Here is a 54,570-nt window from a genome sequence, read left to right as displayed (position 1 = left end):
AGTGGCGTTTTAACCTGCGCAGCTCGAACACCGAGCCGGTAGTGCGTCTCAACGTGGAGTCAAAAGCAGCGCCTGCGCTGATGAAAGAAAAAACAGCAGAGCTGTTACACCTGTTAAGCGGGGAATAAGGTGAGAGAATTGTTCACGACGATTTATCGTTATCGGGGATTTATCTGGAGCAGCGTTAAGCGCGATTTTCAGGCGCGCTACCAAACCAGTATGCTGGGCGCGCTGTGGCTGGTTTTACAGCCGCTCTCAATGATTCTGGTTTACACCCTGGTTTTTTCTGAAGTCATGAAAGCCAGAATGCCGGATAACACCGGTCCGTTTGCCTACAGTATCTATCTCTGTTCGGGCGTACTGACCTGGGGACTTTTTACGGAAATGCTGGATAAAGGGCAGAGCGTTTTTATTAACAACGCGAACCTGATTAAAAAGCTAAGCTTTCCGAAAATCTGCCTGCCGATTATTGTCACTCTGTCGGCGATCCTGAATTTCGCGATTATCTTTAGCCTGTTCCTGATCTTTATTATCGTCACAGGTAATTTCCCTGGCTGGCTGTTTTTCTCGGTAATCCCGGTTCTTCTGTTGCAGGTGCTGTTTGCCGGCGGCCTGGGCATGATTTTGGGCGTCATGAACGTCTTTTTCCGCGATGTTGGCCAACTGGTGGGCGTTGCGCTCCAGTTCTGGTTCTGGTTTACGCCAATCGTCTATGTCCTCAATTCATTGCCGGGCTGGGCGAAAAATCTGCTGCTGTATAATCCAATGACGCGCGTCATGCAGTCTTATCAGTCGATATTCGCCTATCACCAGGCGCCGAACTGGTATTCGCTATGGCCAGTTCTGGCTCTTGCCATTATTTTCTGCGTCATCGGTTTCAGGATGTTCCGCAAGCATGCGGCGGATATGGTGGATGAATTATAATGAGCTATATCAGAGTAAATAATGTCGGCAAGGCCTATCGTCAGTATCACTCAAAAACTGGCCGACTGATCGAATGGTTATCCCCCTTTAATACTAAGCGCCACAATCTGAAATGGATCCTTAGCGACATCAACTTTGAAGTCGCGCCCGGCGAGGCGGTTGGCATCATCGGCATAAACGGCGCGGGCAAAAGTACCTTGCTGAAGCTGATTACCGGAACCTCAAGGCCGACGACCGGAGGCATAGAAATCTCCGGGCGTGTGGCTGCGTTACTTGAGCTGGGCATGGGATTCCACTCCGATTTTACCGGTCGCCAAAACGTCTATATGTCAGGACAGCTGCTGGGGCTGTCTTCCGACAAAATCACCGAGCTGATGCCTGAGATCGAAGAGTTTGCCGAAATTGGCGACTATATCGATCAGCCGGTACGCGTCTATTCAAGCGGTATGCAGGTGCGTCTGGCCTTTAGCGTGGCCACGGCGATTCGCCCGGATGTGCTGATCATCGATGAGGCGCTCTCCGTTGGCGATGCTTATTTCCAGCATAAAAGTTTCGAGCGTATTCGCAAATTCCGCCAGGAAGGAACAACGCTGCTGTTGGTATCCCATGATAAGCAGGCGATCCAAAGCATCTGCGATCGCGCCATTTTGCTGAATAAAGGCCGCATTGAAATGGAAGGCGAGCCGGAAGCCGTCATGGATTACTACAATGCGCTGCTGGCTGATAAGCAAAATCAGTCTATTAAACAGGTCGAGCACAACGGCAAAACGCAAACTGTTTCCGGCACCGGTGAGGTAACTATTGCTGAAGTGAACCTGCTGGATGAACAGCGTAATGTGACCGAGTTTGCTGCAGTAGGGGAGCGCGTACACTTGCTGGTCAATGTTCAGGTTAAGGAAGATATTCCTGAACTGGTGGTGGGTTACATGATCAAGGATCGCCTGGGGCAGCCTGTCTTTGGAACCAATACGCATCACCTGAATCAGGCACTCACCTCCCTGAAAAAAGGAGAAAAGCGCTCATTCATGTTCTCTTTCGACGCTAACCTGGGCGTAGGTTCTTATTCCGTTGCTGTCGCGTTACATACTTCAAGTACCCATCTGGGCAAAAATTATGAATGGCGCGATCTGGCGGTAGTATTCAACGTCGTGAATACGAATCAAAAAGAGTTTGTCGGTGTGTCCTGGCTGCCGCCTGAACTGGAGATTTCTTAATGGGTTCGTCGTTTTACCGTTCATTTGAAGAACGACACAGGGGTACGGTCGAAGATATTAAAGGCCGCCTGAGTTTTTATTTACCTTTTCTGGCGCGCTTAAAAGCACGTTATCCGGATGGGGTTATTGCCGATATCGGCTGCGGCCGCGGAGAGTGGCTGGAAATCCTGAATGAAAACGGCATCGCTAACATCGGCGTTGACCTTGATGACGGTATGCTGGCCCGCGCCCGGGAAGCTGGGCTGAACGTGCAGAAAATGGACTGCCTGAAGTTTCTCGAGCAGCAGGAAGACGAAAGCCTTATCGCGCTGACCGGATTCCATATTGCTGAACACCTGCCTTTCGAGGTCTTACAGCAGCTCGTCAAGCATACCCTGCGCGTGTTGAAACCGGGCGGTTTGTTGATACTTGAAACGCCGAACCCGGAGAACCTGAGCGTTGGAGCCTGTTCATTCTATATGGACCCCACTCATCATCATCCGCTGCCGCCGCCGTTGCTGGAATTTTTACCCATCCACTATGGATTCACTCGCGCGATCACTGTACGTCTGCAGGAAAAGGATGCCCTGAAAGCCGCTGATGCGGCGATTAAACTGGTTGATGTTCTGAAGGGCGTCAGCCCCGATTACAGTATTATTGCGCAGAAAGACGCGCTGCCAGAAGTTCTCGCCAGCTTCGAGCCTCTTTTCACTCAGCAGTACGGCCTGACGTTGGATGCCTTAAGCGAGCGATACGACGCAATTCTGCAAGAACAGCAGGCGGCTTCAGCCGCCCGGCTGGCGGCGCTCGATAAATCCTACGCCCGGAAAATGGGTGAAATGGCACAGAGTATTCAGCTACTGCAGGGCCAGGTAGGCGAATTAAACCAGTTGGTTGCGCACAATCACCAGCTTCAACAGCAGGTAGCCGATCTGCATAATAGCCGCTCATGGCGAGTCACACAGCCGCTGCGCTGGCTCTCTTTCCAGCGCCAGCTGTTGCGTCAGGAAGGGGCTAAAGTTCGCTGCCGGCGTGCGGCAAGAAAAATATTGCGCAAAGGGATGGCGCTCTCGCTGGTCTTTTTCCATCGCTATCCTAAATCAAAGGTGTATCTGTTTAAGATCCTCAGGAAAACCGGCAGTTATCAACTGTTCCAGCGCCTGTTCCAGCGCGTGATGCTGGTGTCGACGGATCCAATGATGATGGCGAAGTCCAGAAGATACGATGTGGGCACTGAAGAGATGACAAGTCGCGCGTTGAGTATTTATAACGAATTAAAAAATAAAAATACGGAGAAATAACGATGCGTATTGTCATTGATTTACAAGGCGCGCAGACGGAAAGCCGCTTTCGTGGCATCGGTCGTTATAGTGTTTCTATTGCCAGAGCGATTATCAGGAATAATAGCCAGCACGAAGTTTTCATCGCTTTATCCGCCATGCTGGGGGAATCCATCGCTGACGTGAAAGCGCAGTTTGCCGATCTGCTGCCGGCAGAAAATATCGTCATCTGGCACGCTGCGGGTCCGGTGCGGGCGATGGACAGAGGCAATGAATGGCGTCGGGAAAGCGCTGAGCTGATGCGTGAAGCCTTCCTTGAGGGGCTACGCCCGGATGTCGTTTTCATCACCAGCCTGTTTGAAGGGCACGTCGATGATGCCGTCACATCCGTGCATAAGTTTAGCCGCAGCTACAAAGTGGCGGTTCTGCACCACGATCTGATTCCGCTGGTGCAGGCGGAAACCTATCTGCTGGACGACGTTTATAAGCCCTATTACCTGCAGAAAGTTGAATGGTTAAAGAATGCCGATCTTCTGCTGACTAACTCCGCTTATACCGCCCAGGAGGCGATTGAACACCTGCATCTGCAGGGCGACCATGTGCGTAATATCGCCGCCGCGGCGGACCCGCAGTTTTGCATGGCAGAAGTTAGCGCAAGCGAAAAAGAGACGGTTCTTGGCCACTATAGCATTCAGCGCGATTTTGTCCTCTATGCGCCGGGTGGGTTCGATTCGCGTAAAAACTTTAAACGTCTGATTGAGGCCTATTCCGGGCTCAGTGATGAATTACGTCGCGCACATCAGTTGGTGATCGTCAGTAAGCTTTCCATTGGCGATCGTCAGTATCTCGAATCCCTGGCCTCTGCGAATGGCCTGCAGCAGGGGGAGTTGGTGCTGACCGGCTATGTGCCGGAAAACGAACTGATTCAGCTTTACCGACTGTGTAAGCTCTTTATCTTTGCCTCGTTACATGAAGGTTTTGGCCTGCCTGTGCTGGAGGCAATGTCGTGTGGCGCGCCGGCTATTGGCTCGAACGTCACCAGCATTCCTGAAGTTATCGGTAATCCTGATGCCCTGTTTGACCCGTATTCCGTCTCCTCTATTCGGGAAAAAATGACCCAATGCCTGACGGATGCGCATTTCCTGGCGCGTCTGAAAGAGATGGCGCAGCAGCAGGCGCGAAATTTCTCATGGGATAAGGCCGCTGTTACGGCGCTGGAAGCGTTTGAAAACATCGCAGTGCAGGGAAAAAGCGCAGCACACGCTTCGCCAGCGGCGCTGGTTCAGCGCATCCTCGCCATTTCTCAAGGGCAGCCTGAAGATCGCGATTTACGTTTATGCGCGACGGCCATGGATTTCAACCTGAAAACGGCTGAGCTCTATCAGCTTGAAGACGATGCCCTAAACTGGCGCGTAGAAGGGCCTTTCGATAGTTCATACAGCCTGGCGCTTGTGAATCGTGAATTTGCCCGCGCGCTGGCGGGGGATGGCGTCGATGTGCTGCTGCACTCGACGGAAGGGCCGGGGGATTTTGCCCCTGATGCGGCATTTATGGCGCAGGCCGAAAATAGCGATCTGCTTAATTTTTACAATAAATGCCGGTCATTTGAGGCGGGCAAAAAGGTTGATATCCTCAGCCGTAATATCTACCCTCCGCGCGTGGCGGATATGAATGCCCGGGTTAAATTGCTTCACTGCTATGCCTGGGAAGAAACCGGCTTCCCGCAGCCCTGGATACATGAATTCAATCGTGAACTGGATGGCGTCCTGTGTACATCCGAACACGTTCGTAAGGTCTTGATCGACAACGGGCTGAGCGTACCGGCGTTTGTCGTGGGTAACGGCTGCGATCATTGGCTGAACACCCCGGCAAAACCCCTGAACCGCGCCGCAGAGGGGATGTTCCGTTTCCTGCATGTCTCTTCCTGCTTCCCACGCAAGGGCGTTCAGGCGATGCTGCAGGCCTGGGGCAGGGCGTTTACCCGCCGTGACAACGTCTCGTTGACCATTAAAACCTTTAATAATCCGCATAACGAAATAGACGCCTGGCTTGCGCAAGCGCAAAGCGAGTTTGCAGACTATCCGTTGGTCGAGGTGATTAAAGCGGATATGTCGGCCGAGGAGCTAAAAGGCCTCTATGAAAGCTGTGACGTGCTGGTTGCGCCAGGATGCGCGGAGGGGTTTGGTCTGCCTATCGCTGAAGCAATGCTTAGCGGACTCCCGGCGATTGTCACCAACTGGAGTGGTCAGCTTGATTTTGTGAATTCACAAAATTCATGGTTGGTAGATTATCAGTTCACTCGAGTAAAAACCCACTTTGGTCTGTTTGCATCCACCTGGGCCAGCGTGGATATCGATAATTTAACGGAAGCCCTGCAGCAAGCTGCATCGACGGATAAATCCGCACTGCGGGAAATGGCGGATGCCGGGCGTCAGCGCATTCTATCGCAATTTACCTGGGCGGCAGTCGCCGAGCGCTCTCAGCAGGCTGTTAAGAAGTTGCGGGCGCACATTGATATCGCTCAACACCGGGCGCGCATCGGCTGGTTGACGACCTGGAACACTAAGTGCGGTATTGCTACCTATTCTCAGCATTTAGTGGAAAGCGCGCCGCATGGCGCGGATGTGATATTTGCTCCGCAGGTCAGCGCGGAAGATTTAGTTAATCCTGATGAAGATTTTGTTCTGCGTAACTGGATAGTCGGTAAAGAGAACAACTATCTGGAAAATCTTCAACAGCAAATCGATGCGCTACGTCTTGACGTATTAGTGATTCAGTTTAACTACGGTTTCTTCAATCATCGTGAACTGGCGGCGTTCATTCGCCATCAGCATGATGCCGGACGCGTGGTTGTAATGGCGATGCATTCGACGGTGGATCCGCAAAAAGAGCCGGAATGGAACTTCCGCCTTGCCGAAATGGTGGATGCGCTGGCGCTTTGCGATCGATTGCTGGTACATTCCATTGCCGATATGAATCGTCTGAAAGGGCTGGGTCTCACCGACAATGTTGCCTTGTTCCCCCATGGGGTAATTAATTATTCTGCACCGTCGCCGCGCAATAATCCGCAGGCATTACCCTTAATCGCTAGCTACGGTTTTTGTTTGCCGCATAAGGGATTGATGGAACTTGTTGAGTCCGTCCATCGTCTTAAGCAGGCCGGCAAGCCGGTTCGTCTGCGTCTGGTGAATGCGGAATATCCGGTGGGTGAATCGCGCGATCTGGTTGCGGAACTTAAAGCCGCTTCTCAACGTCTGGGCGTAACCGATCTGGTTGAAATGCATAACGATTTTCTGCCGGATGATGAAAGTCTGCGCTTACTTTCCGAAGCCGATCTGCTGATTTTTGCCTATCAGAATACCGGCGAGTCGGCGAGCGGGGCGGTGCGTTACGGTATGGCGACGCAGAAGCCTGTTGCCGTTACGCCGCTGGCGATATTTGATGACCTGGATGATGCAGTCTTTAAATTTGATGGATGCAGCGTGGATGATATTAGCCAGGGCATCGATCGGATTTTACATTCCATTCGTCAGCAGGATTCATGGGCCAGCGCTACTCAGAAACGAGCCGATGCCTGGCGGGAGCAGCATGATTATCAGGCCGTATCCCGTCGCCTGGTTAATATGTGTCAAGGCTTAGCTAAAGCTAAATATTTTAAATAAAATAGTCCCCTGCATTTTTTGCCTTTTAATGCAGGGGATGCCAGCTTAATGATGTGCCATTCATTATGAAAATTATATTTGCAACTGAGCCAATCAAATATCCATTAACGGGTATCGGTCGTTATTCCCTCGAACTGGTAAAACGATTGGCGGTGGCCAGCGAAATTGAAGAGCTAAAATTATTTCACGGCTCTTCATTTATTGACAGCATTCCCCAGATTGAAAATAAAGCGGATACCCGAGCCAGCAATCACGGTAACCTGGCGGCTTTTTTACGCCGTCAGCCGTTATTGATTGAAGCCTATCGCGTGTTGCATCCGCGTCGCCAGGCGTGGGCGCTGCGCGATTATAAAGATTATATCTATCATGGGCCTAACTTTTATCTGCCGCATCGTCTGGAACGTGCCGTAACCACATTTCATGATATCTCCATATTCACCTGTCCGGAATTTCATCCAAAGGACCGGGTGCGTTATATGGAAAAGTCACTGCGCGAAAGTCTGGACACGGCAAAGCTTATTTTGACGGTATCTGACTTTTCCCGCAGCGAAATTATCCGGCTGTTTAACTATCCTGCCGATCGGATCGTAACGACCCATCTTGCCTGCAGCGGCGACTATATTCCGCGCAGCCCGGATGAATGTCTACCGGTTCTGCAGAAATATCAGCTGGAGTGGCAGCGCTATGCGCTTTACATCGGCACGATGGAGCCGCGGAAAAATATTCGTGGCCTGTTGCAGGCGTACCAGCTTCTGCCGATGGAGACGCGCATGCGCTACCCGCTGATCCTCAGCGGTTACCGTGGGTGGGAAGATGATGCGCTGTGGCAGATCGTTGAACGCGGGACTCGTGAAGGATGGATCCGTTATCTGGGCTATGTACCGGATGGCGATCTCCCGTATTTATATGCGGCAGCCAGAACCTTTATTTATCCTTCGTTTTATGAAGGATTCGGATTACCTATTCTTGAAGCAATGTCTTGCGGTATCCCAGTAGTATGCTCCAATGTCACATCATTACCTGAAGTGGCGGGGGATGCGGGGTTGTTATCCGACCCTAACGATGTAGACGCGATAAGCGCTCATATATTGCAAAGTCTGCAGGATGAATACTGGCGGGAGATAGCAGTAGCGCGCGGTTTTATTCAGGCACAACAGTTTTCGTGGGAAACCTGTACGGCCCAGACGATCGATGCCTATAAATTACTCTAAGGGTGCAAGTTGAGAGTTTTACACGTCTATAAGACCTATTATCCGAATACCTACGGTGGTATTGAACAGGTCATTTATCAGTTGTGCCAGGGCTGCGCTCGTCGGGGGATCGCGGCCGACGTCTTCACCTTTTCCCCGGATAAAAATACCGGGCCAGTGGCTTACGAACAGCATCAGGTTATCTATAATAAGCAATTAATTGAAATCGCCTCGACGCCATTCTCACTCGGCGCGTTAAAGCGATTTAATAAAATTAAAGATAACTACGATATTATTAACTATCATTTCCCGTTTCCCTTTATGGATATGCTACATCTGATGGCGCATCCTAAAGCGAAAACCGTTGTCACCTATCATTCCGATATTGTGAAACAAAAGCGGCTAATGAAATTATATCAACCGCTGCAGGAGCAATTTCTTTCCAGCGTTGACTGCATTGTGGCCTCATCGCCAAACTACGTAGCCTCCAGCCAGACGCTGCAAAAATACCTCGATAAAACGGTGGTCATTCCCTTCGGCCTCGAGCAAAAGGATGTGCAGCATAATCCGCAGCGCCTGGCTTACTGGCGAGAGAAAGTCGGCGAGCGCTTTTTCCTTTTTGTCGGCGCATTTCGTTACTATAAGGGATTGCATATTCTGCTGGATGCCGCAGAGCGCAGTCGACTGCCGATCGTTATTGTCGGCGGCGGCCCGCTGGAAGCGGAAGTTCGCCGTGAGGCTGAACAGCGCGGCCTGAATAACGTGATATTCACCGGCATGCTGAACGATGAGGATAAATATATCCTCTTTCATCTGTGCCGCGGGGTGGTCTTTCCCTCGCACCTGCGCTCAGAGGCGTTTGGCATTACCTTACTGGAAGGGGCGCGGTTCGCCCGGCCGCTGATCTCGTGTGAAATTGGCACCGGAACCTCGTTTATCAACCAGGATAAGGTCAATGGTTGCGTGATCCCGCCGGATAACAGCGCAGCGTTGGTCGAAGCGATGAACGAACTGTGGCACAGTGATGAAACGGCAGCGCGCTATGGCGCAAATTCACGTCGCCGCTTTGAGGAGATGTTTACCGCCGAACATATGATTGATGCCTACGTGAATCTCTACAGCACGCTGCTGGAGCAGAAACCCTGATAGGCCGCAAATCGCCCCCGCCAGCGCGGGGGCGCAAGGCATCAGTGACGGCTCTTAAGATTGTTAATCACGTCCGTTAAATTCAGCCCCTGATCCTGCAGCAGCACCAGCAGGTGATACATCAAATCCGACGCTTCATTCTTCAGCTCGAACTGGTCATGCACCGTGGCGGCCAGCGCGGTCTCAACGCCTTCTTCTCCCACCTTCTGGGCAATGCGCTTGGTGCCGCTAGCGTACAGCTTCGCGGTGTAAGAGCTCTCCGGGTCAGCGTGCTTGCGTTCGGCCAACAGTTGCTCCAGCTGGTAGAGAAACAGCCACTGGTGGCCGGTTTCGCCGAAGCAGCTCGATGTGCCTTTATGGCAGGTTGGGCCAATCGGATTTACCAGCGCCAGCAGGGTGTCGTTATCGCAATCCGGGGTGATGCTCACCACGTTGAGAAAATTACCCGACGTTTCCCCCTTGGTCCACAGACGCTGTTTGGTCCGTGAATAAAAGGTCACTTTACCGGTCTCTTCGGTTTTCGCCAGCGCATCCTGATTCATATAGCCCAGCATCAGCACTTCCCCGGAAACGGCGTGCTGCACGATGACCGGCATCAGACCGTCGGTTTTTTGCCAATCCAGCTGTTCACTTAACATACCCTAATCTCCACGCCCTGTGCTGCCAGGTACGTTTTCAGTTCACCAATATTGATAATTTGCTTGTGGAACACTGAGGCGGCCAGCGCGCCGTCGACGTTGGCGTCGCGGAAGGCTTCCAGGAAGTGCTCCATAGTCCCGGCACCGCCGGATGCAATCAGCGGCACGTGGCACACGGCGCGTACCTTGCTTAACTGCTGCAGATCGTAGCCGTTACGCACGCCGTCCTGATTCATCATATTGAGGACGATCTCGCCGGCCCCGCGCTTTTGTACTTCCTGCACCCAGTCCAGCGTTTCCCACTGCGTCACCCGCGTACGGCTCTCATCGCCGGTATATTGATTGACGTGATACTTCCCGCTTTCGGCGTCAAACCAGGTATCGATACCCACGACAATACACTGCACCCCGAACCGATCGGCCAGGCGAGTAATCAGCGTCGGGTCCGCCAGGGCAGGGGAATTGATAGAGATTTTATCCGCGCCAAAGGAGAGGATTTGCGCCGCCTCTTCCAGCGACTTAATGCCGCCGGCGACGCAGAAGGGAATGTCGATCACTTCCGCAACGCGCGATACCCAGCTTTTATCCACCACGCGACCGTCGCTCGAGGCGGTGATATCGTAGAACACCAGCTCATCCGCGCCTTCGTCGGCATAGCGTTTTGCCAGCGGGACAATATCGCCGATGATTTCGTGATTACGGAACTGCACGCCTTTCACTACCTGGCCGTCGCGAACGTCAAGACAGGGGATTATCCGTTTTGCCAGCATTGAATGGCCTCCGTTACGTTAAATTTACCTTCCAGCAGCGCCCGGCCGACAATCACCCCGCGCACCCCGGTTCCGCGCAGCGCGGCGATATCATGCAGATCGCCAATGCCGCCGGAGGACTGAAACGCCACCTGCGGATAGCGGGCGCAGACTTCTTCATACAGCGAGACGTTAGACCCGGCCAGCGTCCCGTCGCGGGAAATATCGGTACATAGCACGTGCTGCAGGCCGACGGACTGATAGCTCTCCACCAGCTCCTCCAGGGTTACGCCGGAATTCTCCTGCCAGCCGCTAACGGCCACCTGCTTGCTGCCTTGCGCATCGATCCGTACGTCCAGCGCCAGCACCAGATGCTGCGGGCCAAAACGCTTAAACCAGCCTTTCACCACTTCCGGCGACTTCACCGCCGTCGAGCCCACCACCACGCGCGCCACGCCCGCGTCAAGCAGGGCGGCCACGTCTTCTTCCGTGCGCACGCCGCCGCCGACCTGCACCGGCACGTTCACGCCGGCAACCAGCGTTTTCAGCAGCGGGATCTGGCGCTTCGCCGGATCTTTCGCCCCGGTCAGATCGACGAGATGCAGTACTTCGGCCCCTTGCGCGGCATAGGATTGCAGGCGCGGCAGCGGATCGTTGCCGTAGTCGCGCTGCTGGCCATAATCGCCCTGATGGAGACGGACGACCGTACCGTCAATTAAATCTAAAGCAGGAATGATCATCACATCTCCAGGAAGTTTTTCAGCAGCTGCGCCCCGGCGCTGCCGGAGCGTTCAGGGTGGAACTGGACGCCAAAAAAGTTATCTTTCTGCACCGCCGCGGTGAAGGCCTCGCCGTAGCTGCACTGAGCGATAGTGTTAACGTTGACCGGCATCGCGTAGCTGTGGACGAAGTAAAAATACGCCCCGTCTTCAATGCCGCGAAACAGACGATCGCCCGCTTTCGCATTTACCCGGTTCCAGCCCATATGCGGCAGCGGCAGGCCGTGGTCGGTCATTTTTGGCACGTCCTGGTCGATAATACCCAGCAGGTCGACGCCGTTATTCTCTTCGCTGCGTTTTCCCAGCAGCTGCATACCGAGACAAATGCCCAGCACCGGTTGGGTGCAGGCTTTAATCAGATCAATTAAATCCCGTTCGCGCAGCTGGTCCATTGCCGCCTGAGCCGTCCCTACGCCCGGCAGAAACAGCTTATCGGCGCGCAGCACCACGTCCGGGTCACGGCTGACCTGCGGCTCGTAGCCGTGGCGGCTCACCGCAGATTTCACCGAATTGAGGTTGGCGCAGCCGGTATCGAGGATCACCACGTTCATCAGAGTACCCCTTTCGAAGATGGCAGCGTGTCGCCCTGGACGCGGATGGCCTGGCGTAGCGTGCGACCGAAGGCCTTAAACAGGCTCTCAACGCGGTGGTGATCGTTTTTGCCCTTGGTTTTCAGGTGCAGAGTGACCGCCATGGTATAGGAGAGCGAGCGGAAGAAGTGCTCGACCATCTCGGTGCTCAGATCGCCAACGCGCTGATAGGTAAAATCAGCTTTGTATTCAAGGTGCGGGCGGCCAGAAATATCCAGCGCGCAGCGGGCCAGGCATTCGTCCATCGGCAGCACAAAGCCGAAACGGGCGATGCCGCGCTTGTCGCCGAGCGCCAGCTTCAGCGCTTCGCCCAGCGCAAGGCCGGTGTCTTCCACGGTGTGGTGATCGTCAATATAGAGGTCGCCGCCGACCTTGACCTCCAGACGGAAGCCGCCGTGGGTGGCAATTTGGTCAAGCATATGATCGAAGAAGCCGACGCCGGTGGAGATTTTGCTGCCGCCTTCGCGATCGAGCCACACTTTGACATCCACCTGGGTCTCTTTAGTGATGCGCTCAACGTGGGCGTAGCGATCGCGACGGGTCAGCTGTTCGCAAATGGTCGGCCAGTCAAGCGTTTCGCGATCGTAGCGCAGTCCGGTAATGCCCATGTTATCCGCCAGCTGAATGTCGGTGGCCCGGTCGCCAATCACGTAGCTATTGGCGGTGTCCATCACCCCTTGCTCCAGCCACGGCAGCACCAGTCTGGTTTTCGGCTTGCGGCAGTCGCAATTATCCGCCGGGAGATGCGGACAAATCAGCACCTCGTCAAAGTTGACGCCCTGTGAGGAGAAGATCTGCATCATCAGGTTGTGCGGGCCGTCGAACTCGTCCTGCGGCAGGCTGGCGGTTCCCAGTCCGTCCTGATTGGTGATCATCACCAGCTTATACCCTTCCTGCTGCAGCTTGAGCAGGGCCGGGATCACCTGCGGCTCAAACGCCAGCTTATCGAAGCGGTCTACCTGAAAATCAACCGGTGGTTCGGAAATCAGCGTACCGTCACGGTCAATAAAGAGAAACTTCTGGGTCATACATTCTCCACAGTCAAAGCGTCAATGACGCGCTGGCTCTCTGCACGGGTACCGATAGTGATACGCAAACAGCCGCTTAATGAAGGTTGTTTATTCTGGTCACGTAAGATAATGCCCTGATCCCACAAAGATTTAAACACCGCGCTGGACGCGGTGATCCGCGCCAGTACGTAGTTGGTCTCGGAAGCGAACACCTCTTCCACGCAGGCAATGCTGCGCAGCTGGCTGACCAGATAATCGCGTTCGTTGAGGATCTGCGCCACGCGCTCGCGCATGGCGGCAATCCCTTCCGCACTCAGGGCCTGAGCGGCAATATCGGCGACCGGCGTCGAGAGCGGATAGGGCGCGATAACTTTCAGCAGCACGTTAATAACCTCGACGTTGGCGAGGGTAAAGCCGCAGCGCAGGCCAGCCAGGGCAAACGCCTTGGACAGCGTGCGCAGAACCACCAGATGCGGATACTCGTTCAGCCAGGTTGCCAGCGTCGCCTGCGGACAGAACTCAATATAGGCTTCATCCGCGACCACGATGGCTTTACCGCGCGCCATCTCCAGCAGGGTGCGGAAATCTTTCGGGTTGATAATCTGTCCGGTCGGGTTATTCGGGCTGCAGACGAAAATCACTTTCACGCCGTCAAGATTGGCTGCGATGCCCGGCAGATCCAGCTGCCAGTCGGCGAGCGTCGGCACCGTACGACAGGTCACGCCGATGGTTTCGGCGCTGACGCTGTACATGCCGTAGGTCGGCGGGCAGTAGAGCACCGCGTCCTGGCCCGGCTCGCAGAAGGCGCGGATCAGTAGTTCAATGCCTTCGTCGGCGCCGCGGCTGACCAGCACCTGCTCCGGCTTAACGCCAGCATACTGCGCATAGCGTTCAATGACGGCTTTCGGCTGCGGTTCCGGATAGCGGTTCAGCGTCTGTTCGGTCAGCTGGAACGCAACCGCGGTGGGGAATTCATTGGCGTTCAGCCAGACGTCGCCCTTACCGCCCAGACGGCGAGCAGACTGATACGGCGTCAGCGCGCGGACGTTGGCGCGGGCTAAATCTTCGATGCTCATGCTTGCTCCTTAAGGGCTGCAACGCGCAGCGTAACGGCGTTTTTGTGGGCGTCCAGGCGCTCGGCGGCGGCCAGTATCTCAATGGTGGAAGCGAGGGCGGCGAACCCGTCGCGGGACAGCTCCTGCACGGTCATGCGTTTCTGAAAGTCCGCCAGGCCGAGGCTGGAGCAGGTCGCGGTGTAACCGTAGGTCGGCAGCACGTGGTTGGTTCCGGAGGCATAATCCCCGGCGGATTCCGGCGACCAGTCGCCGAGGAACACCGAGCCGGCGCTGGTGATGCCATCGACCAGTTCGCGGGCGTTGCGGGTCTGAATAATCAGGTGTTCAGGGCCGTACTGGTTGGATATTTCCACGCACTGGGCGATATCGCGGGCCACGATGATCCGGCTGGCGGAGAGCGCCTCACGGGCGGTTTCCGCACGCGGCAGCGCGGACAGCTGGCGCTCAACGGCTTCGGCGACGCGGGTGGCCATCGTGCTATCCGGCGTCAGCAGGATCACCTGCGAATCCGGGCCGTGCTCCGCCTGGGAAAGCAGGTCAGAGGCGACGAAATCGGGGGTTGCGCCGCTGTCGGCGATCACCAGCACTTCCGATGGCCCGGCGGGCATATCGATAGCCGCGCCGTCAAGACGCTGGCTCACCTGACGCTTGGCCTCGGTGACGAAGGCGTTGCCCGGGCCAAAGATTTTATCGACTTTCGTCACCGACTCCGTGCCGAAGGCGAGGGCGGCAATTGCCTGCGCGCCGCCGACGTTAAAGATATTGCGCACGCCGCATAGCTGGGCGGCATAGAGAATTTCATCGGCAATCGGCGGCGGCGAGCACAGCACTACCTGCTGGCAGCCCGCGATGCGCGCCGGCGTGGCGAGCATCAGGACCGTTGAGAACAGCGGCGCCGAGCCGCCGGGAATATATAAGCCAACGGAGGCGATAGGGCGGGTCACCTGCTGGCAGCGCACGCCCGGCAGGGTTTCCACATCTACGGCCTGCAGCCGCTGCGCGTTGTGAAAGGTTTCGATATTTTTAACCGCTACGGCCATCGCCTGCTTGAGCTCGTCGCTCAGGCGCGCACCGGCGGCGGCAATCTCTTCTTCGCTAACTTTCAGCGCTGTGACCTCGGTTTTGTCGAACTTTGCGCCGTATTCACGCAGGGCCGCATCGCCGTTGTCTTTAACATTATTCAGGATCTCCGCCACCGTTTTGCTGATGCTCTCGGAGGCGGAAATGGCCGGACGCATTAAAAGTTGTTGCTGTTGTTCTGCGCCACAGCCGTTCCAGTCGATAATTGTGTTGAAGCTCATGATTGTTTCCCCTGTTTGTCCCGTGACCGACCCGCCGGATTACTCCATCATCTTCTCAATCGGCAGAACCAGAATGGAGCTGGCGCCCAGCGCTTTCAGTTTTTCCATGGTTTCCCAGAACAGGGTTTCGCTGCTGACCATGTGCATGGCGACGCGCTGCTTGTCCCCCGCCAGCGGCAGGATGGTCGGACGCTCGGCGCCGGGCAGCAGGGCGACAACCTCTTCCAGGCGCTCGGTGGGCGCGTGCATCATGATGTATTTCGATTCGCGAGCCTGAATCACGCCCTGAATACGGGTCAGCAGGCGGTCGATAAGCTGCTGTTTGCTATCCACCATCTCACCGTCGCGCTGGATCAGGCAGGCTTTGGAGCGGAACATGACTTCCACTTCGCGCAGGCCGTTCGCTTCGAGAGTCGCGCCGGTAGAGACCAGGTCGCAAATCGCGTCGGCCAGGCCAGCGCGCGGGGCCACTTCAACCGAGCCGTTCAGCAGGCAGGATTTAAAGGAGATGCCTTTCTGGTCAAGGTAGCGCTTCAGCAGGTGCGGGTAAGAGGTCGCGATGCGTTTGCCGTCCAGTGCCGCAGGGCCGTCCCAGGGTTCATCCGCCGGGGTCGCCAGCGACAGGCGGCAGCCGCCGAAGTCGAGACGGCGCAGGGTAAAGTAGCGCGGATCTTCGCCCTGGGCGCGGCGGCTCAGCAGCTCTTCTTCCAGCACGTTTTCACCGATAATCCCCAAATCGACCACGCCGTCCATGATAAGGCCAGGAATATCGTCATCACGCACGCGCAGAATATCGATCGGCATATTTTCCGCCATCGCGATCAGGCGCTGGGTGTGCAGATTCACTTTGATGCCGCAGCGGCTGAGTAATTCGCGTGAATCTTCGCTTAAACGCCCTGATTTCTGAATAGCTATGCGTAAACGACTATTGTCTAACATTGTTATTTTCCTCTGTAACCCTGTCTGAATCTGTCCGAATGCGGTCCAAAAAAAAGCCCCCGGAAGTGAATCTTCCGGGGGCTCTCTTTGCGTTCATGCACCACTGGAAGATCCAAATGTCTTCCAGCACACATCGCCTGAAAGACTAGTCAGGATGATGGTGATGATGGTGGTTTTTAAATTGAACGCTGTTCATAAAATTCTCTGTGAATGACTATGCATTTGATGCCTTTTAACCTAAACCACTTCACTCGCATAAAGCAAGGGCTTTTTTCTATCATTAATTCATTTCATATTGACCGAAGAAATTGTCAGTTGCCGCCGGCTGGCGTAGCCTTAAGTCAGCACAGCGAAAATTCAGGAGCAAGGGGATGAAGAAGGTCGCAATTGTAGGATTAGGATGGCTGGGTATGCCGCTTGCGCTGTCGTTGATGTCGCGGGGATGGCAGGTCACCGGCAGTAAGACCACCCAGGATGGCGTGGAGGCGGCGCGGATGTGCGGTATCGACAGCTACCCGCTGCGTCTGGAGCCGCAGCTGGTCTGCGACGCTGAGGATCTGGATGCATTAATGAACGTCGACGCGCTGGTGATTACCCTGCCGGCGCGCCGGACCGGGCCGGGAGACGACTTCTATCGTCAGGCGGTACAGGAAATCGTTGATACCGCGCTCGCGCATCACGTGCCGCGCATCCTGTTTACCAGCTCGACTTCCGTCTACGGTAACGCCAGCGGCACGCTGAAAGAGAGCTCGCCCCGTAATCCGCAAACCGCCAGCGGACAAGTGCTGAAAGAGCTGGAGGACTGGCTGCACAATCTTCCTGGCACCTCGGTGGACATTCTGCGCCTTTCCGGGCTGGTGGGGCCGTCTCGTCACCCGGGGCGCTTCTTTGCCGGAAAATCCGCGCCGGACGGCCAGCACGGCGTGAACCTGGTGCATCTCCAGGATGCGATCGCCGCGATCGAGCTGTTATTGCAGTCCCCGAAAGGCGGACGCATCTATAATATATGTGCGCCTAAGCATCCCGCGCGCGGCGTCTTTTATCCGCTGATGGCCCGGGAGCTTGGGCTTCCCGTTCCCGTCTTCTCTGATAACCCGGAAAACGGTAGCGGCAAGATCGTGGATGGCAGCCGTATTTGCAACGAACTGGGGTTTGAATACCAATACCCCGACCCGCTGGTGATGCCGATGGAGTGATCCGCCAGCGGTGAATCGCGTACCGTAAGGGGGTAGCGATGAAACCACTGCTGGATGTGCTCGTCATTCTTGATGCCCTCGACAAAGAGGGCAGTTTTGCCGCAGCCTCGGCAAAGCTCTATAAAACCCCCTCCGCGCTGAGCTATACCATTCATAAGCTGGAAAGCGACCTCAATATTCAACTACTCGATCGCAGCGGCCATCGGGCGCGTTTTACCCGTACCGGCCAGATGCTGCTGGAAAAAGGGCGCGACGTGCTGCATACCGCCCGCGAGCTGGAAAAGCAGGCCGTCAGGCTGCAACAGGGCTGGGAAGACAGGCTGGTGCTGAACGTTGATAGCGGTTTCCCGTTTCACCTGTTGGCGCCGCTGATAACGGCGTTTTATCGCCAGCATCACGCCACCCGTCTGGAATTTCGCCGTGATACTCTCGCAGCAGGCTGGCAGACCCTGGCGGAAGGGCGGGCGGATCTGCTGCTCGGGGTTCAGAGCGACCCGCCGGCGCTAAGCGGGTACGGTTGTCTGCTTCTCGGTGAACTGACGCAGGTATTTGTCGTTTCGCCCCAGCATCCGCTGGCGCAAATTACCGAACCGCTGAGCTGGCGCACGTTGCGCCGTTATCGCGCGATTGCCAACTGCGGCTCGTTGCCGCAGGCAGAAAATCAGGACAGCCTGACGGTATTCGATCTTTCCGGCCAGCTGACGCTGCTTTGCGCCGGGCTGGGATGGGGCTATTTGCCGCTATTTCAGGTGCAGCCTTTATTAGCGCGCGGCGAGCTGCGAATAATTCAAACCAGGATGGTTGCGCCGGTAAATCGCGCGTGGATTGGCTGGCATGAAGAGGGCGGTGGTCTGGCGGGCGAGTGGTGGCGAGCAGAGATATTAGCAAATAGTGCTATCCATCAGGTCTATAATACTAAAATCGTATGAATATTAATCTGTTAGAGATTAGCCGTAATTATTAAGCCTTGCAACATCTTGTCATCGTGCCAGTAGTTGTTGCAAAATACGCGTCCTGAAAATCAGAAACTGGCCGACGCTTTTTTAAAGTGTCGGTTATTTTTTTGGTTGAAAGACACATCATTCAATACCAAGAGGCCGGGCTTCGTACCGGATAGATATTTACTAAAAACCGACAGTGGTTGTCGCTGAGGAATACAAAGAAATGGGGCAATTTTTTGCTTACGCGCTGGCGTTCACCGTAAAAGGGGATAACTATGTCGCATAACGCTACTCCAAAAACCTCTCGCGTGGAATTACGTAAAACGCTTACGTTGATTCCGGTTGTAATGATGGGCCTTGCCTATATGCAGCCAATGACGCTGTTCGATACGTTTGGTATCGTCTCTGGATTGACTGATGGTCACGTTGCGACGGCTTACGCCTTCGCGCTGATCGCCATTCTCTTCACGGCGCTGAGCTACGGTAAACTGGTTCGCCGTTTTCCGTCGGCGGGTTCCGCTTATACCTACGCACAGAAATCCATTAGCCCGGCCGTTGGCTTTATGGTTGGCTGGTCATCGCTGCTGGACTATCTGTTCATGCCGATGATCAACATTCTGCTGGCAAAAATTTACTTTGAAGCGCTGGTGCCTTCCATTCCGTCGTGGATCTTCGTTGTTGCGCTGGTGGCCTTTATGACCATCTCCAACCTGCGCAGCATTAAGACCGTGGCGAACTTCAACACCCTGATCGTTATCCTGCAGATGGGTATCGTAGCGGTGATTGTTGGCCTGATTATCTACGGCGTTATGCACGGCGAAGGCGCGGGCACGCTGACCAGCACCCGTCCGTTCTGGTCTGAAGGCGCGCACGTGGTGCCGATGATTACCGGTGCGACCATTCTCTGCTTCTCGTTCCTCGGCTTCGACGGTATCTCTTCGCTGTCTGAAGAAACCAAAGACGCAGAGCGCGTGATCCCGAAGGCTATCTTCCTGACGGCGCTGATTGGTGGCCTGATCTTTATCGGGGCTTCCTACTTCCTGCAGCTGTACTTCCCGGATATCTCGCGCTTTAAGGATCCGGACGCATCGCAGCCTGAAATCATGCTGTACGTTGCGGGCAAAACCTTCCAGTGGGGCGTGCTGATTTTCTCCAGCGTCACCGTACTGGCGTCCGGCATGGCTGCGCACGCGGGCGTTTCCCGTCTGATGTACGTGATGGGCCGTGACGGCGTGTTCCCGACGCGTTTCTTTGGTTACGTGCATCCGAAATGGCGGACTCCGGCGTGGAACGTACTGCTGGTTGGCGCGATTGCGCTGCTGGCGATTAAATTCGACCTCGTGACGGCAACGGCGCTGATTAACTTCGGTGCGCTGGTGGCGTTCACCTTCGTTAACCTGTCGGTGATCTCGCAGTTCTGGATCCGTGAAAAACGCAACAAGACGCTGAAAGACCACTTCAACTATCTGGTTCTGCCGGTGTGCGGCGCGCTGACCGTCGGCGCGCTGTGGATCAACCTGGAAGAGAGCTCCATGGTTCTCGGCCTGATCTGGGGCGGTATTGGTCTGGTCTACCTGGCCTGCGTGACCAAAAGCTTCCGCAACCCGGTACCGCAGTACGAAGACGTTGCCTGATCGCGTTTGGTGATGAGAAAGCCGGAGGGAAACCTCCGGCTTTTTTGTTTCTGGCGGATGTCGATCTTTCCGACTCGCGCTACGCTTAGCCGGACTACAGATTCACCGCTGCCCACGGTCTGGTAGATACTGTTATGCCATGCAAGCATTTTTCGTATGCAGTGTGGCATCGAACGGGCGTCCTGATTTCAGGACGCCGTATGCCACCTGGGCCAGTTTCCTCATCATCGCACCGATTATCAGCTTTGCATTTTTTCCGTTCTTTTCCAGCCGTTCCCTGAACACCCGACCCCATTCTGTTTTATACAGCGTCACCATCGCCGGCATATACAATGCACGACGCAGCGACACATGGCCCATTTTACTCATCCTGCTTACCCGCCTGATGCTGCTGCCTGACTCATGTTGCCGCGGCGTCAGACCCGCATACGCGGCGAACTGCCTCCCCTCCCTGAACCTGTCTTTCAGACCCACATAAGCCAGCAGCACCGCCGCGGTTTTGGGGCCGATGCCCGGGATACTGTCCAGCAGTTTGCGCCGGTGTTTCAGATCCGGGTCATCATCCGTCAGGTCTTTTATCTGCTTTTCAAGACGTTTCAGTTCCGTCTCCAGCCACAGCAGATGCATGTCTATGCTTGGCAACTGTACCTCACGCGCGCTTTCCCGCCGGTTCTGCTCCTGAACATGCATCTCCGTCAGCGCCTGATACCGCAGAACCAGCGCCCGCAGGGCGCGTTCAACCGGATGGGGAGCTTCCCATATCGGCGGGCGTTTCTCCCGGCAAAAATACGCCAGCTGGCGGGCATCCACCGTATCCGTTTTGCTGCGTATTCCCTGACTCTGGACGAACGCTTTGCTGAGCATCGGATTGATAACAGAGACCGGATACCCCGCATCAGAGAGATGAGCGGCGACATCTTCCATATACGTCCCGGTCGCTTCCATGCAGACATGGGCATGGATGACCTGATGTCCCCGCAACCAGCTGACGAGCTCGTCATGTCCTGTTGGGGTGTTGGCAAATTTCTTGCTGCGGTGACGGCCATCAGGCCGCAACATATCGACATCGAGTTTAGCTTTGGCCACATCAATGCCGATAAAGTGAATGTCGTTTTCCATGGTGTAACCATCCTTGCAAATGCGGGGTACCGGGTGAACCGGTCCATGATACTGTTCGGTTTGTCATTTGTGGATAGCGGTGGTCCGGTGCAGGCATCTACTGTACAGACTAAAAGTCTGAGCCCGGGTACGGCATCCGGACCACCACCAGAGAGAACTGGCCGGTTCTTTCTGGTTTTTTAATAATACAAGCCCGGGTAAGGCGTGTACGCCGCAACCCGGGATTCCCGGGCACGAGTTCGTGTGGTTTTGCGGGGTGGTTGCCCGGATAGAGGCGCAGCATCGCCTCCGGCAGATTCGGCAGAAATGTGGGCGATTTACTTCTCCTGCTGCATTACCTTAAGCAGCGTATCCAGCAGGCCGGGAAAGCGCGCGTCTAAATCTTCCCGGCGCAGCGAAATCAAATTCTCCCGCCCCTGAGGCCGCTGCCAGATGACCCCGCTGTCGCGCAGGACGCGCCAGTGGTGAGTCATGGTCGACTTCGCCACATCTTCATGACGCAGGGCGTTACAGCTCTGCTCGCTGCCGTCGGCAAGGATCCGGATAATCTCAAGCCGCAGCGGGTTACCGAGGGCGAAAAGCACATTTTCGAGGCGAATTTGTTCACGTTCGGGGTGATTGGCGATCATAATATTCCTGTGTCGGCGGCGGCGCAGATCCGCGAGCAGCCGTTATCAGCGGCTGGCCGGTAATATACCCAAACTCTTTTTCTAAAGCCACGCGCGTCGTCGCAGCCATACCAATCGTAACGATAGCAAAAATAGTTCGAATATACTCGTACAGTTGTACTATGATGAAAGCCGTTAAATGAACGGCGGCTCATTCCGGCCGCTGACTGACAGTCAAAATGACTAAGGACGCATCATGCCCCGACCCATCCCCCTCGAACGTTATCGCAACATCGGTATCTCCGCGCATATCGATGCCGGCAAAACCACCACCACCGAGCGCATCCTGTTTTACACCGGGATGAGCCACAAGCTGGGGGAAGTACACGATGGCGCGGCAACTACCGACTGGATGGCGCAGGAGCAGGAGCGTGGGATCACCATTACGTCCGCGGCGGTGAGCTGCTTCTGGCCCGGTATGGACCGCAGCTTTGAGCCACACCGGATTAATATCATCGACACCCCAGGGCACGTGGATTTCACCATTGAAGTCGAGCGCTCTATGCGCGTACTGGACGGTGCGGTCATGGTTTACGACTCCGTGGGCGGCGTGCAGCCGCAGTCGGAAACCGTCTGGCGCCAGGCGAACAAATACCACGTCCCGCGCCTGGCCTTCGTCAACAAGATGGACCGCCCCGGCGCGGATTTTTTCCGCGTGGTGCAGATGATGACCGATCGCCTGAATGCGAACCCGGTACCGATTGTGATCCCGGTGGGCGCCGAAGAGCACTTCACCGGCGTGGTGGATCTCATCAAAATGCGCGCCATTTTGTGGGATGACGCCACCCAGGGAATGACCTTCAGCTATGCGCCGGTGCCCGACGAACTGCTGGAAACTGCCCGGTTGTGGCGGGAAAAAATGGTTTCGGCGGCGGCGGAAGCCAGCGACGAACTGATGGATAACTATCTTGAAACCGGCGAGTTGAGCGAGGCGGAAATCGTCGCCGGACTGCGTCAGCGCACGGTGAAGGGGGAAATCCAGGCAGTGCTGTGCGGCAGCGCGTTTAAAAACAAAGGCGTGCAGCGGATGCTTGATGCGGTGGTTGAGCTGATGCCGTCGCCGCTGGATATTCCGGCGATTCAGGGCGTGGATGAGAAAGGGCAGCCCGCTGAACGTCACCCGAGCGACGACGAACCGTTCTCGGCGCTGGCATTTAAACTGATGACCGACCCCTACGTCGGCCAATTGACCTTTATCCGCGTCTATTCCGGGACGCTGAAAAAAGGCGATGCGGTGTGGAATCCGGTGAAAGGCAAGAAAGAGCGCATCGGCCGCATCGTGCTGATGCAGGCCAACGATCGCCATGAAGTGGACGAACTGCACGCCGGAGATATTGCCGCCTGCGTCGGCCTGAAGGATGTCACCACCGGCGACACGCTGTGCGACCCGGATGCGGTGATTACCCTTGAACGGATGGAGTTCCCGGAGCCGGTGATTTCGCTGGCGATTGAACCGAAAACCAAAGCCGATCAGGAGAAAATGGGCATCGCCCTGCAGCGATTGGCGGCGGAAGATCCGTCGTTTCGTCTGCATACTGACGAGGAGTCCGGCCAGACGATCATTTCCGGGATGGGTGAACTGCATCTGGAGATTATCGTTGACCGCATGAAGCGCGAGTTTGGCGTCGAGGCGAATATCGGGCGTCCGCAGGTGACCTATCGCGAGACGATCCGCAAAACGGTCAAAGAGGTGGAAGGCAAGTTTGTTCGCCAGTCCGGCGGTAAAGGGCAGTACGGTCACGTGGTGCTGAGCCTTGAACCGCTGGCGCCGGGAAGCGGTTTCGTGTTTGAGGACGCGACCAAAGGCGGCGTGGTGCCGCGCGAGTACATCCCTTCAGTCGAAAAAGGGCTGCGCGAAGCGATGGGCACCGGCGTGCTGGCGGGATATCCGGTGGTGGATATTAAGGCGATCCTGACGTTTGGTTCGTATCACGACGTTGACTCCTCGGAGATGGCTTTCCGGATGGCGGCGATATTCGGCTTCAAGGAAGGGGCGCGCAGGGCCGACCCGGTTATTCTTGAACCGGTGATGCATGTGGAAGTGGAGACCCCGGAAGAGTACGCCGGCAATATTATGGGCGATCTCTCTTCCCGGCGCGGGATGGTACAGGGAATGGAGGAGCGGTTCGGCAGCCAGATTATTCGCGCCGACGTGCCGCTGGCCGAGATGTTTGGCTATTCCACCACGCTGCGTTCAATGTCCCAGGGCCGGGCGACCTACAGCATGGAATTCCACCACTACGCGGAAGCCCCGCGCAACGTGGCTGAGGCGATTATCGCCAGCCGCGCCAAAGGCTAAACTACGTTCCCGGGTGCGACGCGAGGCGTCTTACCCGGGATACGAGTCCTGCCACCGTTGGTAGCCCGGGTAAGGCGTTAGCCGCAACCCGGGAATTTCTTCCAGTCAAACAATATCCTGCGCGTACTGCCACAGCGCCTTCAGCTGCGCCAGCTTCTCTTTATCATCCGCATATTGCTGATACAGCATCTGTAGCTCATCGGCGTAGGCCTGCAAAAACTCTGGCGTAAACACCTGGCGACGGTGCTCCAACCAGCGCTGCTGCTCGGCTTCATCCAGCGTGCCCGGGTAATTGCGCGCGCGATAGTTGAACAGTAGACGCTCAATACGCTTATCAGCAAAGGTAATGTCCAGCGCCGGCAGATTGCGCGGCTCCGTCTCGAGTACGATTTTCATCGCCGCGCGGTCGGCATCGCTGAAAAAGCCGTTATACAGCTGTGCATCGACGTTATCGGACGGCACAAACGGCTCCGCTTCGGCATAAATCGCCACCACTTTCTCGCGCACCTGTGGATTAGCCCGCAGCCGCTGGGCGTTCTCCAGACAGCGCTGGATATTGATGCCCAATCGGTCAGCATCCTGCGGGCGCAGGGTATTTTGCTGCGCCAGCACCGGGCACTTATTGAGGTGGACCAGCTTGATCGGCACCGCAGCCAGATCGCCCAACTCGCTTTTCGGCGTATACAGCCGTTCGCGCAGGGCATCGGCATCCAGATCCAGCAGAGGGGCGATATCACCGGCCAGGTCGACCATAATCACCGCGTTACGGTTATCCGGGTGCCACGCCAGCGGGGCGACCAGGCTGGTGTTGCCGCGCGCCGCGCCGAACATACCGGAAACATGCACCAGCGGCTTGATCTGCGGCACGTCAATCAGCGTCGCCAGCTTGCGCTTGTTGCGGTGGGCGTAAAGATAGTCGAACAGGCGCGGCTGCTGAGTCTTCACCAGCTTTGCCATCGCGATTGTGGCGTAAACGTCGGCCATCGCGTCGTGGGCGTTGCTGTGTTCGATGCCGTTAGCGACGGTCAGATGCTCCAGCCGGAAGCTCGGTAAGCCCTCATCATTTTCCGGCCAGTTGATCCCCTCGGGGCGCAGCGCATAGCAGGCGCGCATCACGTCCAGTAGATCCCAGCGGGAGTTGTCATGCTGCCAGCTCCAGGCGTAAGGATCGTAAAAATTGCGATAGAAGATATTGCGCGTGACTTCATCATCGAAGCGCACGTTGTTGTAGCCGACGATGCAGGTTTTCGGCACCGTGAACAGATCGTGAACGCGGCGGGCAAACGCGGCTTCGTTGTCGCCTTTGGCATTGGCCTCCTGCGGCGTTATCCCGGTGACCATTACCGCCTGCGGCTGCGGCAGATAGTCGTCGGCGAGCCTGCAGTAGAACACTTCAGGTTCGCCGACGACATTCAGGTCTTCATCGGTACGGATGGCGGCAAACTGCGACGGCCGGTCGAGCGAAGGGCTGGTGCCGAAGGTCTCGTAATCGTGAAACAAAAATCCGGGCTGGTTGGCGCTATCTTGCATAATCTGTTCATTATCCCTGGTGGCGAGCAGCCATCATGGTAAACGATTTGCCGGGCCATCAGAAGGGTATCGGCTTTACCTGACACCGCCAGTGTCATATTTTCTTGCAATTAAACCCTGATATGAAACGAGAAGTTCCGTAAAAAGGACGGCGAATCTGTCAATTTAGAGGATATGCCGTTGAAAGGCCGTTTGTTTATTGCTGTATCTTTGCTCGCTGCGAGCGTTTCTTGCGCATTTGCCGCCAATGATTTTCCCGTCAACGTGACGCCGCCTTCCATTCAGGCCGGTTCCTGGGTGCTGATGGATTACACCACCGGCCAGGTCCTTACCGCCGGTAACGAGCATCAGCAGCGCAATCCCGCCAGCCTGACCAAACTGATGACCGGCTATGTGGTCGATCGCGCCATCGACAGCCACCGCATCACCTTTGACGACATCGTCACCGTCGGTAAAGACGCCTGGGCGCAGGGCAATCCGGTCTTTAAGGGATCTTCCCTGATGTTTCTTAAGCCCGGCGATCGGGTTAGCGTACGCGACTTGAGCCGCGGGCTCATCGTTGACTCCGGCAACGATGCCTGCGTGGCGCTGGCGGATTATGTTGCCGGCGGCCAGCCGCAGTTTGTCGCGCTGATGAACAGCTATGTGGACAAACTGCATTTACAGGATACCCATTTTGAAACCGTTCACGGCCTCGACGCGCCGGGGCAGCACAGCTCAGCCTACGATCTGGCGGTACTCTCGCGGGCGATTATTCACGGCGAGCCGGACGTTTATCATATGTACAGCCAGAAGAGTCTGACGTGGAACGGCATTACCCAGCAGAACCGCAATGGTCTGCTGTGGGATAAAACTATGAACGTTGATGGTCTGAAAACCGGCCATACCTCCGGCGCCGGCTTCAATCTGATTGCCTCCGCGGTGGACGGCCAGCGCCGGCTGATTGCGGTAGTCATGGGGGCCGACAGCCCGAAAGGGCGTGAACAGCAGGCGGCGAAGCTGCTGCACTGGGGCCAGCAAAACTTCGATACCGTCCAGGTCCTGCAGGACGGCAAGCAGGTCGGCGTTGAGCGTATCTGGTATGGCGATAAAGAGCAGATTAGGCTGGGGACCGATCAGGACTTCTGGTTAGCGCTGCCGAAATCGGAAGTCTCGCGCATTAAGGCGAAATATGTGCTGGATAAAAAAGTGCTGGAAGCGCCGATTGCCGCCCACCAGCGGGTCGGTGAAATCTCTCTTTATGATGGCGATAAAGTCGTTGCCCACTGGCCGCTGGTGACGCTGGAAAGCGTCGGCAAGGGCGGCCTGCTGTCGCGCTTTAGCGATTATCTGCATCAAAAACTGTAACTTCTCCGCCGCTCCGCCTGGAGCGGCATCTCGTAGCTGCTTGATTATTATGCTGCTTCGGTTGGCGCTTTGTTTAGTGTCCATCCCTTACCTTACCCGGTCACCATTCAGGAAATCCCCTGGCGCTTGTGCGCCCAAAATGGAGCTGGGAAGATGAAATACTTTGCGCGTAGTGCGCTTTCTCTGGGACTTTTCGCCGTTTTTAGCACCTCTGGTTTTGCCTCTGGCCTCGTTCTGGCCGATAACGAATTCCGCAATGATTTAGCCTGGTTATCCGACCGCGGAACCCTCTCTTTAAGTTTGTCCACCTGGCCTTTGAGCGAAGAAGAGATTAACCGTGCGCTGGCCAATGCCCATCCGACAACATCCGCAGAGCGGGTGGTTCTGAGTCGGGTAAATCAGCGTTTAAGGGCGCTCAAAGCCGACGTGCGCGTTACCGGTTACAGTTCCACTGATAAGCCGGGAACTCCGCAGGGGTTTGCCCAGTCTTATCCCGCTGACCAGTCGCTTTCTCTCGCCCTGAACAACAGCGGTGAATGGTGGGATCTGCATCTACAGGGCAATGTTGAAGGCGACAAACGCATCGACAACGGCTCCAGCGTAAACGCCAACGGCGCATACGGCGCGGTAAAACTGTGGAACCAGTGGCTGGCGTTCGGGCAAATCCCGCAGTGGTGGGGACCGGGTTATGAAGGGAGTTTGATTCGCTCCGATGCCGCGCGTCCCATGACCGGTTTTCTGCTGCAGCGTGCAGAACAGCGGGCGCCGGAAACCTCATGGCTAAGCTGGATTGGCCCGTGGCAGTATCAACTTTCCGCCAGCCAGATGAACCAGTACGCCGCCGTACCGCATACCAAAATCTTCGGCGGTCGCCTGACGTTTTCGCCCATCTCCTCGCTGGAACTGGGCGCTTCGCGCGTTATGCAGTGGGGCGGCGAAGGGCGACCTTCATCATTCAGCAGCTTCTGGGACGGCCTGACCGGCAATGATAACACCGGTGAATCGGCCGACGATCCCGGCAATCAGCTGGCCGGTTTTGATTTCAAGCTGAAGCTGGCGCCAACCTTGGGCTGGCCGGTGAGCATTTACGGCCAGATGATCGGCGAGGATGAAGCCGGATACTTGCCCTCGGCGCACCTCTACCTTGGCGGCGTGGAAGGGCACCATCAGTGGAACAGCAATGCGGTTAACTGGTATCTGGAAGCCCACGATACCCGCTCGAATATGGGACGCACCAACTATATCTATAACCACTTTATCTATAAAGATGGCTACTATCAGCAGGGCTACCCGCTGGGCGATGCGATGGGCGGCGATGGACGCCTGTATGCCGGTAAGGTGGAGCTGGTCACCGAAGCAAATCAGCGCTGGAGCGCGCGCCTGGTCTACGCGGAAGTCAATCCGAAGAACCAACGAATCAATAAAGCCTTCCCGCACGCCGACACGCTGAAGGGCGTACAGCTGGGCTGGAGCGGCGATGTCATGCCGACGGTTCGCCTGAATACCTCCATGTGGTACACCGATGCAAACCACAGCGCCAGCGACGATGTTGGGGCCAGCATCGGCATTGAACTGCCGTTCAGTTTATAACCCGCCGGTGGCGTTTTTTTAATCTTCTTGCCGCGCGGATTTGTGAATTACCGCACATACTATGGGTGATTGTACTGTTAGATTGTATGTATATACATACAGTGTTTTATCAACAGTGGAGGCAACATGGACTATAACGTTAAATCCGTAGGCAAGAAGAAAATTGCCGGTTTTCATCTGGTCGGCCCCTGGGAACAGACGGTTAAACAGGGGTTTGAACAGCTGATGATGTGGGTCGACAACAGCCGGGTTCCTGCGCAGGAGTGGGTGGCCGTTTACTACGACAATCCAGACGAAGTCCCGGCGGAAAAGCTGCGCTGCGACACCGCCGTCACGGTGGCGGAAGACTATCAGATCCCTGAAGGAAGTGAAGGCGTGATGATGACCGAAATCGCCGGCGGCGAGTATGCCGTTGCCCGCGCCAGAGTCGAGAATTTCGATTTTGCGACTCCGTGGTATCAGTTCTTCGAAAGTCTGATGCAAAGCACAGAGCATCAGATGGCGATGAAGCCCTGTTTTGAAGTCTACCTTAACGATGGTAACCAGGACGGCTACTGGGACATTGATATGTATATCGCGGTTGAACCCGTAGTGAAGTGAACTTATCCCTTTAATTGACAAGGTTTCTTACATTCGCGTGATGCTTGCGGCGAAAAAGCAGTTACAATTGCCCTTTTCGTTGTGTCGGAGTCGGTTGTGCGCGCGGATAAATCACTTAAGCCATTTGAAATTCGGCTGTATCGCCATTACCGCATCGTCCATGGCGTGCGAATAGCATTGGCCTTTGTGCTCACCTTTGTGCTGGTGCGCCTGCTTAACGTGCCGGAAGGTACCTGGCCTCTCATCACCCTGGTGGTGGTGATGGGGCCTATCTCCTTCTGGGGAAACGTCGTCCCGCGCGCGTTTGAGCGTATCGGCGGCACGATCCTCGGCTCGGCGCTCGGGCTGGTGGCGCTCAAGCTGGAACTTATCTCTCTGCCCATTATGCTGCTGTGGTGCGCGGTGGCGATGTTCCTCTGCGGCTGGCTGGCGTTGGGTAAAAAGCCCTACCAGGCGCTGTTGATCGGCATCACGCTGGCGGTGGTGGTCGGCGCGCCGCCGGGCGATATGACGACCGCGCTATGGCGAAGCGGCGACGTTATCTTTGGCTCCCTGCTGGCTATGCTGTTTACCGGTATCTGGCCGCAGCGGGCTTTCCTGCACTGGCGCATCCAGATGGCCAGCTACGTCACCGCCTTCAACCGTCTGTATCAGGCGGGTTTCTCGCCGAACCTCGTCGAGCGTCCGCGTCTGGAAAAGCATATGCAGAAGGTGCTTAACGATGTGGTCAAAATGCGCGGATTAATTACGCCCGCCAGCAAAGAGACGCATATCCAGAAGGCCATCTTTGAAGCGATCCAGACCGTTAGCCGTAATCTGGTGTGCATGCTGGAGCTGCAAATCAACGCCTACTGGGCATCGCGTCCCGGCCATTTTGTTATGCTGAATGCCCATACGCTGCGCGAAACGCAGCAAATGACCCAGCAGACGTTGCTGACTATCGCCCATGCATTGTATGAGGGCAATCCACAGCCGATTCTTGCTAACAATGAAAAGCTCAACGAAATTGTGGCCGAGCTGCGCCAGCTCATCAAAGAGCAGCAGGACGACAATTTCTCTGAAACGCCAATCCATGGTTATGTCTGGCTAACCATCGAACTGGCCCGGCAGCTTGAGCTGCTGTCGCATTTAATCTGCCGGGCGTTGCGTAAATAAAGACCAGATACGCGCGGTTTGCCCATCGCTTGCTTCGATTCAGCAGCGTTTAGGGTTATGATAAAGGCAAAGGAAAAAACATTGTCATCAGCGGCTGCTAACAGTTATGTTAGCCCTATGTAGCAGTCGCTTTAGCGAATCCGAATCTCAAATATTAGGGGTGTAAAAATGGAAACAACTAAGCCTTCTTTCCAGGACGTACTGGAGTTTGTTCGCCTGTATCGTCGTAAGAATAAACTGCAGCGTGAAATTCAGGACGTTGAGAAAAAGATCCGTGATAACCAGAAGCGCGTACTGCTGCTGGACAACCTGAGCGACTACATCAAGCCGGGCATGAGCGTTGAAGCTATCCAGGGCATCATTGCCAGCATGAAGAGCGATTACGAAGATCGCGTTGACGACTACATCATTAAAAACGCCGAGATCTCCAAAGAACGTCGCGATATCTCTAAAAAGCTGAAAGCAATGGGCGAAGCGAAAGTAGAAGATAAATCTGCCGAGTAATCCCGTTTGCGTGCTCCGGCGGCTCTCGCTGCCGGAGTGATTCCTCCTCTTGCGTCATCTCGCATTCCTTAGCAAAACAGCCTCTGTAACGCTGAACCTTTCCCCAGGAATTTGGTATACTTCCGCCGTAAACATATTGATATCGGAAGGTTTTATCTCATGCTGTCCCTGCAACAGGTGCCGCCGCGATGATACTGATGACCGGCGACGCGCTTAGCGGCCTACGCCGTGATGCCCAATCTCTACTCAACTCTTTCGTTTCGGCGATCTATATCGCTACCTCCCGGATATCCGATAACCAAATAGCTGCACGCATTCAACATCACCGCGATACCCGGCTGGCTCACTGGCGGCTGGAAGAGCGTCCACGCAGCAGCTACGCAGATAAGTCAGGTTACGGTCGGCGGCGGCGGTGAATAACCGCTGGTCGCAAGGTTTAACGACAGGAGTCATCTTTCCATGATTAAGTCATTTTTTGCCGCATTATCGTTTATCAGCCGCTTGCCGGTCCCGGCGCGTTTGTCTCAGGGGCTGGAAATTGAACAATATCAACGCAGTATCGTTACTTTCCCCTTTGTTGGCCTGCTGCTGGGAGCGATCGCGGGGGTTGTCGTGATATTGCTCCAGCCCTGGTGCGGCGGCCCGCTTGCCGCGCTGCTCGGCGTGCTGGCGCTGGCGCTGTTGACCGGCGGCTTCCATCTGGATGGGCTGGCGGATACCTGTGATGGCATTTTCTCTGCCCGCCGCCGCGAGCGGATGCTGGAGATTATGCGCGACAGTCGGTTGGGCACTCACGGCGGGCTGGCGCTGATTTTTGTGCTGATTGCAAAAGTGCTGGTGGTCAGCGAGGTCACGCTGCGCGGTACGTCTGCGGTTGCCGCCCTGGCGGCCGCCTGCGCCGTGGCCCGCGGTATGGCGGTGCTGCTGATGTACCGTCAGCGCTATGCCCGCGAAGAGGGGCTGGGCAATCTGTTTATCGGTAAAATCTCGCTGCAACAGACGCTGATCGCCATGGGGATCGCTCTGGCGCTGGCGACGCTGCTGCTCGGCGTTAACGGTCTGCGCGCAGCGCTTATCACGCTGGTGCTGGTCTGGGCGCTAGGCCAGGCGCTAAAGCGTACTCTGGGCGGGCAAACCGGCGACACCTTAGGCGCGGCGATTGAGCTCGGTGAAGTCATATTTTTGCTGGCCCTGCTGTAAGTTTGCTTTCTTCCCGGTGGCGCTGCGCTGACCGGGCTACGGGTTAACAGCAGTCTGCGGACCGGTAACCCGGACAAGGCGCATCGCGCCGCCTGCGGAGGATGTGCTGAGGTGAGGGATCGGCATGATTTCTTCCCGGCTCGCGCTGCGCTTAGCCGGGCTACAGGTTAACAGCAGTCTGCGGGCCGGTAGCCCGGACAGGCGCATCGCGCCGCCTCCGGGAAAATTACTCAGCGCATGTGCTTACAGCGCTTTTTGCCATACGCTTTGCGGCAGCAGATAAACGTCCGCCGGCGCCGTCATGCCGTCGGTTACAATATGCTGGATGCCGCTGGCCATCACCGCCAGGGTGACGTCAAAGGCGTTCAGGCTATCGCCAAAACCCGCGGTCAGGTTGAGCATTGAACCGTTCGCCATCAGATAGATCGTTTTCTGGCCCATCCGGTAAGCGTTGATATAGGGCATGACCTCTTCATGGCTGAACTGGCGCAGGTACTCGCAATCAATCTCTTCCGCCACGTGACCCACGTTGAGGATAAACACTCCATCTTTGCATTTATCAAGCGCCTGGCTGTTAACGACTTTTTTGCCGCCGGTAGCCGTGGCCACCACGTTCGCCGAAGCTATCGCCTCCTGTAATTCAACAACGTGCCAGCCGTCGTAGGCAGCCTGTAATCTCCGTGCCGGGTCGATTTCCGCCACCATGACCTGGCCGCCGAAGGCCTTCGCCGCCGCCGCAACCCCCTGGCCGACCAGACCATAGCCGATGACCAGTACTTTTTTCTCATGCAGGGTCAGGTGGGTCGTCTGGAAGAAGGTATGCCACGCGGTCAGGCCGACCATATGACGGTTATGCAGACCTTCCTTAACCGGCAAATCATCCCAGTTAAAAATCGGATAGCCGGGCCGAATATCGCCGAGGCGGCTAACGCCAGAGCCTGTCGCTTCAAGCCCGGCGACAACATTGCCGAACTCCCCGCGCTGATGCAGTAGGGTTGTTATATCCGCGCCCATTTCGCACAGATGCGTCGGCTGCCAGGCAATCGCTTTTTCCCACGATTGCTGCCAGTCGGCATCGCTCATATCACGCCATGCGCAAGCCTCAGCGCCGCGCTCCACCAGCCAGGCGACCACATCATCCTGCACCGTGGTTGGGTTACAGGTGGTCAGGAAAACCTTCGCCCCTTTTTCCAGAATTCCCTGCACCAGTGGGATCATTTTCATATCCAGGTGCATACAGCAGGCCAGACGAACCTGGCTGAGGTCGGGCAGGGCGGCGACCTGGCGCAGCGTACGCGGCATATTCTGGCTGGCCCATGCGATTTCTTTCTCTAATTTTTTCTTGTTATTCAACGTATTTGACCTTCAATCCATAGAGTACTGATACCCAAACGTGAGGGCGATTCTAGCGTAGCGCGCGCCTTTTTTACATTCACAAAATGAATAACGAAAAGCCACGATAAAGGCGTGGTTGTTAAAACAAGGTTAAAAAAAGAAAATGAAACATAAGTTCTTATTATGATGTAAGCGAGCTGCACGATGTTAAGCGTTTTACCCGGATCGCTCTTTTCACGGATCCGCATTTTCCTTGGCCGCCTTAAGCCGCACGCGTTACCGGTCGCCAGAAAACATATCGTTCTGGCGTCAATAGGCGCCGGGACGGGGCTGGCGGTCACCAGTATGTTTAGCCACTGGCTATTAGGCGAGGTCAATATCTGGTTTATCGCCCCGATGGGCGCGTCGGCGGTGCTGCTGTTTGGCGTGCCGAGCAGTCCACTGGCCCAGCCGTGGTCGATAGTCGGCGGTAATGTCCTTTCAGCGCTAATTGGCGTGACCGTGGGAATCGCCATCCCGAACCTGGCCCTGGCCTGCGGCGTGGCGGCAGGGTTGGCGATCGCCGGCATGTATTTCCTGCGCTGCCTGCATCCGCCGGGCGGAGCGGTGGCGTTAACGGCGATCCTCGGCGGGGCGGGGATACAGAGCGAAGGCTATCACTTTGTTCTGACCCCGGTGTTACTCAACTCACTGATGCTGGCGATGCTGGCCATTGTTTTTAATAACCTGGTCGGACGGCGCTACCCGCATCCGCTGGCGGCGGAGGAAGTGAAGGCGAAAGCGGAGGCGGTGCCGCTGGGCATATCCGTGACGCGCGAAGATATTCATGCGGCCCTGCTGGACGGTCAGTTTCTCGACATTGATGAAGACGACGTGCAGGAGCTGCTGGAAAATATTGAACAAAAAGCCAGACAGCGTATCGCCAGCGCCCAGCGATCCTGACGTCCCTGGCTCTCTGGGGAACGCGGATTAATCCACGGGTTCCCCTTCGTATAGCCTTCCTCCCCAGCCATTAGCCTGAACCACGCATTTTGCTCCCCCCGAAAGCGACAAGCTCTGCGGATCGTGACTGCGATCGACAAAATTGGCCATTCAATGAGCAAAAAGTTGACGCCCTTAACGAAATGAATATTTCAAAATAACTTGTTATGGATTTTTTAATCCGTGAGAGTATAACAAGTTGTTAAATAATGCACCCGGGTGCAAAAAAGGTGCAAATGTATTCCTGATGCCAGAACCTGCCGTATCTGCATCGGCAATGTGATCTTTTTATTCATAAAAACAAAACGATAGAACGCTCATCCCTGACAGGACAACAAAATGACCGATCATGTGATAACTGAAAGTCGTAAAACAGATAATGATAAGAAAATCAGATTAATAACCCTCGTCTCAACCATTGGTGGGCTGTGCTTTGGCTATGACACCGGGGTTATTTCCGGCGCGCTGATTTTCATGAAGAACGATCTTGGCCTCACTCCTCTGCAGGAAGGGCTGGTGACATCGTTTTTATTATTCGGCGCGGCAATCGGCTCCGTTGGCGGCGGCTGGCTGTCCGACCGCCAGGGGCGGCGGAAAAATATTCTGTGGGTAGCGGTGATTTTTATCTTTGGCGCCCTCGGTACCGCCGTCGCGTGGGATATGTCGTCGATGATAATCGCCCGCTTTATCCTCGGCCTGGCGGTTGGTTGTGCGTCAGTGACGGTGCCGATTTATATTTCAGAGCTGGCGCGGCCCGCGCAGCGTGAACGGCTGGTGACGGTCAACGAACTGATGATCGTCACCGGGCAGTTTCTCGCTTACTCCGTCAACGCTTCCATCGTCAATTTCTATCCCGACATGTCGCACAACTGGCGGCTGATGCTGGCTATTCCGGCGCTGCCCGGCGCGCTGCTGTGGATTGGAATGCTGGTAATGCCGGAGTCTCCGCGCTTCTTCGTGCGTAAGGGGCAAATAGACAAAGCGGTTGCGGTGCTGAAAACGATTCGTCGGCCTGAAGAGGTGGAGCAGGAGATCCGCGATATCCAGCAGGTGAGTCAGATTGGCATCAACCATGGCCGATTTGTTGACGAGCTGAAGAAAAAATGGGTGCTGCAGCTGATTTTGATCGGGCTGATGATTGTGCTGGCAACGCGCGTAACCGGCGTGAATACCATTATGTACTACGCGCCGACGGTGCTGAAAGCCACCGGACTTGGCGATGCGGCGGCGGTGACCGGCGCCGTGGCTAATGGCGTCGTGTCTATTCTGGCCACGCTACTAGGGATGCTGTTAATTGGCAGGCATTCCCGACGGAAAATGTTCTTTACCGGACAGATCGGCGTCACCCTTAGCCTGGTGTTGATTGGCCTCTCGTTCAAGCTCTTCTTCCATATGGAAACCGTTGATGGCGTCAGCGGCTTGCATGCCAACTTTACCGGCGCCAGCTACATCATCCTTGCCTTGATGCTGATGTTTCTGACCTTCATGCAGGGTTGGATCGCACCGGTGTTCTGGCTGATGCTCGCGGAAATTTACCCGCTGCGGATGCGCGGTCTGGGTATGGGTTTTGCGGTATTCGGTTTATGGATATTTGACTTCATCATTCAGTCTATTTTCCCGATTTTACTCAACAGCTACGGCGGCGGAATGACCTTCGGTTTCTTCGCGGTAACCAACGTCATAATGCTGATTCTGCTGGTGAAGTTCCTGCCGGAAACCCGTGGCTTAACCCTTGAACAAATTGAACAAAAATTCAGATTCTGATTTAGCGACATGGAGGAATATATGACAGTTAATATCGGTTTAATTGGTTTAGGTATGATTGGGCGCGATCATCTCCAGCGTTTTCAGACGGTGATTCAGAACGCCAGGGTCAGCGCCGTCTGCGATATCAATCGTAATGTTACCGACACTATTGCCCGCGAATATGGCGCTCAACCCTATTACGATGCGGTCGAAATGATTCAATCGGACGACGTGGATGCGATCTTTATTTGTTCTATTGGTCCGGTACATAAAGAACAAATTCTGGCGGCCATCAAGGCAGGTAAACCGGTGTTTTGCGAAAAGCCGCTGACCCCAACCGCGGATGAAGCCAAAGCGATTATTGATGCTGAAGTGGCCTACGGCAAACGTATGCTGCAGCTGGGTTTTATGCGCCGTTTCGACCCAGGGTACAACCAGCTTAAAGCGACCCTGGATAGCGGTGAACTGGGGGAAATATTGCTCATCCATTGCGCACATCGCAACGCCTCCGTGCCAGAAAGCTACACCCTGGAGATGGCGATTAACGATTCGGCGACCCACGAGATCGATATTATCCGCTATCTGCTTAACGAAAATATCGTTTCGGTACGCGTCGATAAACCACAGAAGAAAACGCGCAGAGCCTGCGCGCATCTGCAGGATCCGTTGATTGTGATTTTTGAAACCGAATCCGGCGTACGTATTGATGATGAGCTGTTTGTTAACTGCGATTATGGTTACGACATTCGCTGTGAAGTGATTGGCGAAAATGCCATTAGCGCATTGACCGAACAGGCTCTCACCACCGTCCGTTCGGCACAGGGTTATAGCCGTGCTATCCCCAAAACCTGTATGGAACGTTTCGCCACCGCCTACGATCGCGAGGTGCAGAATTTCGTTGACCGGGTAAACCTGGGGGCGGAGATGAGCGGGCCATCATCGTGGGACGGATTTGTCGTGGCGATGGTATGCGATGCTGGCCTGGCATCGCTGAAGGATGGCGAAAAGCACGCGGTCTCTCTGCCGGAGTGTCCGGCGCTCTACCGCTGACCCATTAACGAAGGGAGAGGCGCATGTTAACGCTGAAACCAGAAGATATTTTTATTGGCTGTCGGGCGAATTCAAAGAAAAAGGCGCTGCGTATTGCCGCGGATTCCCTGCAGGCCAGCGGCTACGTCAGCGAGGGTTTTTTTGAATCGATGGTGGATCGCGAAAAGGCGCTCTCTACCTGGCTCGGGGCGGGAGTGGCGATGCCCCACTGTAGCAAAGAGGGGATCGACCTGGTGCGGCAAACCGGTTTCCAGCTGTTTCAGTTCCCGGATGGCGTGGGCTGGGGGGAGGGGAAAGTGGCTTTCCTTGTGGTCGCCGTGGCGGCAAAAAATAATGAACACATTGATGTTATAGCGGATCTGGCAGACCTGCTTGATGACGAAGTGAAAACCACGCTGCTGGCCAGCGCCGACAGCAAAGACGCGTTTATGCAGATCCTCGAAGGACACTCATTTAAGAAGGATAGAATATGAAACTGGCACTCTGTACCGATGTTCTCGCCGGCCTGGCGTTCCCGGAAATGCTCGATCGCGTCAAGCAGTACGGCATTACGGGCGTGGAGATGACCGCAGGCGGTTGGTCGCCCTGTCCACATGTTAAAACTGAAGAACTGCTGGCTTCTTCGGCAGCGCTGGCGGCGTTTCGCGGAGAACTGGAAAAGCGCGAAATGGAGATCGTTGCGCTGAACTGTTCGGGTAACCCGCTGGCCCCCGGCGCGCTGGGCGAGAAGCATACCGCCAGCAGCTATCGTACCGTCGAGCTGGCGGCAAAGCTGGGGGTGAAAAAGATTGTCATGATGAGCGGCCTGCCGGGCGGCGGGCCGGACGATAAAATACCTAACTGGATCACCTCGACGGTTTCCTGGCCGGACTATATGCCAGGCGTGATCGATTACCAGTGGAACGAGGTTGCTATTCCCTGGTGGCAGGCTTTTACCCGCCATGCGGCTGAACACGGCATCGAACAGATTGCTCTCGAGGAATTCCCCAGCCAGCTGGTTTACAACCCGAGCACGCTGCTGCGCCTGCGCGATGCGGTTGGCGACATAATCGGCATGAATCTCGATCCGTCGCATCTGATCGCCATGGGGGCAGACCCGATTGCCGCAGCCCGTAAGCTTGAAGGGGTGATTTATCACGTCCACGGTAAAGACGCGCGTATTGAACGCGGGCTGGCGGATGTCGACGGCTTACTGGAATACCAGCCGGTCACGCAGACCAAAACCCGCACCTGGAACTACGTGGCGGTTGGCTGTGGACAGGATTTGAAGTGGTGGAAAGAGTTCTTCTCGGTGCTGCGCATGACCGGATATAACGGTTATGTGTCGCTGGAGATGGAGGACCTGACGATGAGCGTTGAAGCAGGGCTACGGACGTCGATTGATGCCCTCAACGCCACATTAAGTCAGTGACAACGGGCCGCGTTTTCCCTCCGGGGGGCGGGAGAACGCGGCGCGTTTTTTGTTGAGCGGATTCTATCTTGCTGTATTTTACGTTCTATTGGATGTTTTTTATCAGGAACGTTAAAACCGAGTATGAGCGCCCCAAAACGACAAAAAGCGACCGCCAGCGACGTTGCGTTACTGGCTGGCGTCTCCAAATGGACGGTTTCCCGGGCATTTACCCCCGGGGCCTCCATCCAGCCCAAAACCCGGGAAGAGGTGATGAAAGCCGCTAATATTCTGGGATATCGACCAAATTTACTGGCGCGTAGCCTGACGCAAAAGCAAACGCATATTATTGGCGTGGCGGTCGACGAGTTACGCAATCCCAACATGGTGCTGCTGCTTAACGAAGTGACTCGCCAGCTGCAGAATCGTGGCTACATGGCGCTGGTGATTAACGTCACCGATGAAGAAAATACCCGCACAGCGATGGCGCTGGCTTACCAGCTCCAGGTTGACGGTATCTTGTTTATGGCCACGGTGCTGACACCGGAACTTATCGCGATTGCCACTGAAATTCATCGCGTTCCGCTGGTGCAGATTGGCCGTAATACCGATCATCCGGAAATCCAGGTGGTCAATATCGATGGTCGGCTTGCCGGAAAGCAGCTTGCTGAACTGCTACTGGCGCAGGGGCATCGCACTTTTGGCTATATGAAGGGTCCGGATACCGCTTCCCACCATTTAATGAGGATGGAAGGATACGAAGCGGCGCTGGAGCAGGCAGGCTGCCGGCTTGATACTCTGCTGGTTGCCGGCCAGTATTTACGTACCCGGGGATATGCGGCGATGAGTGACTATCTGGACGCGACGCCCGCAGGCGAAAGAGTAGATGCCCTGTTTTGTGAAAACGATATTCTGGCGATAGGCGCTCTTCAGGCGCTGCGCGAGCGCGATTTAACGATGGGTATTGTCGGTTTCGATAATATCGATGAGGCGGCGGCGCCGGAATGGCAGCTAACGACCTACGATCAGCGACGGGAGCGGCTGGTGGAAGAGGCGTTGAATCGGCTCATTGATGCTGCTGAAGGGCCGACGGCGACGTGGCGCACTGGGGAACCCATCGTGCGCCAGTCGCATCGTCGGCAGGGCTAAAGGTCGCCGGTAATATACTGCGCCACGCCGTGAGCAAAACTCCAGTCCCCTTTGTGGTTGCTGATTACCGAGATCATGAGATCCTCGCCGCTCAGACCGCAGTGCTCCTTAAGCTCAGCCTGCAGAGTGGCATAAAAAAGCTGCTTCTGCGCTTCGCTGCGCGGGCTGGTATAAACCCTCACCACCACTACGTCCCGGCTTCGCGTCAGCCCCAGCCCGGTATCCTCAATAATCATATGGTGAGCTTTGTTTTCGTGAACAATCTGGTAGCGGTCACGCTCTGGTACCTTGAACGCCTGCACAACGGCGCGATGTGCCGCATCCAGCAGGGTTTTGATCTCGTTTTCGCTGCGTCCTTCTATGATATCAAACGTCAGTAATGGCATAGCAGATGGTCCTTATTGTCGGATTTACCTCGGTGAAAGAGATGCTACCTCGTGCTGAAGTCGGTAAAAACCGCTATATTTGAACTCATTGTTTTTCTCTGTGAACAATCATGATGAGCGAAATCCGCCCGGACATTTACTGGACCCACCTCTACTGGCTGACGGTACTGGAGGAGCAAAAAAGCTATACTCGCGCCGCGGAAAAGCTGGCGGTCAGCAAGTCCGCCATTAGCCAGAAAATAAGCGAACTGGAGCGAGTCACCGGCAAGACGCTGGTGCACCGCACCACCCGCAGCGTGACCCTAAGCGAAGATGGCCAGCGGCTGGTGGCGGAACTAAACGAACCGTTTGGGCAGATCCGCGAGATTTTTACCGGCACCTGCGACGATGAGGGCGGCCCGCTGCGCGGAACGCTGCGCCTTACCGCGCCGGTGGCGTTCTCTCGACAGCAGCTGGTTCCGGCCATCACGCCTTTTCTGCATCAGCACCCGCAGCTTCATCTGCAGCTGGAGGTGACCGATCGGCTGGTGTCGCTCGCCAGCGAAGGGTTTGATATTGCCATTCGCCACTGTCGTCGCGAGCTGCTGCCGGAGACCCACGTAGCCTGGCCGCTGTGCCGTACGGCAACCCTGGTGGTCGCCTCGGCGGACTATATTCGCCGCTTTGGTCGCCCCGATTCGCCTGACGCGTTGCGTCAGCATCAATGCCTGACCTACCCGCGCGGGCCGCAAAGCCCGCACTGGACCTTCGAGCGCAACGATGAGCGGGTGAGCGTTAAGGTGCAGGGACCCTTCGCCACCAATAACAGCGAATCCCTGCGCGATGCGGTGCTGGCGGGGCTGGGAATTGCCTTACTGCCGGATTTTAGCGCCAGGGAGGCGATTGGCCGCGGGCTGGTACAGGAGCTCTTGCCGGAATGGCGGCCGGTGGATGTGTTTGCGGAAAGTCTCTACGTTATTCGCCCCTATGCGCCGCGCGTATCGCGGGCAGTAGAGACCTTTAGCCGCTATCTGAAGACGACCTTCAGCTAATATTCTGTAACTCCTGCACCAGCGCCTCGCGAAAGCGGGGGAGCAAATCGGCTGGTTGTGTCACAAGTTCGGCAAGCGTCACGGTTTTCTCGGCGCGGTATACCCGTCCGCTGCCGAGCCGGGCTTCGAAATCATTGGCCGCCCGATGGGCAGCCTGCAGCTCGACGTCCAGCAGGATCACCGCGTGCGCGAGGACCACATGGCCCCGTCCTGCCGGCATGGGGCGCCAGTACTGGGCCGTGCCGGCTATTTTTCGCACCTGCCCGCCTTCGCCGCAGGCCAGATTATAGCGACCATCGCAAAATGAACCGCTGACCGCCTGAAAGTGGCTGGCTACGCCAAAGGTTGAAAGCGTACGCTGCAACAGGCCGCAGAGGAAAAGATAAATCGGCTCTGCGGCTTCGCCCAGCGAGTGATAAACCGGCCAGGCCAGGCTGAGATTGACAATTCCCGGCCCCTGCGGGACCAGGCCGCCGCCGGAGCGGCGCTGCCAGACCGGCCATCCCCGGCTGGCAAACTGATCGCTTACCGCCGGGAGTTCGGCAAATTTGCGATAGCTTCCCGGCACCACAAATCCCTGCGGGGCCTGCCAGAGCTGGGCCACCGCTTCCCCGTCGCGTGCCCGGTCAAACAGCGGCTGCTCGGCAAGCGTCGGATCGGCGCAGTAGTGAAGCGGCAGCTGCTGGTGATGAAAGCGCTGCGGCCAGCAGGGCTCCTGAATCATGGTAACTCCTTAAAGCGGTTCATCGCCGTGGCGACAAGGTTTGATCAGCATCGCCGTAAGGGCAGATAGCAGGCAACCTACGGTCAAATAAATCGCAACGCTATGCCAGGAGCCTCCGGATAGGGTGACCAGAGCGGCGGCAATAAACGGCGTAAAACCGCCGCCGACGACGCTGGCGACCTGATATCCCACTCCGGCCCCGCTGTAGCGATAGCTGGCGCCGAACATTTCGGTAAACATCGGCTGCTGGACGCAAACCACCATATCGTGCGCAATATTCGCCAGCATGAGCGCGAAAAACAGGATCCAGAAGTATGACTGGCTTTCGAGCGCCATAAAGAACGGGAAGCCGCTGAGGGTGCCGATCAGCGCCCCGGTGATATAGACGCGGCGTCGGCCAAAGCGGTCCGCCAGCCAGGCGAAGCAGGGGATCGTCAGACAGCTGATAGCCCCGACAAGCAGGCCAATGTTAAGAAACAGCTCGCGCGGCAGGCCGAGATTCTGCGTGGAGTAGTTAAGCGCGAAGGCGGTGACGATATACATTGTCAGCAGTTCGCACAGGCGCAGACCGATAATCATTAAGAACGCGCCCGGATGGCGGAACAGCGCTTCTACTACCGGCAGACGCTTTTTCTGCGGCTGTTGCTGCTGTTCGCGCTGCTGCTGTTCAAATTCGGCAGATTCCGCCATGCCGTTGCGGATCCAGAGCGCCGCCAGCACCAGCACGACGCTAAACAAGAACGGCAGACGCCAGCCCCAGCTAAGGAACTGCGCATCGGTGGTACAGGCGCTTATCAGCGACACCAGCCCCGTAGAGAGCAGCAATCCGACGCCATAACCCACCTGCACGCCACTGCTGTAGAACGCTTTCTTATTTTTCGGCGCGCTCTCAACCGCCAGCAGCGCCGCGCCGCCCCACTCTCCGCCCACCGCAAAACCCTGTACGGCGCGCAGCAGAACCAGCAGAACTGGCGCCCACCAGCCTATCTGGTTGAACGAGGGCAGGAGACCGATGCAGGCGGTAGCGATCCCCATCATCCACACCGTCATCATCAGCATGCGTTTGCGCCCGAGGCGATCGCCGAAATGACCGAAGATAATGCCGCCCAGCGGGCGAAAGAGGAAGCCGACGCCGAAGGTGGCAAACGCGGCGAGGGTACCCATTGCCGGGCTGATTTGCGGGAAAAACTCCCGGTTAAATACCAGCGCGGCGGTGATGCCATAGAGCAGAAAGTCGTACCAGTCGACCACGGCCCCGGCGAAGCTGCCCCAGGCCGCTCTGCGGGCGCGGTTGAGTGAACATGCCTCCTTGCCGGGGCCCTGAGAAATTAACGTTGATTCCATACCTGTCCTGTCTGTTGCTGAGTTTCTAATTATTGGAATGAGACGCTTTCCGAATTCGCGCCTGTCCTGAGACTACCGCGCAGAAGGGCAAGTGAAAAGATTTTTACCTGCTCTGCGTGTTTAAAGGCATTAAGCGTTTGCCTGACCGGCCGGGTGCAGCCCGGCTGGGCCGTTCGGAATGCGAGCTTAGGACTTGGCTTATTGTGTTTAATTTAAATTTTTGTACCCGTTGAGGACACCTTTTAAGAAATGACTTAAATGGTTTACAATTAACAAGTCTCCAATTTCGGAAGGGTGAGTTAAATGCGTTTAATTTTTGCAGCTTTATTTTGTGTCATGGTTTTGCCTTCCGCTTTTGCAGAAAAACTGCCGGCGCCCGTGGGTAAACCCGTTTTAACTATTTCCGGCCTGATTACTAATACGAATGAGGGTGATACCGCCGTTTTTGATGTGGCGGCACTGGAAAAACTGGGCATGGAAACGATCGTAACAACCACCCCGTGGTATTCGGGAAAGGTTCGCTTTGACGGCGTTTCCCTCAGTAAACTCATGGATTTAGTCGGTGCCAAAGGCAAGTCGGCGCGGGTGCTGGCGCTGAACGATTACACCACCATTGTTCCCATCGATGACTTTCATAAATTTCCCGTAATTTTGGCTTTAAAAATGAACGGCGAATATATGCGCATTCGTGATAAAGGGCCTTTATTTATTGTTTATCCCTACGACAGTAGCCCGGAATTGCAGAATCAGATTTATTATTCCCGTTCGGCATGGCAGGTTTCGAAGATTATAATTGAGTAAGGGTTTGATCTTGAATCGAATACTCACTGCCATTATTTTGTCGCTCTTCATTGTGACCGGTTACATTACTTATCTGGTCCATGAGCGGCAAAGTGAGCTGCAAAAATTAACCCGTTATACTGATTCGTGGTCCGTTTCCCAGATAGTCTCCGAGTACATGCGTCTTGAGGCGCGACTGAGTGCGATGGGACTGGAGGTAAAGGGAAGCGACCACGATGAGGTGCGTCTGCGTCTGGAAATCATGATGAGCCAGATTGCGCTGCTGCAGCAGGGTGATTTGGGAAAGTTTATCGGCAAAGATCCTCATCGTAAGGCGATAGTTGACAGCCTGATTATTCTTCTGGACCGGCTGGATAAGCAGCTGGATACCATGACGACAGCACAGCTGAAGCTGATGTTACAAGAGATGAGCACCCTGGACGGGCCGTTGACCTCGCTCGCGTCCACCTCTCTCGCCCAGGATTTTAATCTGGTTAATCTCACCCACGATAAAATACAGAACCTCTATTACATCTATTCGGCCATTTCTATTCTGCTGATTATTCTCTGTATCACGCTCGGGATGTTGATGCTGAAGCAGAATAACACCCTGCGTCGCGCTCACGTGCGGATGAAATTACTGGCTACCGATCTGCAGGCTTCCAAAGAAAAGCTACAGGTGCAAAACCGTCGGCTGCAGTACGATGCCTATCATGATTCGCTGACCGGGATGCCCAACCGGCTCTCTTTCTGGCAACGCCTGCAGGAGGTGGTTAACCAGGTGCGGCCCTATCACGGCTCGGCGGTGGTTATGTTGTTCGATCTGGATAATTTCAAGGACGTCAACGACACGCAGGGTCATGACGCCGGAGATAAGCTATTGCAGGATTTGGCCAGCCGTCTCTCATTTTTTCGTAAAACGTCAGAAACGCTGTACCGGCTGGGGGGAGACGAATTTGCTCTGGTGACCCACGATCTTAGCGAAGAGATGGCGCTGGAGCGGGCAACGGTGATCCGGGAAAAGATTAGCCAGCCGTATCAGATTTACGACTCGCAGATTCAGATCGGCGCCTGTATCGGGATTGTCATCTCTGACGGAGAAAGCCGCACCGACTATTTATACAAATGCGCCGACCTGGCGCTGTATGAAGCGAAAAAAGAGGGCTCCGGTTACGTCCAGATATTCCGCCCCGGTATGCTTCAGCGCCAGCAGGAGAATAAATCTTTCGAAGATGACCTGATGCAGGCGCTCGAGAGAGGGGAGTTCAGGGTTTACTATCAGCCGATTGCCGATGCCATGAATGGTGAAATCTACGGCTATGAAGCGCTGGTTCGATGGTTTCATCCGCTACGCGGCAGCGTTCCGCCGACGGAATTTATCCCGGTGGCGGAGAAAATCGGCCTGATTAATGCGTTGGGCGAGTGGGTATTGAAAACCGCCTGTGAAGCGGCCGCCAGCTGGTCGTCGCCGCTCAAAGTGTCGGTTAACGTGTCGCCGGTTCAGTTAATGAACAGTTCACTGACCGATACCGTGGTAACCATCTTAAGAACAACCGGGCTGGATCCGTATCGGCTGGATTTGGAAATTACCGAGTCTGACGTATTTAATGAAAATACCCGCTCGTTAGAGATCCTGAGCCAGCTGCGTGAGCTTGGCGTGCAGATCTCTATTGACGACTTTGGTACCGGCTATTCGTCGCTCTCGCGTTTAAGCTATTTCCCGTTTGATAAGATAAAAATCGATCGATCATTTGTTATTAATATCCCCCATCAGCAAGACGATCTGGATATCGTGCGCCTGATCATCAGCATGGGTAAAAGCCTGCATATGCGAATTGTGGCAGAAGGCGTCGAAACGGAAGAACAGCTGAAGTCGTTACGAAAATTAGGTTGTGATCTGGTTCAGGGCTATTTGATCGGTAAACCGGGGCCGCTTACTTCAGCAGGGAAATAAGTCATTTGTGTTTATTTGCGGGCGACTTTAGCGTAGCTGAATTCGCCCGTATTTATTTTAGTAAGTGGTCTAATCCCTAATGGGTAGAAATAGAGGGGGGAACCGATTTTGATAAAAAATAATACCCTCAGTGATTAAAAGGGGTATATGATATGCAACATATTTTCCTGTTTTCGGCCCCGTGCAGCGGGCGTAAAGAGAGGCAGAATCATGCAGCGAATCATCATCCCGACCCACTATGTGCATACCCGTAGCACCCCGCTGTGGACAAAAGAGACGGCGCCAGCGTCGATCTGGAAGCGGCATCTGGACGCGGGCACCCGGCAGGGCGTCTACCCACGACTGTCGGTGATGCGCGGCGCGATACGCTATCTGGGCTACGCTGATGAGACCAGCCCGGATCCGGTCGAAACCCTGACCATTGCTGAAGGGGAGTTTGGCGTTTTCCCACCCGAAAAATGGCACTGCATTGAGGCGTTAACGGAAGACACCGTATTTAACGTCGACTTTTACGTTGATCCTAAAATTCTTATCGAGGGATAATATGAACAGTGAAAATAAAGGTTATGCGTTAGCGGTAATCAACGGCAATAATAAAGATAAAAAAGAAAAAGTGTATCTTAAGCCCATGGCCCTGTACGTGCCTGATATCGCAGCGCAGGCCATCGCTGAGCTTATTTCTGATCTCTCAGTCGATAACGCCGGGGATAAGGGATTTATCGTAACGGTAACCAACAATAATAATGGCGTGTCGGTCGACAGTGAATTTGCAACTTTGGCTGAATTGCAGGATCCGCAGACGGCTGCCGATGCGGTAAAAGATCTGATTAATATCGTGCGCGGCTACGAGTCCGACGAAGAGACTAACGTCTGCGGCTGGTAAGCGTAACGGAGCCGAACCGCCAGCTGCCGCTTCGCAACCTTGCCGCAGACCTGCTGGCGGGCATCACGGCTGAGAGACGCGCCGCTGGAGAAGCCGAAACTCCGGGCTTAACTATCCTTCAACGGCGAGTGATATGTTTTACATTGTATTTATTGGTATTTTGGTAAATATCGGATAAATCGACGATGAGATTATTCTGCGCATAGCTGATCGATTGCACGCGTAGCAGCAGGCTGTTTTGCGCAACCTGCAGGAGTTCCGCTTGTTCGCGGGTGGCCAGAACCGGGGAATAGCTACGGTGGCTTTCCAGAATGGTGATGTTGCACTCCTTCTTAAAGTAGTTAAATTTTGACCTTTCCAGATTTCCGATGCTAAGCCATGGGAAAATCGCTACCGGTATATAGCTGTTTTCTATCAGAATGGGCACGTCATCAATCATCCGAATGCGCCTGACATAATAGACTTTTTCTCCGGGCTCAATTTTTAACTGTTGTGCGATGGCCAGAGGCGCATCGAGCATAGTGAACTCGATGACCTTGTTGCGATAGTTAGTCTCGCCAACGATATGCATCTGATAGTTGAACCCATCAAGCTCCCCGCCGTGATAATTGCTCTTTCGCGCAACGTATGAACCGCTGCCGTGGCGTTTGACGATCAATTTTTCCCTTTCCAGCAGCGTTAGCGCTTTGCGGATGGTCATCACTGATACCTGTAGCTCGCTGGCTAACGCTTTCTCGCTCGGTAACGCATCTCCGACTTCAAACTCATCGCTGTTGATGCGATTTTTCAGCCGTTCGGCAATGGATTTGTATATCACTTATAGATGTCTCATGGCGAAGTGAATTGTTGGCGAATAAATGTAACTATATGATTTTTAGATTAAATATTTTCATTTGCAAGGTGTTCATAAACTGGTCATCTAGTTATTTGTTTTTATTTATATATCTATTACTTCCGAAGATATATGACTTTCATCACAGATGACACTTTATCTCCTCTGATTAATCCCCTCTGGCGCATAGGCTGATTCGCAAGTTCTGAGCGCTGGCAGTCGATAAGCAGGAGAGGGGAAGAGGATGATCGGGGTAAAAAAATTACAAGATTTTTCCAGGGCGATGATTGGGCCGGTTTTATATCTGCCGGTTGTGGGTCTGTTGATTGCGTTGCTCAGTATGACCACCAATAAATTATGGGTGGCAGAAGACAGCTCGCTTTTCCTGCTGGGGAAATATGCTTCCAGTATGCTCTGGGCAATCATGAACAATCTTGGCTTCTTCTTTTGCCTCGGTCTGGCGAGCGGGCTGGCAAAAACTCGCAAAGCGGAAGCCGCGTTTGTCGCCGCAATGACCTGGTTTATGTACCTGGCGGCCAACAATAGCTGGCTTACTCTGACCAGGCGGCTTGTTGAGGGGAGCAGCAACGCGCAGCTTTACGGCAGCGGGCAAACCTTTATTTTCGGTTTCCAGGTCATCGATATGGGCGTGTTTCTTGGCATCATTCTGGGCTGCGCGGTGGCTTTCATTCATAACCGCTTTGTCGATATCGAGTTTCGCGGCGCATTCTCAATTTATGGCAACAGCAAGCTGGTTCTGATCGTAATGATCCCGCTGGTCGGCGTGTTTGCCATCGCCACGGTCTATTTCTGGCCAATTGTTGAACACGGTATATCGGCGCTGACCGGCGTCATGAAAACTTTCGGCGCCGCCGGCGTTTTTCTGTATGGTTTTCTCAATCGTTTTCTTATCCCGACCGGTTTACATCATCTCATTTGGTCACCCTTCGTTTTTACCTCTATTGGCGGACAGCTGTTAATTGATGGGCAGACGATAGTCGGGGCAAAGCCCATTTTCCTCGCTGAAATTGCCGATAACACCGGGGGAGCGTTAAGCGACTCGGCGCGATTCCTGACCTATGGAATGGTCAAAATGTTTGGCACGGCCGGAATGGCCCTGGCCTTTTATAAGACGGCGAAACCTGAAAATAAACAAAAGTTGAAAGTCACGCTTATCCCGCTGATTGTGACCTCCTTCCTCGTCGGGATAACCGAACCTTTTGAGTTTTTATTTATCTTCACCGCACCGGTGTTATGGCTGGTTTATTCGTTAGTGGATGGCTTTTTCCAGATGCTGGCGTGGCTACTCGATGTTCGGGTCTGCGCAACCAACGGCATTATCGATTTTATTGTTTATAACATACCGGCGGGAGCCCATCTGACGCGCTGGCCTGTTTTTGTCGCCCTGGGGTTAGCGGAAACAGCGGCGATGTATTTTATCGGTAAATTCCTGATTCTGCGTTTCAGGATGCGCACGCCAGGCCAGGAACAACAGGATGAGGCGCTAAGCCGAGCGGCGAGCGCAAGCGTCCCAGCTAAGGCTTCCGGTGAACAGGTCATTCTGGGGCTTGGCGGGAAAGACAATGTGTGTTCTGTCGGCAATTGTTTTACCCGACTTCGGGTTGACGTGCGGGACCCGGCATTAATTCAGGAACATATTCTGAAAACCAGCGGCGGTACCAGCGTCATTATCAAAGGTAATCACGTTCAGGTTATTTATGGTTTAGGGGTGAATAAAATCCGTAATGCTGTGGATCGCTATTTAGATGTACATGAATAATGAGGTGGAAGATGCAAAATAAATTTGTTGTTACGATAGCTGGCGGCGGCAGTACTTATACTCCAGGGATTATTATGATGCTGCTGGAAAATATGGACAGATTTCCGCTGAGCGAAATTCGTCTCTATGATAATCATCACGATCGCCAGCGCGTGATCGGTGAAGCCTGCGCGATTCTGGTGGCTGAACGTTATCCGCAAGTGGCTTTTAGCTACACCACCGATCCGCAGGAAGCTTTTACCGGCGTTGATTTTGTGATGGCCCATATTCGCGTCGGCCTCTATGAGATGCGCGAAAAGGACGAGAAAATACCGCTTAAGCATGGCGTGATTGGCCAGGAAACCTGTGGCCCTGGCGGTATCGCTTATGGTATGCGTTCCATTGCCGGGGTACTTGAACTGGTTGACTATATGGAAACGTACTCCCCCGGCGCGTGGATGCTTAACTATTCCAATCCGGCGGCGATCGTTGCCGAGGCCACTCGTCGATTACGGCCAGCGGCTAAAATTATTAATATCTGCGATATGCCGGTGGCAATTGAAGGATTATTCGCCGATATTCTTGGTCTGAAATCACGTAAAGAGATGAACGTGCGTTATTTCGGCCTCAACCATTTCGGCTGGTGGACCAGCATTACCGATAAGGGCGGTAATGATTTAATGCCGACGTTAAAAAAGCATGTGTCTGAGCTGGGGTATTGCAGTCCGAAAGAGGATTTTCAGCACAAAGCGCCAAGCTGGATTGAGACCTTCAAAAAGGTGAAGGACGTCTTTGCGCTGGATACCGACACGTTGCCCAATACCTACCTAAAATACTATTTTTATGCCGACTACGAGGTAGCTCACTCGGACCCGAACTTTACGCGCGCGAATGAGGTGATGGCCGGGAGAGAGAAAGAGGTATTCGATATGGCGAAAGACATTGTCGCCCGGCGGAGCGCCAAAGCGGCGCATTTCCATGCCGGGGCGCATGCCACCTTTATTGTCGATCTCGCCTGCGCCATCGCCTTTAATACCCAGGAAAGAATGCTGTTGATTGTAGAGAACAACGGCGCTATCGCGAATTTTGACGAGACCGCGATGGTTGAAGTGCCTTGCCTGGTCGGCGTTAACGGTCCCGAACCGCTGGCGATGGGGAAAATACCGCTGTTTCAAAAGGGGCTGATGGAGCAGCAGGTCGCGGTGGAAAAACTGGTTGTCGACGCCTGGGTTGAAGGAAGCTACCAAAAGCTCTGGCAGGCGTTGACCTTGTCCAAAACGGTTCCGAGCGCGTCGGTTGCGAAAGCTATTCTCGATGAACTGATCGAGGCCAATCGTGATTACTGGCCGGAGCTGAGCTAAAGTGCCGCTAACGCCCGATGTATTTCATCGGGCGTTACCTACACTGCGATGCCGGACGGATACTACGCTTCGCCGGAGAGTTGCTGTATGATCTCCGCCACGTTTTCTCTGCCAACCGGCGCCGAGATGGCGTTTCCCTGAAAATGGTCGACTCCCAGCGCTTTCAGTTTGTTGAATTTCTCCAGGCTATCTACGCCTTCGGCAATACAGCGGCTGCCGATCAGCCGGCAGTAGTAGATGAGGCTTTTAATCAGCGCCAGGGCGTGCGCATCGCGCTGCATATCATTGATGATGCCCATATCCAGCTTGTAGGCGCTGAACGTCAACACCCGCACCGGGAACAGCACGCTGCTTTGCGAGAAGCAGTCATCAAGCATAACTCGGAAGCCGCGCTGCTGTAGCCGGGCCATATTTCCGGCTATTTTCCCGTGGCGGCTGAGGTCGGCATTTTCGGCAAGCTCCAGCACCAGCCGCGGCGATATTTGCGGCTGACGCAGCTGCTGGCGCGCGGTTTCCATCATGCGGATCAGGTTTTCATTGCTGGCGACAGCCGCGGGAATATTCACCGCGAAATAAAATTCACCACTGTACAGATTGATATTCTGCACGGCTTCCTGCAGCACAAACGCGGTGAGCACCAGCCACGCATATTCCGAGCGTAGCTGCGGTAAAAAATCAGCGGGAAACAAAACGCTGCCGTTCCGGCGCCAGCGGACAAGGATCTCCATCCCCCTTAGCTGACGATGTTCATCGGTTATGGGCTGGAAAACCGGGAAAATTTGTCGGCTATGGATTGCATGGACAAATTCACGCTCGAAAGCGCAAAGGGCGGCGATGGGCTCGCTTTTCTGTTCTCTTATCTGGCTGCCGGGAAAGCGGGCGGCCATCTGCGGGTGGTGTTCCACCATTTTTTTCAATCCTGCGGTTCTTTGATTGTAGAGCGTCTTGTGGCTGATGCCGCGGCGTTTGGCCTGATCGCTGGCGCGGTATCCGCAGAGCAAACCGAGGATGGCGTTCAGCTCCGGTCGGGTTAGCCCGGCAGGGCGCTTACCCAATGCCCGCGCTTCTTCATCTGCCAGCTGTTCAAGGGAAGGATATCCCTCGGGTATGACGTCGCGCAGTAGCGCCGCCAGACAGGGGACCGGGAGGTCGGAGGCGGCCGCCCGCACCGCGGAAAGCTGACGCCGCTCTGTGACCTGGTGTAGCAGGGTGGACCATAGCCAACTGGCCGGGCTGCGGCTGAAAAACAGCATCGGTAGCGGCGTTGCGGACTGTTCCAGCAGCATAGCGGCCCGCTTCAGGGTTGAGAGTAGCCGAACAGGAGATTCAGGGAGAAACACCACCAGACGGCGTACGTCAGGGGGCAGCGTCGGTGACGCTGAAGTTAACACCACGGGCCGGGCGCCCCCGTCTTCCATCAACCGCACCAGGCCCTCTGTGACCAGCGAACAGGGCGACAGGATGCCGTCACTCTCCGGGAGGTTATTCGTAAACAAAAGTCACCCCGATAATTGACTGCACGTTACCCGCGGTCACCTGTCCGCTGGTGCGCGCATAGTTGGCGGTTAAGCCAAGGCTGACCGCCGAGGTTCCCACGTTGCCTAACGACACCGTGGTATTCGCGGGAACGACGCTGCCGTTGCGAGTCAGCTGAACGCCAACCCCCAGGGCCGGAGAGGCCGATGCGGTATTGGTAAATATCGAATTGGCCGCGTTCTCCGTAGTACCGGAGAGGTAGTAGCCCAGGTTCTGGTTTTGCGCGCAGTAAACCGTTAGCGGAATGGCGGCCGAAGCGGGATATTCCGGCAGCGTCACCGTCACATCGCGAGCAGAAACGTCGCAGCCGCCGGTTGGCACCACGACATCGTTGTTGGCGTATATGTTCCACACGAACTGGAAGTCGTCGTTATCCTTGTTATTGGTCTGGCGCAGGATCAGGACAGCGATTAGCGAACCGGCGGAAATGGCGACCCCACCTGCGCTGCTGACGGGCGTCAGATAGAGAACGGTAGGCCAGGGTCTATCGACTATCGAGTTGTAGGTCATCCGCGCCGTTTCGCTGGTGGTGGGGAACGGGTAGCTGGTGCCGTTATACCTGACGGTACCGGAAAAGCTCGACAGCACGCCGCCATAGGCCGATCCGCGCTGGAGCGTCACGTAATCGGTCATGGTTTCCGGAAAATCGTTATGACAAAAAATCTGTGTCGAAAGATCCACGACCAGGTTCTGCCCGACGCTGACCGCCGGCGCAAGGTTTACGTACACGTTCGCCGAGCCGCCGCCGATGGGAATGGTCACGCCCGCCGCGGTTTTACAGGCGAAAGACCAGGCGTTAAACGACCAGCCTGCCAGCAGCAGCGTCATCAGCAGGGGGATTATCTTTTTCATTACTCTGTTCTCCTGGCTCAGGCGTAGGTATAGGTGACGTTAATCACCGCCTGAATCGTTCCCTGGGTAGCGCCGCCGTTGACCGTTAGCGCTCTGACCTGTAGCGGGAAGCTGGCGGACTGGGTGGCGTCATCCACCTGGACCTCTTTTCTCGCGCCGGTGTTCAGCGTGGTGCCGCCATTGTCCTGCAGCTCAAGCTGGATGTTGCCGGCGGTACCCTGGTTTTTGTAGTAGCCGGTGGCGTCCGCCGTGCCGCTAAAGCTGGCGGTGACCCGCGAGGTGCCGACCGGACAGTTGCTGAGGTTAAGCGCCACGCTGTGCCAGGGTGAGGAAGAGCCGGCGGAGACCAGGCTAAAGGTATAAAGATCGCCGAGATCGACGGTGGCGTTAGCGGTGGAGACCGTGCAGGGTTTAGCCACCACTTTGCCGTTAACGGTAATAGTCACGTCGGCGGCGCGGGGGGCGCTGGCGAAGGCCATCATTACCGCCAGCAGCCAGGGTGCATGAGTCCATTTCATTTCAGCCTCCGGTTACTGAAATTCAAGCGTGAAGGTCGCGGTTGCATTAACGTGCCCGGCGGTGACCGGTAGCTGGGTGGCCATTAGCCGGGCATAAAAGTTCAGGGTGTTGGGCTGGCTGGGCGTCAGCGTGGTCCAGGCAATGGCCGATGAGGCTGCGTTGAGCGGCAGCATCGTCTGCTGCGCGTCAAGGATCTGCACGCCCATCCCCGCCGCCGCCGAAGCCCCGCCGTCGAGCTTTAATAGATCGCTATTGATGCTGTCGGCAACGCCAACAAAGCCGACCTTCACCGCGGTAACCGAGCTACCGCAGGGCGACAGCACAATACGAAAGGGGACCAGCGGCGTGGTTGCCCCAACCGCATGGAATTGCTTTGCGGCGTTATCCATCAGATCGACGGTAAAATCTTTTGATTCACCCGCCACGGCGCAGGCGTTATCGCGAACGTAGCCGCTGATAGTAATGGTACTGTCCGCCGCGCCGGCGTTGCTGGCCGCCAGCGAGACGAGGGCGCTCAACAGATACAGGGTTTTTCTCATCATCATGGTTTCCTTAGCGGCACTCCGTGGAGAGCTGGCTCAGCGTCTGGTTCTGATTTTCCGGCGGCAGGCTGTAGCTGGCCTCACAGCTGGCGTTCGGACCCTCGCCCCATTTCGCCCGCACCTTGCCCGCCAGCGGCATCCCGCTCAGGTAGACCT

The 54,570-nt window shown here is 55.3% G+C and carries 52 protein-coding genes, 1 pseudogene and 1 other annotated feature; of the genes and pseudogenes, 31 read left to right on the top strand and 22 right to left on the bottom strand.

What is annotated here, in order from left to right; all coding sequences use genetic code 11:
• The 7 genes and pseudogenes from ABLV12_RS23575 to ABLV12_RS23545 all read left to right on the top strand — a co-directional run.
• Positions 1 to 128, top strand: a pseudogene (locus ABLV12_RS23575) (phosphomannomutase); the annotation flags it as partial.
• 1 nt (position 129) lies between these two features.
• Positions 130 to 924, top strand: a complete 795-nt coding sequence (gene wzm / locus ABLV12_RS23570) for an O8 family O-antigen export ABC transporter permease subunit (protein WP_134882869.1) — start codon at positions 130 to 132, stop codon at positions 922 to 924.
• On the top strand, positions 924 to 2,138 hold the full coding sequence (gene wzt / locus ABLV12_RS23565; RefSeq protein WP_348867391.1) for an O8 family O-antigen export ABC transporter ATP-binding subunit: 1,215 nt from the start codon (positions 924 to 926) through the stop codon (positions 2,136 to 2,138). The genes wzm and wzt overlap by 1 nt, the downstream gene beginning before the upstream one ends.
• Complete coding sequence (locus tag ABLV12_RS23560; protein ID WP_016809194.1) at positions 2,138 to 3,418, top strand: class I SAM-dependent methyltransferase; 1,281 nt, start codon at positions 2,138 to 2,140, stop codon at positions 3,416 to 3,418. The genes wzt and ABLV12_RS23560 overlap by 1 nt, the downstream gene beginning before the upstream one ends.
• Before the next feature lie 2 nt (positions 3,419 to 3,420).
• Positions 3,421 to 7,059: a glycosyltransferase gene (locus tag ABLV12_RS23555; RefSeq protein WP_348867390.1), complete on the top strand. Its 3,639-nt coding sequence runs from the start codon at positions 3,421 to 3,423 to the stop codon at positions 7,057 to 7,059.
• A 65-nt stretch (positions 7,060 to 7,124) separates the two neighbouring features.
• Positions 7,125 to 8,270, top strand: coding sequence for a glycosyltransferase family 1 protein (locus ABLV12_RS23550; protein ID WP_325905907.1), 1,146 nt, complete (start codon positions 7,125 to 7,127; stop codon positions 8,268 to 8,270).
• A 9-nt stretch (positions 8,271 to 8,279) separates the two neighbouring features.
• Positions 8,280 to 9,395 (top strand): glycosyltransferase family 4 protein, encoded by a 1,116-nt coding sequence (locus ABLV12_RS23545; protein WP_004103657.1) that lies wholly within the window; start codon positions 8,280 to 8,282, stop codon positions 9,393 to 9,395.
• Positions 9,396 to 9,436: 41 nt separating this feature from the next.
• Here ABLV12_RS23545 and hisIE read toward each other — a convergent pair whose 3' ends face one another.
• The 9 genes from hisIE to hisL all read right to left on the bottom strand — a co-directional run bounded on the left by hisIE (position 9,437) and on the right by hisL (position 16,673).
• Positions 9,437 to 10,033, bottom strand: coding sequence for a bifunctional phosphoribosyl-AMP cyclohydrolase/phosphoribosyl-ATP diphosphatase HisIE (gene hisIE, locus ABLV12_RS23540; protein WP_004103655.1), 597 nt, complete (start codon positions 10,031 to 10,033; stop codon positions 9,437 to 9,439).
• On the bottom strand, positions 10,027 to 10,803 hold the full coding sequence (gene hisF, locus ABLV12_RS23535) for an imidazole glycerol phosphate synthase subunit HisF (RefSeq protein WP_004113932.1): 777 nt from the start codon (positions 10,801 to 10,803) through the stop codon (positions 10,027 to 10,029). Before hisF ends, hisIE begins: the two co-directional genes overlap by 7 nt.
• Positions 10,785 to 11,522: a 1-(5-phosphoribosyl)-5-[(5-phosphoribosylamino)methylideneamino]imidazole-4-carboxamide isomerase gene (gene hisA / locus ABLV12_RS23530; protein ID WP_016809191.1), complete on the bottom strand. Its 738-nt coding sequence runs from the start codon at positions 11,520 to 11,522 to the stop codon at positions 10,785 to 10,787. Before hisA ends, hisF begins: the two co-directional genes overlap by 19 nt.
• The gene (gene hisH / locus ABLV12_RS23525; RefSeq protein ID WP_160887881.1) at positions 11,522 to 12,112 is read right to left on the bottom strand and encodes an imidazole glycerol phosphate synthase subunit HisH; all 591 of its coding nucleotides are present in this window, start codon (positions 12,110 to 12,112) and stop codon (positions 11,522 to 11,524) included. Before hisH ends, hisA begins: the two co-directional genes overlap by 1 nt.
• Entirely contained in the window at positions 12,112 to 13,179 is a 1,068-nt protein-coding gene (gene hisB / locus ABLV12_RS23520) for a bifunctional histidinol-phosphatase/imidazoleglycerol-phosphate dehydratase HisB (protein WP_004103644.1), read from the bottom strand. The genes hisH and hisB overlap by 1 nt, the downstream gene beginning before the upstream one ends.
• Entirely contained in the window at positions 13,176 to 14,237 is a 1,062-nt protein-coding gene (gene hisC, locus ABLV12_RS23515; RefSeq protein ID WP_348867389.1) for a histidinol-phosphate transaminase, read from the bottom strand. The genes hisB and hisC overlap by 4 nt, the downstream gene beginning before the upstream one ends.
• On the bottom strand, positions 14,234 to 15,538 hold the full coding sequence (gene hisD / locus ABLV12_RS23510) for a histidinol dehydrogenase (protein ID WP_224252093.1): 1,305 nt from the start codon (positions 15,536 to 15,538) through the stop codon (positions 14,234 to 14,236). Before hisD ends, hisC begins: the two co-directional genes overlap by 4 nt.
• A 39-nt stretch (positions 15,539 to 15,577) precedes the next feature.
• Positions 15,578 to 16,477, bottom strand: coding sequence for an ATP phosphoribosyltransferase (hisG, locus tag ABLV12_RS23505; RefSeq protein WP_004103638.1), 900 nt, complete (start codon positions 16,475 to 16,477; stop codon positions 15,578 to 15,580).
• Positions 16,478 to 16,524: 47 nt separating this feature from the next.
• Positions 16,525 to 16,647: a sequence feature (His leader region), on the bottom strand.
• Entirely contained in the window at positions 16,623 to 16,673 is a 51-nt protein-coding gene (gene hisL, locus ABLV12_RS23500; RefSeq protein WP_009654477.1) for a his operon leader peptide, read from the bottom strand. (Overlaps the previous feature by 25 nt.)
• Before the next feature lie 175 nt (positions 16,674 to 16,848).
• On the opposite strand from hisL, the gene ABLV12_RS23495 reads away from it, so the two are divergent.
• The 3 genes from ABLV12_RS23495 (at position 16,849) to ABLV12_RS23485 (ending at position 20,248) form a co-directional block, all read left to right on the top strand.
• The gene (locus ABLV12_RS23495; RefSeq protein ID WP_004103637.1) at positions 16,849 to 17,673 is read left to right on the top strand and encodes an SDR family oxidoreductase; all 825 of its coding nucleotides are present in this window, start codon (positions 16,849 to 16,851) and stop codon (positions 17,671 to 17,673) included.
• A 38-nt stretch (positions 17,674 to 17,711) separates the two neighbouring features.
• On the top strand, positions 17,712 to 18,602 hold the full coding sequence (locus ABLV12_RS23490) for a LysR substrate-binding domain-containing protein (RefSeq protein WP_348867388.1): 891 nt from the start codon (positions 17,712 to 17,714) through the stop codon (positions 18,600 to 18,602).
• 287 nt (positions 18,603 to 18,889) lie between these two features.
• A complete protein-coding gene (locus tag ABLV12_RS23485) occupies positions 18,890 to 20,248 on the top strand; it encodes an APC family permease (protein ID WP_004103635.1) in 1,359 nt (452 codons plus the stop codon).
• Positions 20,249 to 20,380: 132 nt separating this feature from the next.
• On the opposite strand, the gene ABLV12_RS23480 is transcribed toward ABLV12_RS23485, so the two are convergent.
• A complete protein-coding gene (locus ABLV12_RS23480) occupies positions 20,381 to 21,367 on the bottom strand; it encodes a transposase (RefSeq protein WP_325905905.1) in 987 nt (328 codons plus the stop codon).
• Between the two features lie 317 nt (positions 21,368 to 21,684).
• The gene (locus ABLV12_RS23475; protein ID WP_004103633.1) at positions 21,685 to 21,996 is read right to left on the bottom strand and encodes a helix-turn-helix domain-containing protein; all 312 of its coding nucleotides are present in this window, start codon (positions 21,994 to 21,996) and stop codon (positions 21,685 to 21,687) included.
• A gap of 235 nt (positions 21,997 to 22,231) precedes the next feature.
• Here ABLV12_RS23475 and fusA point away from each other — a divergent pair, with 235 nt between their 5' ends.
• The gene (gene fusA, locus ABLV12_RS23470; RefSeq protein ID WP_348867387.1) at positions 22,232 to 24,334 is read left to right on the top strand and encodes an elongation factor G; all 2,103 of its coding nucleotides are present in this window, start codon (positions 22,232 to 22,234) and stop codon (positions 24,332 to 24,334) included.
• 105 nt (positions 24,335 to 24,439) lie between these two features.
• Here the strand turns inward: fusA and sbcB are convergent, their stop codons facing one another.
• A complete protein-coding gene (sbcB, locus tag ABLV12_RS23465; protein WP_032728443.1) occupies positions 24,440 to 25,864 on the bottom strand; it encodes an exodeoxyribonuclease I in 1,425 nt (474 codons plus the stop codon).
• 180 nt (positions 25,865 to 26,044) lie between these two features.
• On the opposite strand from sbcB, the gene dacD reads away from it, so the two are divergent.
• From dacD to cobS, 7 genes are all read left to right on the top strand, one after another.
• Positions 26,045 to 27,211, top strand: a complete 1,167-nt coding sequence (dacD, locus tag ABLV12_RS23460) for a serine-type D-Ala-D-Ala carboxypeptidase DacD (RefSeq protein WP_023321268.1) — start codon at positions 26,045 to 26,047, stop codon at positions 27,209 to 27,211.
• 153 nt (positions 27,212 to 27,364) lie between these two features.
• A complete protein-coding gene (locus tag ABLV12_RS23455; RefSeq protein ID WP_064370725.1) occupies positions 27,365 to 28,801 on the top strand; it encodes a capsule assembly Wzi family protein in 1,437 nt (478 codons plus the stop codon).
• A 126-nt stretch (positions 28,802 to 28,927) separates the two neighbouring features.
• The gene (gene sbmC, locus ABLV12_RS23450; protein WP_016809182.1) at positions 28,928 to 29,401 is read left to right on the top strand and encodes a DNA gyrase inhibitor SbmC; all 474 of its coding nucleotides are present in this window, start codon (positions 28,928 to 28,930) and stop codon (positions 29,399 to 29,401) included.
• Between the two features lie 96 nt (positions 29,402 to 29,497).
• Positions 29,498 to 30,556, top strand: coding sequence for an FUSC family protein (locus ABLV12_RS23445; RefSeq protein WP_004103626.1), 1,059 nt, complete (start codon positions 29,498 to 29,500; stop codon positions 30,554 to 30,556).
• 168 nt (positions 30,557 to 30,724) lie between these two features.
• On the top strand, positions 30,725 to 31,060 hold the full coding sequence (locus ABLV12_RS23440) for a DUF496 family protein (RefSeq protein ID WP_004103624.1): 336 nt from the start codon (positions 30,725 to 30,727) through the stop codon (positions 31,058 to 31,060).
• A gap of 188 nt (positions 31,061 to 31,248) precedes the next feature.
• Positions 31,249 to 31,476 carry a bifunctional adenosylcobinamide kinase/adenosylcobinamide-phosphate guanylyltransferase gene (locus tag ABLV12_RS23435; protein ID WP_071530297.1) on the top strand — a complete coding sequence of 76 codons (228 nt, stop codon included), beginning with the start codon at positions 31,249 to 31,251 and terminating at the stop codon, positions 31,474 to 31,476.
• Between the two features lie 43 nt (positions 31,477 to 31,519).
• Positions 31,520 to 32,260 (top strand): adenosylcobinamide-GDP ribazoletransferase, encoded by a 741-nt coding sequence (gene cobS, locus ABLV12_RS23430; RefSeq protein ID WP_016809180.1) that lies wholly within the window; start codon positions 31,520 to 31,522, stop codon positions 32,258 to 32,260.
• Positions 32,261 to 32,503: 243 nt separating this feature from the next.
• On the opposite strand, the gene ABLV12_RS23425 is transcribed toward cobS, so the two are convergent.
• Positions 32,504 to 33,613 carry an adenosylhomocysteinase gene (locus tag ABLV12_RS23425; RefSeq protein ID WP_348867386.1) on the bottom strand — a complete coding sequence of 370 codons (1,110 nt, stop codon included), beginning with the start codon at positions 33,611 to 33,613 and terminating at the stop codon, positions 32,504 to 32,506.
• A gap of 186 nt (positions 33,614 to 33,799) precedes the next feature.
• Here ABLV12_RS23425 and ABLV12_RS23420 point away from each other — a divergent pair, with 186 nt between their 5' ends.
• The 6 genes from ABLV12_RS23420 (at position 33,800) to ABLV12_RS23395 (ending at position 39,911) form a co-directional block, all read left to right on the top strand.
• Positions 33,800 to 34,537, top strand: coding sequence for an HPP family protein (locus ABLV12_RS23420; RefSeq protein WP_004103617.1), 738 nt, complete (start codon positions 33,800 to 33,802; stop codon positions 34,535 to 34,537).
• Between the two features lie 378 nt (positions 34,538 to 34,915).
• On the top strand, positions 34,916 to 36,340 hold the full coding sequence (locus ABLV12_RS23415) for a sugar porter family MFS transporter (RefSeq protein WP_016809178.1): 1,425 nt from the start codon (positions 34,916 to 34,918) through the stop codon (positions 36,338 to 36,340).
• A gap of 21 nt (positions 36,341 to 36,361) precedes the next feature.
• The gene (locus ABLV12_RS23410; RefSeq protein WP_004113905.1) at positions 36,362 to 37,372 is read left to right on the top strand and encodes a Gfo/Idh/MocA family oxidoreductase; all 1,011 of its coding nucleotides are present in this window, start codon (positions 36,362 to 36,364) and stop codon (positions 37,370 to 37,372) included.
• Between the two features lie 23 nt (positions 37,373 to 37,395).
• On the top strand, positions 37,396 to 37,845 hold the full coding sequence (locus ABLV12_RS23405; protein WP_004103610.1) for a PTS sugar transporter subunit IIA: 450 nt from the start codon (positions 37,396 to 37,398) through the stop codon (positions 37,843 to 37,845).
• Positions 37,842 to 38,783, top strand: a complete 942-nt coding sequence (locus ABLV12_RS23400) for a sugar phosphate isomerase/epimerase (RefSeq protein ID WP_233678675.1) — start codon at positions 37,842 to 37,844, stop codon at positions 38,781 to 38,783. The genes ABLV12_RS23405 and ABLV12_RS23400 overlap by 4 nt, the downstream gene beginning before the upstream one ends.
• A 123-nt stretch (positions 38,784 to 38,906) precedes the next feature.
• Positions 38,907 to 39,911, top strand: a complete 1,005-nt coding sequence (locus tag ABLV12_RS23395; protein ID WP_032744789.1) for a LacI family DNA-binding transcriptional regulator — start codon at positions 38,907 to 38,909, stop codon at positions 39,909 to 39,911.
• Here the strand turns inward: ABLV12_RS23395 and ABLV12_RS23390 are convergent.
• Positions 39,908 to 40,297 carry a tautomerase family protein gene (locus ABLV12_RS23390; protein WP_064344236.1) on the bottom strand — a complete coding sequence of 130 codons (390 nt, stop codon included), beginning with the start codon at positions 40,295 to 40,297 and terminating at the stop codon, positions 39,908 to 39,910. The two genes, ABLV12_RS23395 and ABLV12_RS23390, sit on opposite strands and share 4 nt — an antisense overlap.
• Before the next feature lie 113 nt (positions 40,298 to 40,410).
• On the opposite strand from ABLV12_RS23390, the gene ABLV12_RS23385 reads away from it, so the two are divergent.
• Positions 40,411 to 41,328: a LysR family transcriptional regulator gene (locus ABLV12_RS23385; RefSeq protein ID WP_016809173.1), complete on the top strand. Its 918-nt coding sequence runs from the start codon at positions 40,411 to 40,413 to the stop codon at positions 41,326 to 41,328.
• Here the strand turns inward: ABLV12_RS23385 and ABLV12_RS23380 are convergent.
• Positions 41,321 to 42,052, bottom strand: coding sequence for a hypothetical protein (locus tag ABLV12_RS23380; RefSeq protein ID WP_064370720.1), 732 nt, complete (start codon positions 42,050 to 42,052; stop codon positions 41,321 to 41,323). The two genes, ABLV12_RS23385 and ABLV12_RS23380, sit on opposite strands and share 8 nt — an antisense overlap.
• Before the next feature lie 9 nt (positions 42,053 to 42,061).
• Positions 42,062 to 43,396 carry a shikimate transporter gene (gene shiA, locus ABLV12_RS23375; protein WP_004113901.1) on the bottom strand — a complete coding sequence of 445 codons (1,335 nt, stop codon included), beginning with the start codon at positions 43,394 to 43,396 and terminating at the stop codon, positions 42,062 to 42,064.
• Between the two features lie 303 nt (positions 43,397 to 43,699).
• Here shiA and ABLV12_RS23370 point away from each other — a divergent pair, with 303 nt between their 5' ends.
• From ABLV12_RS23370 to ABLV12_RS23355, 4 genes are all read left to right on the top strand, one after another.
• Positions 43,700 to 44,197 (top strand): molybdopterin-dependent oxidoreductase, encoded by a 498-nt coding sequence (locus tag ABLV12_RS23370; protein WP_004103602.1) that lies wholly within the window; start codon positions 43,700 to 43,702, stop codon positions 44,195 to 44,197.
• 10 nt (positions 44,198 to 44,207) lie between these two features.
• Positions 44,208 to 46,130: an EAL domain-containing protein gene (locus ABLV12_RS23365; RefSeq protein ID WP_348867385.1), complete on the top strand. Its 1,923-nt coding sequence runs from the start codon at positions 44,208 to 44,210 to the stop codon at positions 46,128 to 46,130.
• 210 nt (positions 46,131 to 46,340) lie between these two features.
• Entirely contained in the window at positions 46,341 to 46,673 is a 333-nt protein-coding gene (locus tag ABLV12_RS23360; protein WP_004103600.1) for a DUF1971 domain-containing protein, read from the top strand.
• A gap of 1 nt (position 46,674) precedes the next feature.
• Entirely contained in the window at positions 46,675 to 47,013 is a 339-nt protein-coding gene (locus ABLV12_RS23355) for a DUF1869 domain-containing protein (protein ID WP_004113900.1), read from the top strand.
• Positions 47,014 to 47,131: 118 nt separating this feature from the next.
• Here the strand turns inward: ABLV12_RS23355 and ABLV12_RS23350 are convergent, their stop codons facing one another.
• Positions 47,132 to 47,830 (bottom strand): GntR family transcriptional regulator, encoded by a 699-nt coding sequence (locus ABLV12_RS23350; protein WP_004103597.1) that lies wholly within the window; start codon positions 47,828 to 47,830, stop codon positions 47,132 to 47,134.
• Between the two features lie 259 nt (positions 47,831 to 48,089).
• Between ABLV12_RS23350 and ABLV12_RS23345 the strand changes: the two genes are divergently transcribed.
• Positions 48,090 to 49,625: a PTS transporter subunit EIIC gene (locus ABLV12_RS23345; protein ID WP_064370718.1), complete on the top strand. Its 1,536-nt coding sequence runs from the start codon at positions 48,090 to 48,092 to the stop codon at positions 49,623 to 49,625.
• 11 nt (positions 49,626 to 49,636) lie between these two features.
• The gene (locus tag ABLV12_RS23340) at positions 49,637 to 50,965 is read left to right on the top strand and encodes a 6-phospho-alpha-glucosidase (protein ID WP_348867384.1); all 1,329 of its coding nucleotides are present in this window, start codon (positions 49,637 to 49,639) and stop codon (positions 50,963 to 50,965) included.
• A 62-nt stretch (positions 50,966 to 51,027) separates the two neighbouring features.
• Here ABLV12_RS23340 and ABLV12_RS23335 read toward each other — a convergent pair whose 3' ends face one another.
• The 5 genes from ABLV12_RS23335 to ABLV12_RS23315 all read right to left on the bottom strand — a co-directional run.
• Positions 51,028 to 52,461: an EAL domain-containing protein gene (locus ABLV12_RS23335; RefSeq protein WP_348867383.1), complete on the bottom strand. Its 1,434-nt coding sequence runs from the start codon at positions 52,459 to 52,461 to the stop codon at positions 51,028 to 51,030.
• Positions 52,448 to 53,353, bottom strand: a complete 906-nt coding sequence (locus ABLV12_RS23330; protein ID WP_004103588.1) for a fimbrial protein — start codon at positions 53,351 to 53,353, stop codon at positions 52,448 to 52,450. The genes ABLV12_RS23335 and ABLV12_RS23330 overlap by 14 nt, the downstream gene beginning before the upstream one ends.
• Positions 53,354 to 53,370: 17 nt before the next feature.
• On the bottom strand, positions 53,371 to 53,871 hold the full coding sequence (locus ABLV12_RS23325) for a fimbrial protein (protein WP_004103586.1): 501 nt from the start codon (positions 53,869 to 53,871) through the stop codon (positions 53,371 to 53,373).
• A gap of 12 nt (positions 53,872 to 53,883) precedes the next feature.
• Positions 53,884 to 54,411, bottom strand: a complete 528-nt coding sequence (locus tag ABLV12_RS23320) for a fimbrial protein (RefSeq protein ID WP_024274432.1) — start codon at positions 54,409 to 54,411, stop codon at positions 53,884 to 53,886.
• Positions 54,412 to 54,424: 13 nt separating this feature from the next.
• On the bottom strand, positions 54,425 to 54,570 hold a 146-nt coding region (locus ABLV12_RS23315), incomplete at its 5' end, for a FimD/PapC C-terminal domain-containing protein (RefSeq protein ID WP_348867392.1).

Origin of the sequence: Klebsiella sp. CN_Kp100 (assembly GCF_040065315.1) — a bacterium.
Taxonomy (GTDB): domain Bacteria; phylum Pseudomonadota; class Gammaproteobacteria; order Enterobacterales; family Enterobacteriaceae; genus Klebsiella; species Klebsiella oxytoca.
The sequence above is the reverse complement of the archived record's forward strand: the minus strand, read 5'-3'. Positions and strand labels throughout refer to the sequence as shown.

Bases quoted from the DNA above. Each gene is read 5' to 3' on its own strand.
- ABLV12_RS23405 (WP_004103610.1), top strand. From the start codon at position 37,396: ATGTTAACGCTGAAACCAGAAGATATTTTTATTGGCTGTCGGGCGAAT.
- cobS (WP_016809180.1), top strand. From the start codon at position 31,520: ATGATTAAGTCATTTTTTGCCGCATTATCGTTTATCAGCCGCTTGCCG.
- ABLV12_RS23485 (WP_004103635.1), top strand. From the start codon at position 18,890: ATGTCGCATAACGCTACTCCAAAAACCTCTCGCGTGGAATTACGTAAA.
- ABLV12_RS23385 (WP_016809173.1), top strand. From the start codon at position 40,411: ATGAGCGAAATCCGCCCGGACATTTACTGGACCCACCTCTACTGGCTG.
- shiA (WP_004113901.1), bottom strand. From the start codon at position 43,396: ATGGAATCAACGTTAATTTCTCAGGGCCCCGGCAAGGAGGCATGTTCA.
- ABLV12_RS23400 (WP_233678675.1), top strand. From the start codon at position 37,842: ATGAAACTGGCACTCTGTACCGATGTTCTCGCCGGCCTGGCGTTCCCG.
- ABLV12_RS23555 (WP_348867390.1), top strand. From the start codon at position 3,421: ATGCGTATTGTCATTGATTTACAAGGCGCGCAGACGGAAAGCCGCTTT.
- hisC (WP_348867389.1), bottom strand. From the start codon at position 14,237: ATGAGCATCGAAGATTTAGCCCGCGCCAACGTCCGCGCGCTGACGCCG.
- ABLV12_RS23330 (WP_004103588.1), bottom strand. From the start codon at position 53,353: ATGAAAAAGATAATCCCCCTGCTGATGACGCTGCTGCTGGCAGGCTGG.
- ABLV12_RS23360 (WP_004103600.1), top strand. From the start codon at position 46,341: ATGCAGCGAATCATCATCCCGACCCACTATGTGCATACCCGTAGCACC.
- ABLV12_RS23560 (WP_016809194.1), top strand. From the start codon at position 2,138: ATGGGTTCGTCGTTTTACCGTTCATTTGAAGAACGACACAGGGGTACG.
- hisA (WP_016809191.1), bottom strand. From the start codon at position 11,522: ATGATCATTCCTGCTTTAGATTTAATTGACGGTACGGTCGTCCGTCTC.
- ABLV12_RS23390 (WP_064344236.1), bottom strand. From the start codon at position 40,297: ATGCCATTACTGACGTTTGATATCATAGAAGGACGCAGCGAAAACGAG.
- ABLV12_RS23550 (WP_325905907.1), top strand. From the start codon at position 7,125: ATGAAAATTATATTTGCAACTGAGCCAATCAAATATCCATTAACGGGT.
- ABLV12_RS23340 (WP_348867384.1), top strand. From the start codon at position 49,637: ATGCAAAATAAATTTGTTGTTACGATAGCTGGCGGCGGCAGTACTTAT.
- hisH (WP_160887881.1), bottom strand. From the start codon at position 12,112: ATGAACGTGGTGATCCTCGATACCGGCTGCGCCAACCTCAATTCGGTG.
- hisF (WP_004113932.1), bottom strand. From the start codon at position 10,803: ATGCTGGCAAAACGGATAATCCCCTGTCTTGACGTTCGCGACGGCCAG.
- hisB (WP_004103644.1), bottom strand. From the start codon at position 13,179: ATGACCCAGAAGTTTCTCTTTATTGACCGTGACGGTACGCTGATTTCC.
- ABLV12_RS23440 (WP_004103624.1), top strand. From the start codon at position 30,725: ATGGAAACAACTAAGCCTTCTTTCCAGGACGTACTGGAGTTTGTTCGC.
- ABLV12_RS23410 (WP_004113905.1), top strand. From the start codon at position 36,362: ATGACAGTTAATATCGGTTTAATTGGTTTAGGTATGATTGGGCGCGAT.
- ABLV12_RS23395 (WP_032744789.1), top strand. From the start codon at position 38,907: ATGAGCGCCCCAAAACGACAAAAAGCGACCGCCAGCGACGTTGCGTTA.
- fusA (WP_348867387.1), top strand. From the start codon at position 22,232: ATGCCCCGACCCATCCCCCTCGAACGTTATCGCAACATCGGTATCTCC.
- ABLV12_RS23475 (WP_004103633.1), bottom strand. From the start codon at position 21,996: ATGATCGCCAATCACCCCGAACGTGAACAAATTCGCCTCGAAAATGTG.
- hisG (WP_004103638.1), bottom strand. From the start codon at position 16,477: ATGTTAGACAATAGTCGTTTACGCATAGCTATTCAGAAATCAGGGCGT.
- ABLV12_RS23490 (WP_348867388.1), top strand. From the start codon at position 17,712: ATGAAACCACTGCTGGATGTGCTCGTCATTCTTGATGCCCTCGACAAA.
- ABLV12_RS23345 (WP_064370718.1), top strand. From the start codon at position 48,090: ATGATCGGGGTAAAAAAATTACAAGATTTTTCCAGGGCGATGATTGGG.
- hisIE (WP_004103655.1), bottom strand. From the start codon at position 10,033: ATGTTAAGTGAACAGCTGGATTGGCAAAAAACCGACGGTCTGATGCCG.
- ABLV12_RS23325 (WP_004103586.1), bottom strand. From the start codon at position 53,871: ATGAAATGGACTCATGCACCCTGGCTGCTGGCGGTAATGATGGCCTTC.
- ABLV12_RS23480 (WP_325905905.1), bottom strand. From the start codon at position 21,367: ATGGAAAACGACATTCACTTTATCGGCATTGATGTGGCCAAAGCTAAA.
- sbmC (WP_016809182.1), top strand. From the start codon at position 28,928: ATGGACTATAACGTTAAATCCGTAGGCAAGAAGAAAATTGCCGGTTTT.
- ABLV12_RS23415 (WP_016809178.1), top strand. From the start codon at position 34,916: ATGACCGATCATGTGATAACTGAAAGTCGTAAAACAGATAATGATAAG.
- sbcB (WP_032728443.1), bottom strand. From the start codon at position 25,864: ATGCAAGATAGCGCCAACCAGCCCGGATTTTTGTTTCACGATTACGAG.
- ABLV12_RS23355 (WP_004113900.1), top strand. From the start codon at position 46,675: ATGAACAGTGAAAATAAAGGTTATGCGTTAGCGGTAATCAACGGCAAT.
- ABLV12_RS23455 (WP_064370725.1), top strand. From the start codon at position 27,365: ATGAAATACTTTGCGCGTAGTGCGCTTTCTCTGGGACTTTTCGCCGTT.
- ABLV12_RS23435 (WP_071530297.1), top strand. From the start codon at position 31,249: ATGATACTGATGACCGGCGACGCGCTTAGCGGCCTACGCCGTGATGCC.
- ABLV12_RS23320 (WP_024274432.1), bottom strand. From the start codon at position 54,411: ATGAGAAAAACCCTGTATCTGTTGAGCGCCCTCGTCTCGCTGGCGGCC.
- wzt (WP_348867391.1), top strand. From the start codon at position 924: ATGAGCTATATCAGAGTAAATAATGTCGGCAAGGCCTATCGTCAGTAT.
- ABLV12_RS23420 (WP_004103617.1), top strand. From the start codon at position 33,800: ATGTTAAGCGTTTTACCCGGATCGCTCTTTTCACGGATCCGCATTTTC.
- ABLV12_RS23370 (WP_004103602.1), top strand. From the start codon at position 43,700: ATGCGTTTAATTTTTGCAGCTTTATTTTGTGTCATGGTTTTGCCTTCC.
- hisD (WP_224252093.1), bottom strand. From the start codon at position 15,538: ATGAGCTTCAACACAATTATCGACTGGAACGGCTGTGGCGCAGAACAA.
- ABLV12_RS23495 (WP_004103637.1), top strand. From the start codon at position 16,849: ATGAAGAAGGTCGCAATTGTAGGATTAGGATGGCTGGGTATGCCGCTT.
- ABLV12_RS23380 (WP_064370720.1), bottom strand. From the start codon at position 42,052: ATGATTCAGGAGCCCTGCTGGCCGCAGCGCTTTCATCACCAGCAGCTG.